This window comes from Streptomyces sp. NPDC046197 (genome assembly GCF_040646295.1).
GTDB lineage: Bacteria > Actinomycetota > Actinomycetes > Streptomycetales > Streptomycetaceae > Streptomyces.
The window spans coordinates 167745-223869 of record NZ_JBEYZY010000006.1 but is presented as its reverse complement, the minus strand read 5'-3'; the positions used below and the strand labels follow the sequence as shown (position 1 = coordinate 223869).

General features: G+C 71.0%; 52 protein-coding genes, 2 tRNA genes and 4 pseudogenes (2 of these 58 only partly in view). 13 read left to right on the top strand and 45 right to left on the bottom strand.

Annotation, left to right across the window (positions count from 1 at the left end):
• The 12 genes from efp to AB0A61_RS11350 all read right to left on the bottom strand — a co-directional run.
• Positions 1–546, bottom strand: the 5' portion of a protein-coding gene (efp, locus tag AB0A61_RS11405; RefSeq protein WP_014671526.1) for an elongation factor P. The gene continues 21 nt to the left of window position 1, outside the view; only the first 546 of its 567 coding nucleotides appear in the window; its start codon is at positions 544–546; its stop codon lies off the left edge, out of view.
• Between the two features lie 95 nt (positions 547–641).
• Positions 642–1748 carry an aminopeptidase P family protein gene (locus AB0A61_RS11400; RefSeq protein WP_361289722.1) on the bottom strand — a complete coding sequence of 369 codons (1107 nt, stop codon included), beginning with the start codon at positions 1746–1748 and terminating at the stop codon, positions 642–644.
• Positions 1749–2355: 607 nt separating this feature from the next.
• On the bottom strand, positions 2356–3198 hold the full coding sequence (locus AB0A61_RS11395; protein WP_361289720.1) for a Pro-rich N-terminal domain-containing protein: 843 nt from the start codon (positions 3196–3198) through the stop codon (positions 2356–2358).
• Positions 3199–3355: 157 nt separating this feature from the next.
• Positions 3356–4447, bottom strand: coding sequence for a 3-dehydroquinate synthase (gene aroB / locus AB0A61_RS11390; RefSeq protein WP_361289717.1), 1092 nt, complete (start codon positions 4445–4447; stop codon positions 3356–3358).
• A complete protein-coding gene (locus AB0A61_RS11385) occupies positions 4444–4953 on the bottom strand; it encodes a shikimate kinase (protein WP_361289714.1) in 510 nt (169 codons plus the stop codon). Before AB0A61_RS11385 ends, aroB begins: the two co-directional genes overlap by 4 nt.
• A 5-nt stretch (positions 4954–4958) precedes the next feature.
• Positions 4959–6143 (bottom strand): chorismate synthase, encoded by a 1185-nt coding sequence (gene aroC / locus AB0A61_RS11380; RefSeq protein WP_361289711.1) that lies wholly within the window; start codon positions 6141–6143, stop codon positions 4959–4961.
• Between the two features lie 361 nt (positions 6144–6504).
• Positions 6505–7344 carry a shikimate dehydrogenase gene (locus tag AB0A61_RS11375; RefSeq protein WP_361289708.1) on the bottom strand — a complete coding sequence of 280 codons (840 nt, stop codon included), beginning with the start codon at positions 7342–7344 and terminating at the stop codon, positions 6505–6507.
• Positions 7325–9100: an endolytic transglycosylase MltG gene (mltG, locus tag AB0A61_RS11370; protein WP_361289705.1), complete on the bottom strand. Its 1776-nt coding sequence runs from the start codon at positions 9098–9100 to the stop codon at positions 7325–7327. The genes AB0A61_RS11375 and mltG overlap by 20 nt, the downstream gene beginning before the upstream one ends.
• A gap of 123 nt (positions 9101–9223) precedes the next feature.
• Positions 9224–9688, bottom strand: a complete 465-nt coding sequence (ruvX, locus tag AB0A61_RS11365) for a Holliday junction resolvase RuvX (protein WP_361289702.1) — start codon at positions 9686–9688, stop codon at positions 9224–9226.
• Positions 9689–9704: 16 nt separating this feature from the next.
• Positions 9705–12377 carry an alanine--tRNA ligase gene (gene alaS / locus AB0A61_RS11360; RefSeq protein ID WP_361289699.1) on the bottom strand — a complete coding sequence of 891 codons (2673 nt, stop codon included), beginning with the start codon at positions 12375–12377 and terminating at the stop codon, positions 9705–9707.
• The gene (locus AB0A61_RS11355) at positions 12377–12754 is read right to left on the bottom strand and encodes a hypothetical protein (protein ID WP_361289696.1); all 378 of its coding nucleotides are present in this window, start codon (positions 12752–12754) and stop codon (positions 12377–12379) included. Before AB0A61_RS11355 ends, alaS begins: the two co-directional genes overlap by 1 nt.
• A gap of 9 nt (positions 12755–12763) precedes the next feature.
• Complete coding sequence (locus AB0A61_RS11350) at positions 12764–13213, bottom strand: DUF948 domain-containing protein (protein WP_361289693.1); 450 nt, start codon at positions 13211–13213, stop codon at positions 12764–12766.
• Between the two features lie 150 nt (positions 13214–13363).
• On the opposite strand from AB0A61_RS11350, the pseudogene AB0A61_RS11345 reads away from it, so the two are divergent.
• A pseudogene (locus tag AB0A61_RS11345) lies at positions 13364–13622 on the top strand (regulator); the annotation flags it as partial.
• Between the two features lie 200 nt (positions 13623–13822).
• Here the strand turns inward: AB0A61_RS11345 and rpsD are convergent.
• The 3 genes from rpsD to AB0A61_RS11330 form a co-directional block, all read right to left on the bottom strand.
• Positions 13823–14437, bottom strand: a complete 615-nt coding sequence (rpsD, locus tag AB0A61_RS11340) for a 30S ribosomal protein S4 (protein WP_361289691.1) — start codon at positions 14435–14437, stop codon at positions 13823–13825.
• 340 nt (positions 14438–14777) lie between these two features.
• A complete protein-coding gene (locus tag AB0A61_RS11335; protein ID WP_361289688.1) occupies positions 14778–16133 on the bottom strand; it encodes a replication-associated recombination protein A in 1356 nt (451 codons plus the stop codon).
• 71 nt (positions 16134–16204) lie between these two features.
• Positions 16205–16861, bottom strand: coding sequence for a vitamin K epoxide reductase family protein (locus tag AB0A61_RS11330; RefSeq protein ID WP_361289685.1), 657 nt, complete (start codon positions 16859–16861; stop codon positions 16205–16207).
• Between the two features lie 59 nt (positions 16862–16920).
• Here AB0A61_RS11330 and AB0A61_RS11325 point away from each other — a divergent pair.
• From AB0A61_RS11325 to AB0A61_RS11310, 4 genes and pseudogenes are all read left to right on the top strand, one after another.
• A pseudogene (locus AB0A61_RS11325) lies at positions 16921–17280 on the top strand (ATP-binding cassette domain-containing protein); the annotation flags it as partial.
• Complete coding sequence (locus AB0A61_RS11320) at positions 17235–17864, top strand: ABC transporter ATP-binding protein (protein ID WP_361289682.1); 630 nt, start codon at positions 17235–17237, stop codon at positions 17862–17864. The pseudogene AB0A61_RS11325 and the gene AB0A61_RS11320, both read left to right, overlap by 46 nt.
• Positions 17861–18498, top strand: a pseudogene (locus tag AB0A61_RS11315) (ABC transporter permease); the annotation flags it as partial. The gene AB0A61_RS11320 and the pseudogene AB0A61_RS11315, both read left to right, overlap by 4 nt.
• Before the next feature lie 10 nt (positions 18499–18508).
• Positions 18509–18634 (top strand): annotated as a pseudogene (locus tag AB0A61_RS11310) (LuxR C-terminal-related transcriptional regulator); the annotation flags it as partial.
• 99 nt (positions 18635–18733) lie between these two features.
• On the opposite strand, the gene hisS reads toward AB0A61_RS11310, so the two are convergent.
• Together hisS and AB0A61_RS11300 are read right to left on the bottom strand one after the other, a co-directional pair.
• Positions 18734–19996, bottom strand: a complete 1263-nt coding sequence (hisS, locus tag AB0A61_RS11305; RefSeq protein ID WP_361289679.1) for a histidine--tRNA ligase — start codon at positions 19994–19996, stop codon at positions 18734–18736.
• A gap of 12 nt (positions 19997–20008) precedes the next feature.
• Complete coding sequence (locus tag AB0A61_RS11300; RefSeq protein ID WP_361289676.1) at positions 20009–20719, bottom strand: MBL fold metallo-hydrolase; 711 nt, start codon at positions 20717–20719, stop codon at positions 20009–20011.
• Between the two features lie 198 nt (positions 20720–20917).
• On the opposite strand from AB0A61_RS11300, the gene AB0A61_RS11295 reads away from it, so the two are divergent.
• Together AB0A61_RS11295 and AB0A61_RS11290 are read left to right on the top strand one after the other, a co-directional pair.
• Positions 20918–21763: a peptidylprolyl isomerase gene (locus AB0A61_RS11295; RefSeq protein WP_361289674.1), complete on the top strand. Its 846-nt coding sequence runs from the start codon at positions 20918–20920 to the stop codon at positions 21761–21763.
• A 145-nt stretch (positions 21764–21908) separates the two neighbouring features.
• Positions 21909–23138: a DUF349 domain-containing protein gene (locus AB0A61_RS11290; protein WP_361289671.1), complete on the top strand. Its 1230-nt coding sequence runs from the start codon at positions 21909–21911 to the stop codon at positions 23136–23138.
• A gap of 272 nt (positions 23139–23410) precedes the next feature.
• On the opposite strand, the gene relA is transcribed toward AB0A61_RS11290, so the two are convergent.
• The 15 genes from relA to pgsA form a co-directional block, all read right to left on the bottom strand.
• Positions 23411–25939, bottom strand: a complete 2529-nt coding sequence (relA, locus tag AB0A61_RS11285; RefSeq protein ID WP_361289668.1) for a GTP pyrophosphokinase — start codon at positions 25937–25939, stop codon at positions 23411–23413.
• A gap of 413 nt (positions 25940–26352) precedes the next feature.
• On the bottom strand, positions 26353–26892 hold the full coding sequence (locus AB0A61_RS11280) for an adenine phosphoribosyltransferase (protein WP_361289665.1): 540 nt from the start codon (positions 26890–26892) through the stop codon (positions 26353–26355).
• Positions 26889–28007 carry a protein translocase subunit SecF gene (secF, locus tag AB0A61_RS11275; RefSeq protein ID WP_361289662.1) on the bottom strand — a complete coding sequence of 373 codons (1119 nt, stop codon included), beginning with the start codon at positions 28005–28007 and terminating at the stop codon, positions 26889–26891. The genes AB0A61_RS11280 and secF overlap by 4 nt, the downstream gene beginning before the upstream one ends.
• A gap of 1 nt (position 28008) precedes the next feature.
• Positions 28009–29778, bottom strand: a complete 1770-nt coding sequence (gene secD / locus AB0A61_RS11270) for a protein translocase subunit SecD (RefSeq protein WP_361289659.1) — start codon at positions 29776–29778, stop codon at positions 28009–28011.
• 132 nt (positions 29779–29910) lie between these two features.
• Positions 29911–30408: a preprotein translocase subunit YajC gene (gene yajC, locus AB0A61_RS11265; protein WP_361289656.1), complete on the bottom strand. Its 498-nt coding sequence runs from the start codon at positions 30406–30408 to the stop codon at positions 29911–29913.
• A gap of 164 nt (positions 30409–30572) precedes the next feature.
• The gene (gene ruvB / locus AB0A61_RS11260; RefSeq protein WP_361289653.1) at positions 30573–31667 is read right to left on the bottom strand and encodes a Holliday junction branch migration DNA helicase RuvB; all 1095 of its coding nucleotides are present in this window, start codon (positions 31665–31667) and stop codon (positions 30573–30575) included.
• Between the two features lie 75 nt (positions 31668–31742).
• On the bottom strand, positions 31743–32348 hold the full coding sequence (gene ruvA / locus AB0A61_RS11255) for a Holliday junction branch migration protein RuvA (RefSeq protein ID WP_361289651.1): 606 nt from the start codon (positions 32346–32348) through the stop codon (positions 31743–31745).
• Positions 32345–32875, bottom strand: a complete 531-nt coding sequence (gene ruvC / locus AB0A61_RS11250) for a crossover junction endodeoxyribonuclease RuvC (protein ID WP_361289648.1) — start codon at positions 32873–32875, stop codon at positions 32345–32347. Before ruvC ends, ruvA begins: the two co-directional genes overlap by 4 nt.
• 170 nt (positions 32876–33045) lie before the next feature.
• Positions 33046–33798, bottom strand: coding sequence for a YebC/PmpR family DNA-binding transcriptional regulator (locus AB0A61_RS11245; RefSeq protein WP_361289645.1), 753 nt, complete (start codon positions 33796–33798; stop codon positions 33046–33048).
• A 49-nt stretch (positions 33799–33847) separates the two neighbouring features.
• On the bottom strand, positions 33848–34456 hold the full coding sequence (pdxT, locus tag AB0A61_RS11240; protein ID WP_361289642.1) for a pyridoxal 5'-phosphate synthase glutaminase subunit PdxT: 609 nt from the start codon (positions 34454–34456) through the stop codon (positions 33848–33850).
• Positions 34457–34499: 43 nt separating this feature from the next.
• Positions 34500–35348 carry a pyridoxal 5'-phosphate synthase lyase subunit PdxS gene (pdxS, locus tag AB0A61_RS11235; RefSeq protein ID WP_361290029.1) on the bottom strand — a complete coding sequence of 283 codons (849 nt, stop codon included), beginning with the start codon at positions 35346–35348 and terminating at the stop codon, positions 34500–34502.
• A gap of 218 nt (positions 35349–35566) precedes the next feature.
• Entirely contained in the window at positions 35567–36109 is a 543-nt protein-coding gene (locus AB0A61_RS11230; protein WP_361289639.1) for a hypothetical protein, read from the bottom strand.
• Between the two features lie 134 nt (positions 36110–36243).
• Complete coding sequence (locus AB0A61_RS11225) at positions 36244–37407, bottom strand: glycosyltransferase family 4 protein (RefSeq protein WP_361289636.1); 1164 nt, start codon at positions 37405–37407, stop codon at positions 36244–36246.
• The gene (locus tag AB0A61_RS11220; protein WP_361289633.1) at positions 37404–38333 is read right to left on the bottom strand and encodes a phosphatidylinositol mannoside acyltransferase; all 930 of its coding nucleotides are present in this window, start codon (positions 38331–38333) and stop codon (positions 37404–37406) included. The genes AB0A61_RS11225 and AB0A61_RS11220 overlap by 4 nt, the downstream gene beginning before the upstream one ends.
• The gene (gene pgsA, locus AB0A61_RS11215; protein WP_361289630.1) at positions 38330–39016 is read right to left on the bottom strand and encodes a phosphatidylinositol phosphate synthase; all 687 of its coding nucleotides are present in this window, start codon (positions 39014–39016) and stop codon (positions 38330–38332) included. Before pgsA ends, AB0A61_RS11220 begins: the two co-directional genes overlap by 4 nt.
• Positions 39017–39300: 284 nt before the next feature.
• On the opposite strand from pgsA, the gene AB0A61_RS11210 reads away from it, so the two are divergent.
• Both AB0A61_RS11210 and AB0A61_RS11205 read left to right on the top strand, forming a co-directional pair.
• Complete coding sequence (locus AB0A61_RS11210) at positions 39301–41499, top strand: elongation factor G-like protein EF-G2 (RefSeq protein ID WP_361289627.1); 2199 nt, start codon at positions 39301–39303, stop codon at positions 41497–41499.
• Between the two features lie 292 nt (positions 41500–41791).
• The gene (locus tag AB0A61_RS11205) at positions 41792–43459 is read left to right on the top strand and encodes a hypothetical protein (RefSeq protein WP_361289624.1); all 1668 of its coding nucleotides are present in this window, start codon (positions 41792–41794) and stop codon (positions 43457–43459) included.
• Positions 43460–43469: 10 nt separating this feature from the next.
• Here the strand turns inward: AB0A61_RS11205 and AB0A61_RS11200 are convergent, their stop codons facing one another.
• The 4 genes from AB0A61_RS11200 to AB0A61_RS11185 all read right to left on the bottom strand — a co-directional run bounded on the left by AB0A61_RS11200 (position 43470) and on the right by AB0A61_RS11185 (position 48086).
• Positions 43470–44030, bottom strand: a complete 561-nt coding sequence (locus AB0A61_RS11200) for an HIT domain-containing protein (RefSeq protein ID WP_361289621.1) — start codon at positions 44028–44030, stop codon at positions 43470–43472.
• A 116-nt stretch (positions 44031–44146) separates the two neighbouring features.
• Positions 44147–46123 carry a threonine--tRNA ligase gene (thrS, locus tag AB0A61_RS11195; RefSeq protein ID WP_361289618.1) on the bottom strand — a complete coding sequence of 659 codons (1977 nt, stop codon included), beginning with the start codon at positions 46121–46123 and terminating at the stop codon, positions 44147–44149.
• A 173-nt stretch (positions 46124–46296) separates the two neighbouring features.
• Positions 46297–47523, bottom strand: coding sequence for a hypothetical protein (locus AB0A61_RS11190; protein ID WP_361289616.1), 1227 nt, complete (start codon positions 47521–47523; stop codon positions 46297–46299).
• Positions 47520–48086 (bottom strand): DUF4365 domain-containing protein, encoded by a 567-nt coding sequence (locus AB0A61_RS11185; RefSeq protein ID WP_361289613.1) that lies wholly within the window; start codon positions 48084–48086, stop codon positions 47520–47522. The genes AB0A61_RS11190 and AB0A61_RS11185 overlap by 4 nt, the downstream gene beginning before the upstream one ends.
• 168 nt (positions 48087–48254) lie before the next feature.
• Here AB0A61_RS11185 and AB0A61_RS11180 point away from each other — a divergent pair, with 168 nt between their 5' ends.
• Entirely contained in the window at positions 48255–48983 is a 729-nt protein-coding gene (locus AB0A61_RS11180) for a 3'-5' exonuclease (RefSeq protein WP_361289611.1), read from the top strand.
• A 44-nt stretch (positions 48984–49027) separates the two neighbouring features.
• On the opposite strand, the gene AB0A61_RS11175 is transcribed toward AB0A61_RS11180, so the two are convergent.
• The 4 genes from AB0A61_RS11175 to AB0A61_RS11160 all read right to left on the bottom strand — a co-directional run bounded on the left by AB0A61_RS11175 (position 49028) and on the right by AB0A61_RS11160 (position 50564).
• A tRNA-Val gene (locus AB0A61_RS11175) sits at positions 49028–49099 on the bottom strand.
• Positions 49100–49138: 39 nt separating this feature from the next.
• Entirely contained in the window at positions 49139–49585 is a 447-nt protein-coding gene (locus AB0A61_RS11170) for an SRPBCC family protein (protein WP_361289608.1), read from the bottom strand.
• Positions 49586–49911: 326 nt separating this feature from the next.
• Positions 49912–49983: transfer RNA gene (locus tag AB0A61_RS11165), tRNA-Val, on the bottom strand.
• Between the two features lie 116 nt (positions 49984–50099).
• On the bottom strand, positions 50100–50564 hold the full coding sequence (locus AB0A61_RS11160; protein WP_361289605.1) for a TIGR02611 family protein: 465 nt from the start codon (positions 50562–50564) through the stop codon (positions 50100–50102).
• 191 nt (positions 50565–50755) lie between these two features.
• On the opposite strand from AB0A61_RS11160, the gene AB0A61_RS11155 reads away from it, so the two are divergent.
• Both AB0A61_RS11155 and AB0A61_RS11150 read left to right on the top strand, forming a co-directional pair.
• On the top strand, positions 50756–51169 hold the full coding sequence (locus tag AB0A61_RS11155) for an SsgA family sporulation/cell division regulator (RefSeq protein ID WP_004002642.1): 414 nt from the start codon (positions 50756–50758) through the stop codon (positions 51167–51169).
• A 316-nt stretch (positions 51170–51485) separates the two neighbouring features.
• Positions 51486–52046 carry a CGNR zinc finger domain-containing protein gene (locus AB0A61_RS11150; protein WP_361289602.1) on the top strand — a complete coding sequence of 187 codons (561 nt, stop codon included), beginning with the start codon at positions 51486–51488 and terminating at the stop codon, positions 52044–52046.
• 63 nt (positions 52047–52109) lie between these two features.
• Here the strand turns inward: AB0A61_RS11150 and AB0A61_RS11145 are convergent, their stop codons facing one another.
• Together AB0A61_RS11145 and AB0A61_RS11140 are read right to left on the bottom strand one after the other, a co-directional pair.
• Positions 52110–52295: a hypothetical protein gene (locus tag AB0A61_RS11145; protein WP_361290050.1), complete on the bottom strand. Its 186-nt coding sequence runs from the start codon at positions 52293–52295 to the stop codon at positions 52110–52112.
• A gap of 133 nt (positions 52296–52428) precedes the next feature.
• Positions 52429–52866 (bottom strand): hypothetical protein, encoded by a 438-nt coding sequence (locus AB0A61_RS11140; RefSeq protein WP_361289600.1) that lies wholly within the window; start codon positions 52864–52866, stop codon positions 52429–52431.
• Positions 52867–53087: 221 nt separating this feature from the next.
• Here AB0A61_RS11140 and AB0A61_RS11135 point away from each other — a divergent pair, with 221 nt between their 5' ends.
• Positions 53088–53609 carry a DsbA family protein gene (locus AB0A61_RS11135; RefSeq protein ID WP_361289597.1) on the top strand — a complete coding sequence of 174 codons (522 nt, stop codon included), beginning with the start codon at positions 53088–53090 and terminating at the stop codon, positions 53607–53609.
• A gap of 358 nt (positions 53610–53967) precedes the next feature.
• Here the strand turns inward: AB0A61_RS11135 and AB0A61_RS11130 are convergent, their stop codons facing one another.
• From AB0A61_RS11130 to AB0A61_RS11120, 3 genes are all read right to left on the bottom strand, one after another.
• Positions 53968–54792 carry a GNAT family N-acetyltransferase gene (locus AB0A61_RS11130; protein ID WP_361289594.1) on the bottom strand — a complete coding sequence of 275 codons (825 nt, stop codon included), beginning with the start codon at positions 54790–54792 and terminating at the stop codon, positions 53968–53970.
• Positions 54793–54862: 70 nt separating this feature from the next.
• Entirely contained in the window at positions 54863–55684 is an 822-nt protein-coding gene (locus AB0A61_RS11125) for an aminodeoxychorismate lyase (RefSeq protein ID WP_361289592.1), read from the bottom strand.
• A gap of 81 nt (positions 55685–55765) precedes the next feature.
• Positions 55766–56125, bottom strand: the end of a protein-coding gene (locus tag AB0A61_RS11120) for a chorismate-binding protein (RefSeq protein ID WP_361289589.1). 681 nt of this gene lie beyond the right edge of the window; the window shows 360 of its 1041 coding nt (coding positions 682–1041); its start codon lies beyond the right edge, outside the window; it ends in the stop codon at positions 55766–55768.

Sequence of the window (56125 nt, the reverse complement as noted above, 5' to 3'; positions counted from 1 at the left end):
GTAGTCGCTCGTGCGGGTGTCGACCTTGATCTTCTCACCGGTGGTGATGAAGAGCGGGACCTGGATCTGGTGGCCGGTCTCCAGCGTGGCGGGCTTGGTGCCGCCGGTGGAGCGGTCGCCCTGGACACCCGGCTCGGTCTCGGCGATGGTCAGCTCGACGGCGGCGGGCAGCTCGACGAAGAGGACCTCGCCCTCGTGCTGCGCGACCGTGGCGGTGAAGCCCTCGACGAGGAAGTTCGCGGCGTCGCCGACGGCCTTCCGGTCGATGTGGAGCTGGTCGTAGGTCTCCATGTCCATGAAGACGAAGTACTCGCCGTCCATGTACGAGAACTGCATGTCGCGCTTGTCGACAGTGGCCGTCTCGACCTTGACGCCGGCGTTGAAGGTCTTGTCGACGACCTTGCCGGACAGCACGTTCTTGAGCTTGGTGCGCACGAAGGCGGGGCCCTTGCCGGGCTTGACGTGCTGGAACTCGACGACGGACCAGAGCTGGCCGCCTTCGAGCTTGAGCACCATGCCGTTCTTGAGGTCGTTCGTGGAAGCCACGGTTGCGGAATCTCCTGGACTGACGTACGACCCCGGGGCACACGCCAAGCGGCGCCGGGGAAGAGCAGGGACGTGCCTGCGATTCCCTGGGTCGCTCAGAGCGCGAGCAGCTCCTTGGTCGTGATGGTGAGTAGCTCGGGTCCGCCGTCCGCCTCTGGGCGCACGACGAGCGTGTCATCGATCCGGACACCGCCCCGGCCCGGGAGGTGGACCCCCGGTTCGACGGTGACCGGCACGCAAGCGTCCAGTTTACCCATGGCTGCGGGAGCCAACTGCGGGTCCTCGTCGATTTCGAGTCCGACGCCGTGGCCGGTGAGCGCCGGCAGGCCTTCCGCGTGCCCGGCGGAATCCAGGACCTGGCGTGCGGCACGGTCCACGTCACGGTAGGCGGCACCGGGCGCCAGCGCCTCGCGTCCGGCACGCTGGGCGGCGAATACCAGGTCGTAGAGCTGGATCTGCCAGTCCGCCGGGGAGGTGCCGATGACGAAGGTGCGGCCGATCTCGCAGCGGTAGCCGCGGTAGGCCGCGCCCAGGCACACCGAGAGGAAGTCGCCCTCCTCCACCCGGCGGTCGGTGGGGCGGTGGCCGCGGTGGCCGGAGTTCGGGCCGGTGGCGACGGAGGTCGGGAAGGCGGGGCCGTCGGCGCCGTGGTCGACGAGCCGCCGCTCCAGCTCCAGTGCCAGGTGCCGCTCCGTGCGGCCGACGAGAATCGATTCGAGGAGTTCGCCGAGGGCCTGGTCGGCGATCTCGGCGCCGATTCTCAGGCAGGAGATCTCCTCCTCGTCCTTGACGACCCTGAGCTGTTCGACCGCGTGCCCCAGGTCGGCGCGACGGAGCCGGGGCGCTACGGAGGCGAGGGCTCGGTGGCGGGCCACGGTGAGGTGGTGTTCCTCGACGGCGAGGGAGTCGGCGCCCTGGGCCTGGGCGAGGTCGGCGGCGGCCACGGCCGGGTCGCCGCCGGGCTGGGGCAGGGTCTGGACGCGCAGCGTCTCGTCGGGCCGTCCCTCGTAGGGGAGGTCGTCCGGTGGGCCGGCGCAGACCAGCAGGTCCTCGCGTTTTCCGAGGAGCAGGACGGCACCTCGCGGGGATGCGCCCGCGAGGTACCGCACATTGGCGGGACGAGTCACCAGCGCCGCCGCGCTGCCGCCCGCGTTGCAGCGCTCCCGTAGCCGGGCGCGGCGGGCCGCGTACACCTCTGACATGAACCGAGCGTAAAAGGGGATGGCGGATGCTGCCGGTTGAGGGGGGCCGAGTGGGGTGGCCTCCGGCGGGGGACCATGCGGTGGGGGTGGCCTCCGGCGGGGGACCATGCGGTGGGGGTGGCCTCCGGCGGGGGACCATGCGGTGGGGGTAGCCTCCGGGGGACGACCTTGCCGTGGGGGTCGCATCCGGCGGGGGGACCTTGCGGTGGGGGTGGCCTCTGGGGGTGACCTCCGGCGGGGGCTCGTACACCGACGGTCAGGGAATGGGCCCGGGCCACGACGGTACGACGAACCCACCACAGGTCACGAACGCCCGTACACCGACGGTCAGGGCATGGGCCCGGGCCACGGCCGGGCGGCGAGCCCGCCGCGGGGCGTGAGCCTCTCGCTGCCACGGTGGGCGGCGTCGGGGCCGGCTGAGCAGCGGGCTGCGCCGCACCGTCACGGCCCGCTCCTGCCGTCGTGCGAGTGCGGTTCGTGTGTCGTGCGGCTGTCCGTCGACGTGCGTGAGCGCCGTGGGATTCGCCGGGCGGGCTATGGCGCTACGGCCCCACGCCTCCGCCGGCGTGCGGCACTGCCTCCGCTCCGGCGTCCTGCGGGGGCGGGGCTACCACTGGGGTGGGCTGGCGATGGCGCGGGTCAGGGCCTCGTCCAGGAGTCTGGCTGTCGTGGGGATGTCGAGCTGGGAGTTGTCGATGATCGGGAGGCCGGAGCCGTACCAGCCGGCCATGCGGCCGTGGATGCGGGCGACCTCTTCGTCGGTGAGGCGTCGGTTTCCGGTGCGCTCGGCGTTGCGCTCCAGGACGATGTCCAGGCCGGGCAGGAGGACCACCGGGAGCAGGCCGGGGCCGACGTGTCGCTTCCAGCCGCCGAGGCCGACGACCGGGCGGTCGGGGAAGACCGCGTCGTCGAGGATGCAGGAGATGCCGTTGGCGAGGAAGTTGCGGGCGGCGAAGCCGCAGGTGCGGCGGGCCAGGCGGTACTGGGCCTCGGAGTGGTCGTTCCAACCGGACTGGGGGTCGGCGAAGCCGGAGCGGACCCATTCGCGGACGTCGTCGAGGCTGATGTGCGCCGTGGGAACGCGGCGGTGGTCCGCCCAGTACTTGGCCACGCTCGTCTTGCCTGCGCCGGCCGGTCCGATGAGCAGCACCGCGAGGGTCGTCGTGTTCGGGTCGACCACGGGTGGGATCGGCATGGTGACCGGGTCGCCCGGTGGCAGCGGGACGTGGCCGGTGGTGTCCGGGGCGTGCGGCGGCGGGGCCGGCGGGACGCCGGGGTGGCCCGGGGCCGGTGGTGGCGGGGGGACGGGGGCGGCCCCCGGGTGCGTGCCCGGGTGGTGCGTGCCCGGGTGGTGCGGACCCGGGTGGTGTGCGGCCGGCGCCCAGCCGGCGGCCGGTCCGTGCCCCGGTTGGTGGGGCGGCGGCAGCGGACTCCCCACTGCGTGCTGCATCCGGTGCCACTCCGTCTCGTACAAGGCTGTTTGCGCTGGCAGCGGGGCATGTCCCCGACTGCTACCGAACGGTACCGCCCCCGGCCGTCCTTTGGTGAACGGCCGGGGGCGGCCCGAAGTGCCCGACGTCTGCGGAGAATCGGAGGCCGAACCGGCGCTACTGGCCGACTTCTCCGTACGCGGCCAGGAGGACGGCCGGGTCCGGGCCCTCCAGGACGGTGGGCTTGGCGAGACCGTCCAGGACGATGAAGCGCAGCAGGTCGCCGCGCGACTTCTTGTCGACCTTCATGGTCTCCAGCAGCTTGGGCCACTGGTCGTAGCGGTAGTGGAGCGGCAGGCCCAGCGCCTCCAGGATCGTACGGTGGCGGTCGGCGGTGGCGTCGTCCAACCGGCCCGCCACACGGCCCAGTTCGGCGGCGAAGTGCATGCCGACGGCCACGGCGGCGCCGTGCCGCCACTGGTAACGCTCGTTCTTCTCGATGGCGTGGCCCAGCGTGTGGCCGTAGTTGAGGATCTCGCGCAGGCCCGACTCCTTCAGGTCGGCGGAGACGACGTCCGCCTTGACCCGGATGGAGCGCTCGATGAGCTCGGCGGTGCGCGGGCCGGCGGGAGTGCGGGCGGCCTCGGGGTCGGACTCGATGAGGTCCAGGATCACCGGGTCGGCGATGAAACCGGCCTTGACGACCTCCGCAAGCCCGGAGACGTAGTCGTGCACCGGCAGCGAGTCCAGCGCCGCGAGGTCACACAGGACACCCGCGGGGGGATGGAAGGCGCCGACGAGGTTCTTGCCCTCGGCGGTGTTGATGCCGGTCTTGCCGCCGACGGCCGCGTCCACCATGGCCAGGACGGTGGTGGGGACGGCGACCCAGCGCACTCCGCGCAGCCAGGTCGCGGCGACGAAACCCGCCACGTCCGTGGTCGCGCCGCCGCCGACGCCCACGATGACGTCGGTGCGGGTGAACCCGGACTGGCCCAGCGCCTTCCAGCAGTAGGCGGCGACCTCGGCGGTCTTGGCCTCCTCGGCGTTGGGCACCTGAATGGCGACGGCCTCGTAGCCCTGCTCGGCCAGGTCGGCGCGGAGCGCGTCGCCCGTCTCGGCGAGCGCCTCGGGGTGGATGACGGCCACTCGCTTGGCCCGGTCGCCGATCAGCCCGGTGAGCTCGCCCAGGAGCTGACGGCCGACCAGGACGTCGTAGGGCTCGGTGCCCGCCGTGCCGCCGACGTGGATCCGCGTCACTGCCTCGCTCATGCTTCCTTCAACTCCAGTGCGTCCAGGACGGCTTGCGTGACCTCTTCCGGCGAGCGGGCGTCCGTGGCGACGACGGCCGTGGCCACCTCCTCGTACAGGTGGCGTCGGGCCTCCATCAGGTCCCGCCACTGCTTGCGCGGGTTGACCGCCAGCAGCGGCCGGGCCACGTTGAGACCGGTGCGCCGCACGGCCGACTCGACGTCCATCGACAGGTAGACCACCCGGAGGCCGGCGAGCAGCGCGCGGGTGTCCTCGTCGAGGATCGAGCCGCCGCCCAGGGCGAGGACGCCGTCGTGTCCGGCCAGTGCCGTGCGCACCGCCTGCTTCTCGATCGCGCGGAAGGCCGGCTCGCCCTCGTCGACGAAGATCTCCGCGATCGACCGGCCCTGCGCGGTGACGATGTCGTCGTCGGTGTCCCGGTAGCCGACCCCGAGTCGGTCGGCCAGCATGTGCCCGACGGTGGACTTGCCCACCCCCATCGGCCCGACCAGGACGACGACCGGCATCCCGCTCACCTGATCGCCAGGTGGTCGAGGTACGACCGCACGTTGCGGCGGGTCTCGGCCACCGAGTCGCCGCCGAACTTCTCGGCGACCGCGTCGGCGAGGACCAGCGCCACCATCGCCTCGGCGACGATCCCGGCCGCCGGCACCGCACAGACGTCCGAGCGCTGGTGGTGGGCCTGGGCGGGCTCGCCGGTGGCCACGTCCACCGTCCGCAGGGCCCGCGGCACCGTCGCGATCGGCTTCATCGCCGCCCGGACCCGGAGCAGCTCGCCCGTGGACAGGCCGCCCTCGGTGCCGCCGGAGCGGCCGGTCGCACGCCTGATGCCCTCGTCCGTGGTGACGATCTCGTCGTGGGCCTTGGAGCCCGGCACCCGCGCCAGCTCGAAGCCGTCGCCGACCTCGACGCCCTTGATCGCCTGGATGCCCATCAGGGCCGCCGCCAGCCGGGCGTCCAGCCTGCGGTCCCAGTGCACGTGCGAGCCGAGGCCCACCGGTACGCCGTAGGCGAGCACCTCGACCACACCGCCGAGCGTGTCGCCGTCCTTGTGCGCCTGGTCGATCTCCGCGACCATCGCCTTGGAGGCGTCCGTGTCCAGGCACCGCACCGGGTCCGCGTCCAGCTTCTCCACATCCGCGGGCGTCGGGTACACGCCGTACGGCGCCTTCGCCGAGGCCAGTTCGACGACGTGGCTGACGATCTCGATCCCGGCCGTCTCCTTCAGGTACGAGCGGGCCACGGCACCGAGCGCGACACGGGCCGCCGTCTCCCGCGCGGAGGCGCGCTCCAGGACCGGCCGGGCCTCGTCGAAGCCGTACTTCTGCATGCCGGCGAGGTCGGCGTGCCCGGGGCGGGGCCGGGTCAGCGGCGCGTTGCGGGCGAGTTCGGCCAGTTCCACGGGGTCGACCGGGTCGGCGGCCATGACCTGTTCCCACTTGGGCCACTCGGTGTTGCCCACCATGATCGCCACCGGGGAGCCCAGGGTGAGGCCGTGCCGGACGCCGCCGAGGAAGGTGATCTCGTCCCGTTCGAACTTCATCCGGGCGCCGCGCCCATAGCCCAGCCGCCGCCGCGCGAGGTGGTCCGCCACCATCTCCGTGGTGATCGGCACGCCGGCGGGAAGACCCTCCAGCGTGGCGACGAGTGCGGGTCCGTGGGACTCGCCCGCGGTCAGCCAACGCAACCTGCTCAACGGTGCTCCTCATGCTCGCGCCTGGAACTGCGACGGCGCGACCGGGTGCGCGGCCCTGGCCCGCCACCTCCGATCCTCCCACGTCCGGCCCCGCCACCCGGTCCACGGTCCAGCAGGCGGACGCGGACGCGGGCACCGGCGCCGACGTGCACCGGACCACGCATGCCGTCGCACAAGGCCCCGCCGCCCCGGGCGATCGGAGGGACCTGGTCGCGGGCACATCGCCCGGTTGTGAAACGCCCACCGCGGCTCGCTCGCAGGCATGCCGGACCGGCTGCACCCCTGCGCCGCCTCGCGGGCCGGCCGCCCCGCCCTCCCGGCCCGGCCCCGACGGCCCCCACCGGCCCGGCGGGAGGGAGCCTCAGCGTTCCGCCAGCGCCTTCTCGCCCGCTCTGCGCATGGCGTCCAGCGGCGCCGGGGAGTGGCCCGTCATCTGTTCCACCTGGAGCACCGCCTGGTGCACCAGCAGGTCGAGTCCGCTGACGACGGCGCCGCCGACCATGGACCAGCGGGCCGCCAGAGCCGTCGGCCAGGGCTCGTAGAGCACGTCGAAGAGGGTGGCGGGCCGCTCGGGTACCGCGGCGGCGAGCGCGTCCGTCGTACCGGCCGGAGTGGTGGCGACCACCAGGGGCGCGCGCAGCGCTTCGGCCGCGTCCGCCCAGTCGGCGGTGCGGACCTCGACGTCCAGCCGCTCGCCCCACCGCCGCATCTCGTCGGCGCGGGCCTGGCCGCGGACGTAGGCGACGACCTCGCCGGTGCAGATCCGGGCGAGCGCGGCCAGCGCGGAGGAGGCGGTGGCGCCGGCGCCCAGGATCGCCGCCGAGTCGATCTGTTCGATGCCGTGCTCGCGCAGGGCGGCGACCATGCCCGGGATATCGGTGTTGTCGCCGACCCGCCGGCCGTCCTCGGTGAGGACCACGGTGTTGACGGCCTCGACGGAGGCCGCCGTCTCGCTGATCTCGTCGAGCAGTGGAATGACGGCCCGCTTCAGCGGCATCGTCAGGGACAGTCCCGCCCATTCCGGCCCGAGGCCGTCGATGAACCCGGGCAGGCCGGCTTCGTCGACCTCGAACCGGTCGTACGTCCAGTTCGAGAGGCCCAGTTCCGCGTAGGCGGCGCGGTGCAGCACCGGCGAGAGGGAATGGGCGATGGGCGAACCGAGTACGGCGGCCCGGCGGGCGTCAGTTGCCCGAGTTGGCATTGAACTTTTCCTTGAGCCTTTGGAATTCGGCATACGTCTTGGCGAATTCGGTCTTGTTCATACCGTCGGTCGCCACGAAGTAGATCCAGCCGTCCTCCGTCGGATTCAGTGCCGCCTTCAGCGCGTCCTCACTGGGGTTGCCGATCGGTCCGGGCGGCAGACCCTTGTGGGTGTAGGTGTTGTACGGGTTCTGGTTGCTGTTGATTTCCTTTTCGCTGATGTGGATATTGCTCTGGCCCTTCAGGTAGTTGAAGGTCGAGTCGAATTGCAGCAGCCGGTTCGTCTCCGTATTGGTGGGCTTGAGGCGGTTGTAGACGACCTCCGCCATCTTGCGGAAGTCGTCGTGCGTCTTGCCCTCGGCCTGGACGAGGCTGGCGACCGTGATGACCTCCAGCGGATTGGCCAGGTCCAGTTCCTTCGCCTTGGCGGCGAGGTTGTACTGGCCGTAGGCCTCGTTCGCCTGCTCGACCATTTGCTTCAGCACCGTCTCGGGCTTCATCCCCTTGGCCGCGGGATACGTGCCCGGATGGAGGAAGCCCTCCAGCGGGTCGATGACCTGCGCGTTGGGCGTGGCCCAGCCCGGCAGGCCGAGCGCTTTGTACTCCTTTGCCGCGAGCTTCTTGGAGGTGCCGGCGGAAAGATCGAGTTGTTTGTCGATCGCCGCATAGACCTGGGCGTTGCGCTCGCCCGGCTTGACCAGCACGTTGCTCTGGCTCTGGGGATCGAGCATCAGTGCCACGGCGCTCGCGGCGGACATTTCCTTCTTCAGCAGATACGCGCCGGCCTGGATCTGCTTCCCGTTGGGGTTCTGCGACTGCGCGGCCACGAAGGCGTCGACGCTCTTGACGACCCCGGCCGCCTTCAGCGCGCGACCGATGTCATAGCCGCCGGCGCCCTTGGGGATCTCGACGGTCACCGTCTCGCTGGTGCCGTTGCCCGCGTAGTCCGGCGCCGTGCCGAAACGATTTTGGTAGAACTTGTAGCCGTAGTACCCGACCCCGCCCAGGCCACCGCCGAACACCAGCACGACGACCAGGCAGGCGCAGCCGTTGCGGCGCTTCTTGCCTTTGCCCTTCCCTTTGCCTTTGCCCTTGCCGTCGCCCCGGCCCGCCTTCGGGTCGTCGTCGAAGTCGTCGTCGTCCTCGTCACCACCGGCGAAGAAGGCGTGTTTCTCCTGGTCGTCCTCGGGATCGGGATCCCAGTCCGGCCGTGACTCCGGCTCGGCCCGCCGGCGGCCCGGCGGCTCGGGCGGCGGGTAGGCGTCCGGCGTGCCGTAGAAGTCGGGCCGCTCCCCGCCGTAGGGGACGGCGGGCTGTCCGTACGGGTCGACCGGGTCCGCGGGGTACGGGACGTGGGCCTGCATGCCGGTGCCGTCCCAGCCGCCCTGGTGGTACTGCTGCTGGACCTGCGACGCGTACTGCTGCTGGTGGCTCTGCTGGCCTTGGGCATGGGGCTGCTGGTGGCCCTGCTGGCCTTGGGCATGGGGCTGCTGGTGGCCCTGCTGGCCTTGGGCAGGGGGCTGCTGGTGGCCCTGGCCGTCGTAGTGCTGGTACTGCTGCTCGCCGTATCCGGCATGCTGCTGTTGGCCCCAGTCGCCGTACTGTGGCTGCTGCGGCTGCGGGAGCTGCTGTGGCTGGCCGCCGTAGGGCGACTGCGGACCCGCGTGGGCCTGCTGTCCTCCCCATCCGCCGTCCCCGTACAACGGGTCCTCTGGATGCCACGGTTCGGAGCCCGGGCCCCGGCCATACTCAGTCATCGATCCCCTAGAGCCGCGAGGCGGCGGTCACGCGGCTTCCGGCACCCGGCTCCCGTTCCGCCTCTTGCTGTGCGGCGGCTGTTCGAACACCGTCGCATCGCGCGGAACGTTACCGTATCGCGATCAGATGACCACTTCGACGCCCTCGCCGGGTGCTTTACCTGACACCCGTTCGGATTCCAGTGCCTGCTGCAGAATGATCACGGCAGCCGCCTGATCGATGACGGAGCGGCCCTTCCTGGACTTCACCCCTGAGGCGCGCAGTCCCTGACTGGCCGTCACGGTCGTCATCCGCTCGTCCACGAGTCTCACCGGAACCGGGGCGATCATGCGTGCGAGATCCTGCGCGAAGCCGCGGACCTTGACCGCGGCCGGACCCTCGCCCCCCTTGAGGGAGCGGGGAAGACCGGCGACGACCTCGATCGGCTCGTACTCCTCGACGAGCTGCTTCAACCGGCGGTGAGCTGCCGGGATGTCGCGCCCGGGGACGGTCTCCACCGGGGTGGCGAGGATCCCGTCGGGGTCGCACGAGGCGACCCCGATGCGGGCGTCCCCGACGTCGATCGCGAGTCGACGTCCTCTTCGCATGTTCCTGACCGTTCCCTTACTTGGCGGTCTCGGCGACCAGGCGCTCCACGGCGTCGACGGCCTCGCCGACGGCGGCCGGGTTCTGGCCGCCGCCCTGGGCGACGTCCGGCTTGCCGCCACCGCCGCCGCCGAGGGTCTTGGCGGCGGTGCGGACCAGGTCACCGGCCTTGAGACCGCGCTCACGGGCGGCCTCGTTGGTGGCGATGACGGTGAGCGGCTTGCCGTTGTTCACCGTGAACAGGGCGACCACGGCGGCCCGGCCGCCCTGGATCCGGCCGCGCACGTCGAGGACCAGCTTGCGCAGGTCGTCGGGGGTGGTGCCGTCGGGGACCCGACCGGTGACGACGGCGACCCCGCGGACGTCCTTGGCGGACTCGGCGAGACCGGCGGCGGCCTGCAGCACCTTCTCGGCGCGGAACTTCTCGATCTCCTTCTCGGCGTCCTTCAGCTTGCCGAGCATGGCGGAGACCTTCTCCGGGAGCTCCTCGGGGCGGCCCTTGACCAGCTCGGTCAGCTGGTTGACCACTGTGTGCTCGCGGGCGAGGAAGTGGTAGGCGTCCATGCCGACCAGGGCCTCGATACGGCGCACACCGGAGCCGATGGAGGACTCGCCGAGCAGCTTCACCAGGCCCAGCTGGGCGGTGTTGTGCACGTGGGTGCCGCCGCACAGCTCCTTGGAGAAGTCGCCGATGGTGACCACGCGGACCCGCTCGCCGTACTTCTCGCCGAACTCGGCGATGGCGCCCTGCTTCTTGGCCTCGTCGATGCCCATGACCTCGGCGTGCACGTCGAGGTCGCGGGCGAGCACCTCGTTGATCTTCTGCTCGACGTCGGTCATCACGGCCGTCGGAACGGCGGACGGGGAGCCGAAGTCGAAACGGAAGCGGCCGGGCTGGTTCTCGGAACCGGCCTGGGCGGCCGTCGGGCCGAGGGCGTCACGCAGGGCCTGGTGGGTGAGGTGCGTGGCCGAGTGGGCGCGGGCGATGGCCCTGCGCCGACCGTGGTCGATGGAGGCGTGGGCCTTGGCACCGACGGTGACCTCGCCGACCTGGACGACGCCCTTGTGGACGTACACGCCCGGAACCGGCTTCTGGGTGTCCCGGACCTCGATGACGGCACCGGAGTCGACCCTGATCCGGCCGGTGTCGCCGATCTGGCCGCCGCCCTCGGCGTAGAACGGGGTGCGGTCGAGGACGACTTCGACCTCGTCGCCCTCGGTGGCGGCGGGCGAGGAGACACCGTCGACCAGGATGCCGACGACCGTGGACTCGCCCTCGGTGTCCGTGTAGCCGATGAAGTCGGTCGCGCCGGCGCTGTCGGCGATCTCACGGTAGGCGCCGAGGTCGGCGTGGCCGGTCTTCTTGGCCTGGGCGTCGGCCTTGGCCCGCTCCCGCTGCTCCTTCATCAGGCGGCGGAAGCCCTCCTCGTCCACGGACAGGCCCTGCTCGGCGGCCATCTCCAGGGTGAGGTCGATCGGGAAGCCCCAGGTGTCGTGGAGCAGGAAGGCCTTGTCTCCGGGGAGCACGCCGGAGCCGGTGGCCTTGGTCTCGGCGACTGCGGTGTCCAGCACGTTCGTACCGGCGTTGAGCGTCTTGAGGAAGCGGGCCTCCTCGGCGAGGGCGACCTTCTCGATGCGCTCGCGGTCGGTGACCAGCTCGGGGTACTGCCGGCCCATCATGCCGATCACCACGTCGATCAGGTCCTCGACGACCGGACCGGTGGCGCCCAGCAGGCGCATGTTGCGGATGGCGCGGCGCATGATGCGGCGCAGGACGTAGCCGCGGCCCTCGTTGCCCGGGGTGACGCCGTCACCGATGAGCATCGTGGCGGTGCGCATGTGGTCGGTGACCACGCGCAGGGAGACGTCCGAGTCGTGCGAGTCGCCGTAGGCGACCCCGGTGAGCTCGGTGGCCTTCTCGATGACGGCCATGGAGGTGTCGATCTCGTACATGTTCTGCACGCCCTGCAGAATCATGGCGAGACGCTCCAGGCCGAGGCCCGTGTCGATGTTCTTGCTCGGCAGGTCGCCGAGGATCTCGAAGTTGTCCTTGCCGGTGCCCTCGCCGCGCTCGTACTGCATGAAGACGAGGTTCCAGATCTCCACGTACCGCTCGTCGTTGACGGCGGGGCCGCCCTCGACGCCGAACTCGGGGCCGCGGTCGTAGTTGATCTCGGAGCAGGGGCCGCAGGGGCCCGGGACGCCCATGGACCAGTAGTTGTCCTTCATGCCGAGGCGCTGGATGCGCTCCTTGGGCACGCCGACGACCTCGTGCCAGATGCGCTCGGCCTCGTCGTCGTCCTTGTAGACGGTGATCCACAGGCGGTCGGGCTCGAGGCCGTAACCACCCTTGTCCTGGGGGCTGGTGAGCAGCTCCCAGGCGAGCTTGATGGCGCCTTCCTTGAAGTAGTCGCCGAAGGAGAAGTTGCCGCACATCTGGAAGAACGTGCCGTGGCGGGTGGTCTTGCCGACCTCTTCGATGTCGGGCGTGCGCACGCACTTCTGCACGCTGGTGGCGCGCGGGAACGGCGGCTTGACCTCGCCCAGGAAGTAGGGCTTGAAGGGCACCATGCCGGCCGGGACGAGGAGCAGAGTCGGGTCGTCCGCGATGAGCGACGCCGAAGGGACGACGGTGTGCCCGCGCTCCTCGAAGAAGCTCAGCCAGCGGCGGCGGATCTCAGCCGACTCCATCAGTGGTCCTCATTCCGGTTGTACGAGTACGTCTGGTACGTCGGGTCCGTCGGGTCCGTCGGGTTCCCGGCGTGCTTCGGTTCGTTGCGGTTCTCGATGGCGGCGTACTGCCGGGGCGCGGGCAGTTCGTGGTCGACGGGCGCGTTCAGGCCGAGCGCGTCGCCGAGTTCGGCCTCTCGCTGGGCCATGTTGTCGCGGACGTCGAGCGCGAAGCCCACCGCGCGGTCCTTGAGCCGGTGACCGGCCTCGAGCGCCTTGTTCGTGGCGGTTGCCGCGAGGCTCTCGGGGGTCAGCTGCCTCAGCTTGCGGTTGACCTTGGTGGTGGCCCACACACCGGCGGCGACACCTGTGGTGAACCAGAACGTACGGCGGAACATCGTCAGTCCTTACTTCTCCCGGTTGTTCCGCTTCCCCCGCCGCGCGGCCGGGACGGTGCGGCCCACGATCACGGTACGCCTCGAGGTCCTGGCGGGCACGTCCTCCTTGCGGCCGCCGAGCGCCCGGCGGACGCCGTAGCCGAAGGCCGCGACCTTCACCAGGGGCCCGCCGAAGGTGGAGGCGACAGTCGTCGACAGTGCGGACGCGTTGGACGTGACCTCCTGGACGTCGGAGGCGATCGCGTCGACGCGGTCGATCTGGGTCTGCGCGGAACGCACCGCCTGGGAGGCGTCGGCCAGCAGCGGCACGGCCTGGTCGGTCACGTCCGCCACGAGCTTGGTGGTCGCCCTGAGCGTCTGGGCCAGCCTCGCCAGTGCCACGGCTAGGAAGGAGACCAGGATCGCCCAGAAGACGGCCACCAGGATCCCGGCCACCTCACCACCGGACACTGTGCGCACCCGCTCCCTGAAACGTGCCTGAACATCGAGAAACTCGTGCACCGAGCCTATCGCGCCGGGGGTGGGGCTCCGTACCGGATTACCGCTCGCGTCCCGGGTGGTGTGAAGCGATCGTACGGAGTGATTACGGTTCAGTACGCTCCGTGTTCCATACGGGATTCTCAGCCCTCCTGGTGGTGCCGTGGACGGCAACCTGCCCGCGGAGACCGACGCGTTCGTGGGCCGCTCCGCGGAGCTCGCCGGTCTGGCACGGGCGCTCGGCACCGCCCGGCTGGTGACGGTGACGGGCGTCGGCGGGGTCGGCAAGTCCCGTCTGGCGGTCCGGGCTGCGGCGCTCTCCCCGCCGCCCGACGGCGTGTGGCACGTGGAGCCGGCGCCGCTGCGGGACCCGACGTTCGTCGACCACGCGGCCGGGGCCGGGCTCGGCCGGCAGGCGACCGTGTCCCGTGCGCTGCGACGGGCGGGAGAGGGGGCGCTCGGGGCACTGCCCGCGCTCCTGCCGGGCCGGCCCGGCAGGAGCGCGGGAATGCGGACAAGCAGAAGCCCGCCGCCTCGCCCACCCGGAAGGGCGGGGAGACGACGGGCTGAGGTGCTACGGCCTGCTGGGGGTCAGCGGGCGTAGTACTCGACGACGAGCTGCTCGTCGCAGATGACCGGAACTTCCTTGCGGTTCGGCTCGCGGTCCAGGCGGAACGCCAGGGCCTTGAGGTTCACCTGCAGGTAGCGCGGGGTCTCACCCTCGGGGGCGAAACCGCCCTCACGGGCGATCTGGAACAGCGTCTTCTCGCGGCTGCGCTCGCGGACCTGCACCACGTCGTCGGGACGGACCACGAAGGACGGCTTGTCGACCTTCTTGCCGTTGACCTGGATGTGGCCGTGGACGACCATCTGGCGGGCCTGGTAGATCGTGCGGGCGATGCCCGAACGCAGCACGAGGGCGTCGAGACGCTTCTCGAGCTCCACGATCAGGGCCTCACCGGTCTTGCCCTGGACCTTGGACGCACGCTCGTAGGCGCGCACCAGCTGGCGCTCGGAGATGTCGTACTGAGCGCGCAGACGCTGCTTCTCCAGCAGACGGACCTTGTAGTCCGAGTTCTGCTTGCGGCCGCGGCCGTGCTCACCCGGCGGGTAGGGACGGGCCTCGAAGTACTTGACGGCCTTCGGGGTCAGCGCGATGCCGAGGGCACGCGACTTCTTGACCTTGGGGCGGGACTGGTTCGCCATGAACCAAACACCTCATGTTTCTGTGCGAATACGGCTTCACCAGGGTTAGGGGAGGTCGCATCCGCAGCCGGGGATTCCCGCCGGGCCCGCTTGGGGCCTGGTGGGCAGCCGCTCCCCTGGTCTGGGCACATACGTGCAGCACGCGAGCGGCCCACCGACCGCTCCCGGGCTCCGGGTGGTGGTGGGCTGCCCGCGACACCGTTCGACGGTGCGCGACGCTCCTGGAGGCACCGGCCCGAGGGCCGGGTCTCCGGCTGGATGTCCCGCTCTGGTGGTGCCAGTTCCTCTTGTCGAGGTTCCGGACACGGGACGCAGCGCTTCGAGGAAGTCTACAGGCTGCTCAGGGCCGCTTGCGACCGAGGTGCTTGCGGGTCCACTCCACCGCGTCCGCGTACCGGGCCTCGGCGCCGTGCCTGCTCGGGGTGTAGTACTCGCGGTCCTTGAGGGCGTCCGGGGCGTACTGCTGGGTGGCGATGCCCTCGGGCAGGTCGTGCGGGTAGACATACCCCTGCGCGTGGCCGAGCTTGGCCGCGCCCTTGTAGTGCCCGTCGCGCAGATGGGGCGGTACCGGGCCGGCCAGGCCCTTGCGCACGTCGTCCAGGGCGGCGCCTATCGCGGTCGTCGCGGAGTTGGACTTGGGGGCCAGGGCGAGGGCGATGGTGGCGTGGCCCAGGGTCAGGGCGGCCTCGGGGAAGCCGATCATGGCGACCGCCTGGGCGGCGCCGACCGCGATCGGCAGGGCATTCGGATCGGCGAGGCCGATGTCCTCGCTGGCGGAGATCATCAGACGGCGGGCGATGAAGCGGGGGTCCTCGCCGGCCTCGATCATCCGGGCCAGGTAGTGCAGGGCGGCGTCGACGTCGGAGCCGCGGATGGACTTGATCAGGGCGCTGGCGACGTCGTAGTGCTGGTCGCCGTCGCGGTCGTACTTGACGGCGGCCCGGTCGACCGTCTCCTCGAGGGTCGTCAGGCCGACCTCCGTCTCGCCCTTGTCCAGCGCGGCTCCGGCGGCGGCCTCCAGTGCGGTCAGGGCACGGCGGGCGTCGCCGCCGGCGATCCGCAGCAGGTGGCTCTCGGTGTCCTCGGGCAGGGCGACGGAGCCCTTCAGGCCGCGCTCGTCACTCAGGGCGCGGCGGAGCAGACCGCGGACGTCGTCGTCCGTGAGCGGTTCGAGGGTGAGCAGCAGGGAGCGGGACAGCAGCGGGGAGATCACCGAGAAGTACGGGTTCTCCGTGGTGGCGGCGATCAGAGTCACCCAGCGGTTCTCGACCGCCGGGAGCAGGGAGTCCTGCTGGGCCTTGCTGAAGCGGTGGATCTCGTCGAGGAAGAGGACGGTCTCCTTGCCGTAGCCGCCGGAGGCGCGGCGGGCGCCGTCGATGACCGCCCGGACCTCCTTCACGCCCGCGGTGATCGCCGACAGCTCCACGAAGCGCTTGTTGGTGGCCTTGGACACCACGTACGCCAGGGTCGTCTTGCCGGTGCCGGGCGGGCCCCAGAGGATCACCGACGAGGGCCCGGCGGGACCGCCGTTGCCCTCGCCGACCAGTCTGCGCAGCGGGGACCCCGGCTTGAGCAGGTGCTGCTGGCCCACCACCTCGTCGAGGGTGCGCGGGCGCATCCGGACCGCCAGGGGGCTTGCGGCCGGGTCCTTCTCCTGGCGTTCTTCCGCTGCGGCGGTGAACAGGTCGGGCTCCACGCTGAAACCCTATGACACACCACTGACAACGCCGTCGCGCCGCGTTCTCCGGGGCCTCCGGGGCGTCCGGCTCAGGCCCAGAGGCTGCTGCCCCAGCGGGTGAGGATCAGCATGGCGATGACACCGACGTGCGTGACCGGCAGCACCCAGGTGAACTCGGCGAGGAAGTTCTTGACGGGGCGCGGGGCGGCCAGGAAGTCGTTGCGGACGTTGAACGAGGTCACGTACCAGAACATGGTGATCGTGGCGACCCAGGCCAGCGAGCACCACAGGCACAGGGCGTTGATGCGGTACAGCGACTCGAACTGCAACCAGGTGACGAAGGCGACGCCGAAGAGCGTGCCGAAGTTGAAGGTCAGCCAGTACCAGCGCGGGAAGCCGGCGCGGGCCAGCAGGCTCATGCCGACGCAGATCACGATGCCGTAGCAGACCAGGCCGAGCAACGGGTTCGGGAAGCCGAAGACGGCGGCCTGCTTGCTCTCCATCACGCTGCCGCAGGACACGATCGGGTTGATGCTGCAGCTCGGGGTGAAGGTCTTGCCGCTCAGCTTGCCTTCGAGGATCTTCTGCTTGTCGATCGTGATGACCCACGCGGCGAGCAGACCGGCCGCACCGGTGATCACCAGCAGCAGGGCGAAGGCACGGCTTCCGCCCACCGTTCGCGGCCCGGCGACCGCCGGTTGCTGCTCGGGCTCGGTGGAGACGTCTTTGACTGTCGTCTTGCTCATCACGCCGATTCCGTCACTCGAGAACTGGACCTTCTTCGGGCACGGCCATTGTGCCGCACATGGACGCGTGTCCACCGTTCGGTGGACACAAGGAGGTACGCACGGTCGTCCCCGAACGTTCGGTTCCGGACGAAGCTCGGCGCATGACATCGAACGAATACGCGGTGGACGTACGGGGGCTGCGCAAGCGGTACGGGGGCGTCACCGCCGTCGACGGCATCGACCTCGGCATCAGAAAGGGCGAGGTGTTCGGCCTGCTCGGGCCCAATGGCGCGGGCAAGAGCACCACGGTGGAGATCCTGCAGGGCAACCGCGGCCGGGACGCGGGCGAGGTCTCGGTGCTCGGCGCCGGCCCGGCGACCGGCACGCGCGCGTGGCGCTCGCGCGTCGGAATCGTCTGGCAGGACGAATCGGCACCCGCCGAGTTGACGGTCTGCGAGACCGTACGGCATTTCGCCCGCTACCACCCCGGGCCGCGCGACCCGCAGGAGGTGACGCCCTGGTGGGCCTGGAGGCCAAGGCGGACAGCCGGATCAAGGCGCTCTCGGGCGGGCAGCGGCGGCGGCTCGACGTGGCGCTCGGCGTGATCGGCGGCCCCGAGCTGCTGCTCCTGGACGAGCCGACGACCGGCTTCGACCCGGCGGCCCGGCGCCAGTTCTGGAGCCTGATCCGTCTGCTGGCCGCGGAGGGCACGACGATCCTGCTGACCACGCACTACCTGGAGGAGGCGGAGGCACTCGCGGACCGGCTGGCGGTGGTCGCCAAGGGGCTGATCCTGGCCGAGGGCACCCCCGGCGCGCTGCGGGAGCGGTACGGGTCCGGAGCCACGGTCGAGTGGACGGAGGCCGACGGCGCCGCGCGCGCGGAGCGCACCCGGACGCCCACCAGGACGGTGGCCGAGCTCATGCGCCGGTTCGACGGCGAGATCCCGGGCCTGAAGGTGAGCCGCCCGACGCCGGAGGACGTCTACCTCCGGCTGACCGGACAGGAGGGGACGCGATGACCACGTCCGCCGTGCGGACCCGCACCGAGACCGTCGCGGGGCGGATGCCCGGAGCGTGGGGGCTCGGGCTGCACCGGGGCGCGCTGGAGATCAGGCAGTTCTTCCGCCGGCGCGAGCAGGTGGTGTTCACCTTCTCCTTTCCGGTGGTCTTCCTGTTCCTGTTCGCCTCGATCTTCCAGGACGACGTGCGCGGCACCGGGATCAGCGCCTCGCAGCTGTACGTGCCCGCGATGATGGCCTCCGGCATCATGTCGACGAGTTTCCAGTCCCTGGCATCTCCATCGCGGTGGAGCGGGACGAGAAGGTGCTGCGCCGGCTGCGCGGCACGCCGATGCCTCCCGCGGCGTACTTCCTGGGGAAAATCTGGCTCGTTCTGTTCACCGGTCTGCTGGAGACGGCGATCCTGCTGCTGGTCGGGACCACGGTCTACGGCGTCGATCTGCCGTCGGATGCGGGCCGGTGGCTCGACTTCGGGTGGGTCTTCGTCCTCGGGCTGACGGCGTGTGCGCTGCTCGGCATCGCGATCAGCTCGGTGCCCCGGTCCGCGAAGAGCGCGAGCTCCGTGGTCGTGCTGCCGTTCCTGGTACTGCAGTTCGTCTCCGGGGTGTACATCTCCATCGGCACGGTCCCGGACCGGATGCCGCCGGCGGTTGTTCATCGGCGAGTCGACCGTGAAGACCCATCTGCTGCGCGTTTTCGGCAAGTTGGGCGTGGACGACCGCACGGCGGCGGTCACGAGCGCCATGCGGCACGGGCTCCTGGAGCAGTGACGAAGGCGCCGGACACCCGACAGGGTGTCCGGCGCCTTCCCGGCGTACCAGGGCTGTCGTCGGATCACCCCGGGTCCGCGGTGATCCGAACGACACCCCCTAGCCGAGCCGCGACTCCAGTTCGGCCACGATCTCGTTCACGCCGATCGCCGTCTGCTCGCCTGAATCCATGTCCTTGAGCTGGACGACGCCCTCGGCGAGGTCGCGCTCGCCGGCCACGAGGGCGTAACGGGCGCCGCTGCGGTGGGCGTTCTTCATGGCTCCCTTGAGCCCCTTCCCGCCGTACGCGAAGTCCGCCGCGATGCCCAGCTTGCGCAGGTCGGTGATCTTGGCGAACAGGACGCGGCGGGCCTCCTCGCCCAGGGGGACCGCGAACACACTGGTGGCGGCCGGGAGTTGGAGCTCGATTCCCTCCGCCTCCAGGGCCAGCACCGTGCGGTCGACGCCCAGCGCCCAGCCCACCGACGGCAGCGCGGGGCCGCCGATCATCTCGGACAGGCCGTCGTAGCGGCCGCCGCCGCCCACCGCGGACTGGGAGCCCAGGCCGTCGTGGACGAACTCGAAGGTGGTCCGGGTGTAGTAGTCGAGGCCGCGCACCAGCTTCGGATCGTCCTCGAAGGACACGCCCGCCGCCGTGATCAGCTCGCGGACCTCCTCGTGGTACGCCTTGCACGCGTCGCACAGGTAGTCGCGCAGGAGGGGGGCGCCGGTGAGCTGCTTCTGGACCGACTCGCGCTTGTCGTCGAGGACCCGCAGCGGGTTGATGTCGACGCGGCGGCGGGTGTCGTCGTCCAGGTCCAGGCCGCGCAGGAAGTCCTGCAGGGCGGCGCGGTAGACCGGGCGGCACTCCTTGTCTCCCAGGCTGTTGAGCAGGATGCGGAAGTCGCGCAGGCCGAGCGAGCGGTACGCCTGGTCCGCCAGGATGATGAGCTCGGCGTCCAGCGCCGGGTCCTCCGCACCGATCGCCTCGGCGCCGACCTGTGAGAAGTGGCGGTAGCGCCCCTTCTGGGGGCGCTCGTAGCGGTAGTACGAGCCCGAGTACCAGAGCTTGACCGGCAGGTTGCCCCCCTTGTGCAGGTTGGCCTCCAGGGCGGCCCGCAGGACGGAAGCCGTGCCCTCGGGGCGCAGGGCGAGCCGGTCGCCGCCCTTCGTCTCGAAGGCGTACATCTCCTTGGTCACGATGTCGGTGGACTCACCGACGCCGCGCGCGAACAGCTCCACGTTCTCGAAACCGGGCGTCTCGATGTAGCCGTAGCCGGAGTTGCGCAGCGGGGCCGCGATCGCCTCCCGGACGGCCAGGTACTTGGCGGAGTCCGGCGGGATCAGGTCGTACGTGCCCTTGGGGGCCTTGAAGGTGCTCACGGAAGCCTCTCGTCACATTCCTCGTCGGGGAGCGTCGGCGTCCGCTCCCAGGCCGGCCGCCACCTGCCGCAGATACGGGTTGGTGGCGCGCTCCCGGCCGATGGTCGTCTGGGGGCCGTGGCCGGACAGCACCACGGTCGAGTCGTCGAGCGGCAGGCACACGCGGGCCAGCGAGTCGAGCATCTCGGCCATGTCACCGCCGGGCAGGTCGGTGCGTCCGATGGAGCCGGCGAAGAGCAGATCCCCGGAGAAGAAGACCGGCGGAACGTCCGCCGTCTCGGGCATCCGGAAGGTCACCGACCCCTTGGTATGGCCCGGCGCGTGCGCGACCGACAGCTCCAGACCGGCCAGCTCCAGCTTCGCGCCGTCGGTCAGCTCCTTGACGTCGTCCGGCTCCCCCACGGTCAGCTCGCCCATGAGCGGCATGCCGATGGACCGGCCGAGCGACTTCTCGGGGTCGCTCATCATGTACCGGTCCGCGGGGTGGATCCAGGCCGGTACGTCGTGCGCACCGCACACCGGGACGACCGAGGCCACATGGTCGATGTGACCGTGGGTGAGAACGACGGCGACGGGCTTGAGCCGATGCTTCCCGATCGCCTCCTCGACGCCCTGGGCGGCCTGGTGGCCGGGGTCGATGATCACGCACTCCTCACCGGCGGCGGGGGCGACGAGGTAGCAGTTCGTCCCCCAGGCCCCGGCGGGGAACCCGGCAATGAGCACGATCGTCCTTCGTTGTGTCGGTACGGGCGGTCTCAGGTCGCTACGCGTGACTGCGCGTGGCTACGCCTGGTGTCAGAGCCTACCGGCGCTGCCGATTCCTCAGCGAACCCATATACGGTACGGGGCACATGCAGGCGGTCGGCTCACAGGACGCATGTGTACCGGTCGACACACGAGACGCATTGAGGAGACAACCCGGTGGTCAGCCAGGAACAGCGGCGGCGTCAGCTCGCCCGGGAGAAGTTCTTGCGGCAGCAGCAGCGGCGAACCGCCGCGCGGCGCAAAGCACGCATGCGCAACTCCGTGATCGCCTCGGTACTGGGCGTGGTCGTCATCGGCAGCCTGGCGCTGTACACGACCGGCGTCCTGAAGAACGACGACAAGTCCAACGCGAACGCGAAGGTCTCCCCCAGCGCCTCGGCCCCCAGCAAGGCCCCGGACCCGTGCGGGAAGCCCGCGGCGGGCTCGGTGAAGAAGCTGAGCTGGAAGAAGGAGCCGGCGATGTCGATCGACACGTCGGCGAAGTACGCGATGAAGCTGGACACCACGTGCGGCGCGATAGACGTGTCGTTGCGGGCGTCCGCCGCGCCGCACACGGTGAACTCCTTCAACTTCCTCGCCGGCCAGGGCTTCTTCGACCACACCAAGTGTCACCGGCTCACCACCGAGGGCATCTACGTCCTGCAGTGCGGCGACCCGACGGGCACGGGCAGCGGCGGTCCGGGGTACACGATTCCCGACGAGAATCTGAAGGACGCGAGCCTGAAGGGGAACGTGTATCCGGCGGGCACCGTGGCCATGGCGAACACGTACAACGCCGCGACGAAGCAGGGCCGTAACACGGGTGGCAGCCAGTTCTTCCTGGTGTACCAGGACAGTCAGCTTCCGCCCGACTACACACCGTTCGGTACCGTTTCCGAATCGGGCATGAAGGTGTTGAAGAAAATCGCGGCCGCCGGTGCCCAGCCGGCCGATCCGACCACGGGGAACACCGCACCGAACGCCACCGTGGTGATCAACAAGGCCACGGTGAACAAGCCCTGATGGCAATGATGGCCAGCTGGGAAATTTCGGTCGTGCTGGATGCGGACAGCTCACCCGCTGGTCGCCTATGTTGGCCGTGACGAAACTGTGGACGATGCCCGGGGGAGCTTCAGGCCCCTCGCAGGCATCATGTGGAGGAGGCGCTGTGAGCAGCGACCCGTGGGGCCGCGTCGACGAGACGGGGACCGTGTACGTGCGTACGGCCGACGGCGAGCAGGTCGTCGGTTCCTGGCAGGCCGGCTCCCCCGAGGAAGCACTGGCCTACTTCGAGCGCAAGTACGAGGGCCTGGTTGTCGAGATCGGCCTCCTCGAAAAACGAGTTCAGACCACCGACCTGTCGGCCAAGGACGCCCAGGCCGCGATCGACCACCTGCGTGAGCAGATCGACGCGCATCACGCGGTCGGCGACCTGGACTCGCTGCGTGCCCGCCTGGACAAGCTGGTGGAGACGGTCGAGGCGCGCCGTGAGGAGCGCAAGGCGCAGCGTGCCCGCCAGGCCGACGAGGCCCGGCACGCCAAGGAGGCACTGGTCGTCGAGGCGGAGGAGCTGGCGCAGTCGGACCAGTGGCGGGCGGCCGGGGAACGGCTGCGCTCGCTGGTGGACACCTGGAAGGGTCTGCCCCGGCTCGACCGCAAGTCGGACGACGAACTGTGGCACCGGTTCTCGCACGCGCGATCGGCGTTCTCCAAGCGGCGCAAGGCCCATTTCGCGCAGCTGGACGCGCAGCGCGAGGACGCCCGCAAGACCAAGGAACGGCTGGTCGCCGAGGCCGAGGCACTGTCGGACTCGACGGACTGGGGTCCGACGGCGGCCCGCTACCGCGAGCTGATGTCGGAGTGGAAGGCCGCGGGCCGCGCCCAGCGCGAGCACGAGGACGACCTGTGGAATCGCTTCCGCGGTGCCCAGGACGTGTTCTTCGCCGCCCGCAGCTCGGTCTTCGCGGAGCGGGACGCCGAGCAGTCGGAGAACCTGAAGCTGAAGGAGGAGCTGGCCGAGGAGGCCGAGAAGCTTCTGCCGATCACGGATCTCAAGGCAGCCCGGGCCGCTTTCCGCTCGGTCAACGAGCGCTGGGAGGCCATTGGCCATGTGCCGCGCGACGCCCGTCCGCGGGTCGAGGGCCGGATGCACGCGGTCGACCGGGCGATCCAGGAGGCCGAGGAGGCCGAGTGGCGCCGGACGAACCCTGAGGCACGGGCGCGTGCCGAGGGTCTGACCGGACAGCTCCAGGCCGCCGTGGACAAGCTGCAGGGCCAGATCGAGCAGGCTCGGGCCCAGGGCAACACCTCCAGGGCCGAGAAGCTGGAGAAGGAGCTGGAAGGCCGTCAGGCGCTCCTGGACCAGGCGCTGAAGGGCCTGCAGGAGTTCGGCGGCTAGCGCGCCGTCCGTCAGCGACGGAAGCGGTCCGGCGGTGCCTGGTGCACCGGCGGGCCGCTTCGGCGTTTGGGCGGGAGCGGTCCGAGGCCGGCCTCGGGCGCGGGGCGGACGGCAACTCACGGCGAGCCGGCGGCACCGCCCGGGCCGGTGGGTCGGGCCCCGCCCGGGTCGACACGGCGGCCCTGCGTCGGGCCTCGCCCGCCCGTGTCGGTTCCCCGCTCCCCCAGGCCGTCCTGCGCCGTCCTGCGGCCCGTCCGCCCAGGAGTCCTGCGCTATGCCCTGCGCGCCGACGTGACCCGGTAGACGTCGTAGACGCCCTCCACACCGCGGACCGCCTTGAGCACGTGTCCCAGGTGCTTGGGGTCGCCCATCTCGAAGGTGAAGCGGGAGGTGGCCACGCGGTCGCGGGAGGTCTGGACGGCCGCCGAGAGGATGTTGACGTGCTGGTCGGACAGCACGCGGGTGACGTCCGACAGCAACCGGGAGCGGTCCAGGGCCTCGACCTGGATGGCGACCAGGAAGACCGAGGACTGGGTGGGCGCCCACTCGACGTCCAGGATGCGCTCGGGCTCGCGGGACAGTGACTCCACGTTGACGCAGTCGCTGCGGTGAACCGATACGCCGCTACCGCGTGTGACGAAACCGATGATCGGGTCGCCGGGAACCGGCGTACAGCAACGGGCCAGTTTGACCCACACGTCGTCGACGCCCTTGACCACGACGCCCGGATCGGCGCTGGAGCGCCGCTTGCGGCTGCGTCCGCGCGTGGGCGGCACGCTCTCGTCGATCTCCTCGGTGGCCGCTTCCTCGCCGCCGAGCGCCTGGACGAGCTTCTGCACGACGTTCTGCGCGGAGACGTGGCCCTCACCGATCGCCGCGTACAGCGCGGAGATGTCGGGGTAGCGCATCTCGTGCGCGAGGGTGACCAGTGAGTCGCCGGTCAGGATGCGCTGGATCGGCAGGTTCTGCTTGCGCATGGCGCGGACGATCGCGTCCTTGCCCTGCTCGATCGCCTCGTCGCGCCGCTCCTTGGAGAACCACGCCCGGATCTTGTTGCGGGCGCGCGGCGACTTCACGAAGCCGAGCCAGTCGCGGGAGGGGCCCGCGCCGGTCGCCTTGGAGGTGAAGACCTCCACCAGGTCACCGTTGTCCAGCGTGGACTCGAGAGGTACCAGGCGGCCGTTGACCCGCGCTCCTATGGTGCGGTGGCCGACCTCGGTGTGGACCGCGTACGCGAAGTCGACGGGGGTGGCACCGGCCGGGAGAGCTATGACGTCGCCCTTGGGGGTGAAGACGAAGACCTCGTTGCGGGACAGGTCGAAGCGGAGGGACTCCAGGAACTCGCCGGGGTCCTCGGTCTCCTTCTGCCAGTCGAGCAACTGGCGCAGCCACGCCATGTCGTTGAGGTGGTCGTCCTTGCCCTTGCCGGACGACTTGGGCGCGTCCGTACGCACCTTGGAGGCGCCGGCGACGGCCTCCTGCTTGTACTTCCAGTGCGCGGCGATGCCGTACTCGGCGCGGCGGTGCATGTCGAAGGTGCGGATCTGGAGCTCGACGGGCTTGCCGTTGGGGCCGATGACCGTCGTGTGCAGCGACTGGTACATGTTGAACTTGGGCATCGCGATGTAGTCCTTGAACCGGCCGGGGACCGGGTTCCATCGCGCGTGCACCGTGCCCAGGGCCGCATAGCAGTCGCGGACGGTGTCGACGAGGACGCGGATGCCCACCAGGTCGTAGATCTCCGCGAAGTCGCGGCCGCGGACGATCATCTTCTGGTAGACGCTGTAGTAGTGCTTCGGTCGGCCGGTGACGGTCGCCTTGATGCGGGCCGCGCGCAGGTCGGCCTGGACCTCGTCGGTCACTATCGCGAGGTACTCGTCGCGCTTGGGGGCGCGCTCGGCGACCAGGCGGACGATCTCGTCGTACATCTTGGGGTAGAGGATCGCGAAGGCGAGGTCCTCCAGTTCCCACTTGATGGTGTTCATGCCCAGGCGGTGGGCGAGCGGCGCGTAGATCTCCAGAGTTTCGCGCGCCTTCTTCTCCTGCTTCTCGCGCTTGAGGTAACGCATGGTGCGCATGTTGTGCAGGCGGTCGGCGAGCTTGATGACCAGGACGCGCGGGTCCTTGGCCATGGCGACGACCATCTTGCGCACGGTCTCGGCCTGCGCGGCCTCGCCGAACTTGACCTTGTCCAGCTTGGTCACGCCGTCGACGAGCAGGGCGACGGTGTCGCCGAAGTCGCGGCGGAGCTGGTCCAGGCCGTACTCGGTGTCCTCGACGGTGTCGTGCAGCAGGCCCGCCATGAGGGTGGCCGGGTCCATGCCGAGCTCGGCGAGGATGGTGGTGACGGCGAGGGGGTGCGTGATGTACGGGTCGCCGCTCTTGCGCTTCTGGCCGCGGTGCCAGCGCTCGGCGACCTGGTAGGCGCGCTCGATCTGCCGGAGCGTCGAGTTCTCGATCTTGGGGTCGTTGCTGCGCACTATCCGCAGCAGCGGTTCCAGCACCGGGTTGTACGGGTTGGCACGCTGGACGCCGAGACGGGCGAGGCGGGCACGGACGCGGTTGGAGGAGCCGGAGCGGGCGGGCTGGCCGGCGGAGGGGCGAACCGTGGGCGGGGGCGCCGGGCGCTCGGACGGGGCCGGCTTGGGGCGCGAGGGCTCGGTCGACTTCCCGACGGGCGCGGACTGGGCGTGCTCGGCCGACCCGCGGGTGTCGTTCTTCGAGTGCGGCGCGGGCTTCGCCGCGGACGCCGAGGCGGACTCGGGCTTGGCGGCGGTCAGTGGCTGGGCCTCGTCTGGCAAGAGGGCTCCTCGTGCGCGATCCGGGTCCCCCGGTCAGGCTCCGGAGACCCCATGGTAGCGATCCTGAGCTCCAGGATCGCCTCCAGCCCGTTGGGAGGGCCGTCTACCGGAGAAACACACAAGACGGGCACCGGATTCCTCCGGGCCCGTCTGCGCGGTGTCCCGCGGGTGTACGGCGGCTTTCCCGCGGGCCGCACGCGCGGTGTGCGCCTGTTTCGCGGGGCGTGCGAAGCCTTTTTCGCGAGGCGTGTGCACGGCGGTCCTGCGCCCTGCGGGCGCACGAACGGCGAACGGCGAACGGCGAACGGCGACCTGCGCCGTGCACGTGCCTCGCGCGCGGCGCAGGCGCAGGCCGCCGCTGTCCGAGCGTCCGCGCGCGGGCCGCCGTAGGCCGGCCGCCCCGCGCGGCCCGGTCAGACCCGCAGCAGCGCTTCCAGCGGTGCTCCGTCGAGGGCCGGTTCCAGACGGGCGCGGCCGCCCAGGAAACCCAGCTCCATCAGCACGGCGACGCCCGCGACCCGGGCCCCCGCCCTGCGGATCAACTGGAGCGAGGCCTCGGCGGTGCCGCCGGTCGCGAGGACGTCGTCGACGACCAGTACGCGGTCGTCGCCCGTGAGGTCCTCGGCGTGCACCTCGATCTCCGCGGAGCCGTACTCCAGGTCGTAGGCCTGGCGGAGGGTCGCCCCGGGGAGCTTGCCCGCCTTGCGCACGGGGATGAAGCCCAGGCCCGCGCGGACGGCGACCGGAGCGCCGAGGATGAAGCCGCGCGCCTCCAGTCCGACGATCTTCGTCGCACCGGTGCGCTCGGCGATCTCCGCCAGCGCGTCGGTGAGGGCGGTGAACGCCGACGGGTCCGCCAGGAGCGGGGTGATGTCCTTGAACATCACGCCCTGCTCCGGGTAGTCCTCCACGTCGCGGATACGGCTGAGCAGGAGCTCCTCGATGGCGGTCATCGGCGCTTCCCGGAGGGTCGGCCGCGACCCCGGTTGCGCGCCGCGGGCTGGTTGCGCGAGCCCACGGCGGCGGGGGTGGCGTCCTCGGGCTCGTCGCCACCCGGCACGTCGCTCGTCTCGGAGTCGATCGGCTCGCCCTGGGCCGCCGCCTGCGCCCGCTTGGCGAGCACGCGCTTCCTGAGCGCCTTCATCTGCGGCTCGCGCTCCTTGAGGTCGGCGACGAGCGGCGTGGCGATGAAGATCGAGGAGTACGCACCGGCCGCGAGGCCGACGAACAGCGACAGCGAGATGTCGTTGAGCATGCCCGCGCCGAGCACACCGCCGCCGATGAACAGCAGGCCCGCCACCGGCAGCAGGGCGACCGCCGTGGTGTTGATGGACCGCATCAGGGTGCCGTTGATGGAGCGGTTGGCCACGTCGCTGTAGGTCCAGCGGGTCTGCCGGGTGATGTCCCTGGTCTGCTCCTTGAGGCTGTCGAAGACGACGACCGTGTCGTAGAGCGAGTAACCGAGGATCGTCAGCAGACCGATCACCGTGCCCGGGGTGACCTCGAAGCCGACGAGGGCGTAGATGCCGGTGGTGATGGTGATGTCGTGGATCAGGGCGACCAGCGCGGCCAGCGCCATGCGCCACTCGAAGGCGATCGCCAGGTAGATCACGACCAGGATCATGAAGATCGCCAGGCCTTCCCAGGCCTTGTTGGCGATCTGCTGGCCCCAGCTGGGGCCGACCAGGTCGGCGTTGATCTGCTCCGGGTTGACCTTCAGGTCCTTGGCCAGCGTGTCCTTGATCTGGTCGGACTTGTTCGTGTCGATGCCGGCGATCTGGACGCGCAGGCTTCCGTCACCGAGCTTCTGCACGATCGCGTCGTGCCCGGAGGCGTCCTGTGCGTAGTTCTCGGTCTGGGCGACCGAGGCGGTCATGTGCTTCGGGGTGGTGAAGACCGCTCCGCCCTGGAACTCGATGCCCATGTTCAGACCACGCACCGCCAGGCCGAGGATGGCCGTGATGGTGATCAGGATGGAAATGCCGTACCAGATCTTGCGGTTGCCGACGAAGTCGTAGCCGACCTCGCCACGGTGCAGTCGGGCGCCGAGGTTGCCGAGCTTCGACATCTCAGGCCTCCTTCGGGTCGACGGAGCCAGCGGCAGGGCGGGAGGGACGGCGGGTGCGGCGCAGTGGCGCCTTGGCGCCCAGGGCCTTCGGGTCGAGGCCGGACCACTTGTGGCCGTTCGCGAAGAACTTCCTGCGGGCGAGGATCGTCATCAGCGGCTTGGTGAACAGGAAGACGACGACCACGTCCAGCACGGTGGTGAGGCCGAGGGTGAACGCGAAGCCCTGGACCTTGCCGACGGTGACGATGAAGAGCACCGCGGCGGCGAGGAAGGACACGAAGTCGGAGACGAGGATGGTGCGCCGGGCGCGCGGCCAGGCACGCTCGACGGCGGGCCGGAGCGAGCGGCCCTCGCGGATCTCGTCCCGGATGCGTTCGAAGAACACGATGAACGAGTCCGCGGTGATGCCGATCGCGACGATCGCGCCGCACACGGCCGGCAGGTTCAGCGCGAAGTTGATGGCCGGGCCGAGCAGCGACATGATCACGTAGGTGAGGATCGCGGAGACCATCAGCGACGGGATGGCGATGACCGACAGGCCCCGGTAGAAGATCAGCAGGTAGATGACGACCAGGGCGAGGCCGATGGCGCCCGCGATGAGACCGGCGTGCAGCTGCTCGCCGCCGAGCGCGGCGGTCACGGTGGTGACGCTGTCCTCGTGGAAGGTCAGCGGCAGCGCGCCGTAGGACAGCATGTTGGAGAGGCTCTGCGCCTCCTGCTGCGTGAAGCGGCCGGAGATCTCCGCGCTGCCGCCGGTCAGCGCCTGGTTGACGTAGGGGTCGGAGACGACGTTGCCGTCCAGGACGATGGCGAACTGGTTCTGCGGGGACTGGTTCTGGGCCAGCTTGCCGGTGATGTCCGCGAACTTCTTGGCGCCCTTGGAGGTGAACTCCATGGTGACGGTCCAGCCGGAGGCGTTCTGCGTGTTGAAGACGGCCTGGGCCTTGCTCACGTCGGTGCCGTCCACCGCGGCGGGCCCGAGAATGTACTTCTGCCACTGGTTCTGCGAGTTCTTGCCGCAGGCGACCGTCGGGTCGGTCGGCTTGACGCCCTTGCCGGCCGTGGCGCGGACCGAGTCCTTGGTGCAGTCCAGCGCGGCGTACTGGGCCTGGAGCCTGGCGGCCGCGTCACTTGCGGAGCCGCCGCTCGGGGACGGGGAGGGGGTGGAGGATGCCTTCGCGGAGGACGACGCCGAGCTGCCCGGGGACGGGGTGGCGTCCGCCTTCAGACCGTCGGTGACCGCACGGCCCTGCTTGGTGGAGGTCGCCGACGGGGTGGTGGCGGAGGGGCTCGCCTTGCCGGTGGCCTTCTGCGGCGCGCTGGAGGAGGCGCTCGGCGAGGGGCTGGGCTTGGCGCCGGGGCCGGACACCTCGGTGGCGAAGACCGGACGGAAGTACAGCTTGGCGGTGGTGCCGACCTGCTCGCGGGCCTCCTTGGAGTTGGTGCCCCTGGGGATGTTGACGATGATGTTGCGATCGCCCTGGGTCTGGACCTCGGCCTCCGAGACACCCAGACCGTTGACACGGCGGTTCATGATGTCGACCGCGGTGTCCATGTTGGCCTTGTTGATCGCGGATTCCTGACCGCGCTCGGGGACCGCCCTCAGCGTGATGCTGGTGCCACCGGCCAGGTCGATGCCAAGGCGCGGGGTGGTGTTCTTGGAGGCGAACATGCCCCCGGTCAGCGCCACGATGGCGATCAGGATGAGGGCCAGCGAGCGCCATGGCTTGCTCTGGGCGCTCGCGCTCCGGCCCTTCTTAGGTGCTGCCACCTTCTCGTACTCCCTCTCGGGCCGCCCCGCGCCGGTCGGGCTCGGTGGCGGCCATGACATGGTGTCGGGATCCCGCGCGGAGCGGACACGTCCCAGGGCGCGCGGGCCCTTGCCGCGCGCCCTGGAAGGTGACTACTTCGCGCCGGAGTCGCCGTCGGTCTTCTTCGGCTCTTCGTCCGCCTTCGCCGCGACCGCGTCGTCGGCCGGCTCCTCGGCCGCGTCCTTCTTGCCGAGGTCGATGGGCTTGTCGTCGGAGGCGGAGGAGGCGTCGGCCCCGGGCTCGTCGGTCTCGGTGAGGGAGGAGGCGTCGTCGGGGACGACGTCGGCCTCGGACTTCAGGTCGTGCTCGATGCCGTGCACGATGCGGTTGTACTCGTCGTCGGACAGGACGGTCGCGATCGCGTTCTTGGCGAAGAGCAGTTCAACACCCGGGCCGGCGTCGAGGAGGACCGTCTCGTCACTGACCTCCTTGACCGTCGCGTACATGCCCCCAATGGTGCGGATACCGCTGCCGGGCTGGATCTGGTTCCGCATTTCGGCGGCCTGCTGCTGCTTGCGCTTGGCCGACCGGGTCATCAGGAACATGGCCCCGATGAGCACGATGAACGGGAGAAGGGTCACGAGACTCACGGGTCGGTACTTCCTTCACACGACCGCGATGGTGAGCGGCCTGATGGTTGGGGGTATGTGCGCTGCCGACAAGGGCGGCATCGGCGGAGTCTAAGCGAGTCCGCATGCAAGGAACAACGCTCAGCATGGCACCTGGGTTCCTGCCCGGGCCAATGCGCGCGCCCTCACGGACCGAACAGGTTCTGCTGTCCGCTTCCGGCGGCCGACGAGCGGGGCGGGGGCAGGCCGAGGTGGGCCCAGGCGGCGGGCGTGGCGACCCGTCCTCGCGGGGTGCGGGCGAGCAGGCCCTCCCGGACGAGGAAGGGTTCGGCGACCTCCTCGACGGTCTCGCGCTCCTCCCCCACCGCGACCGCGAGCGTCGACAGCCCGACGGGGCCACCGCCGAACAGTTTCAGCAGCGCCTCCAGGACGGCCCGGTCGAGGCGGTCGAGGCCGCGGGCGTCGACCTCGTAGACCGCGAGGGCGGCCCCCGCGATCTCCCTGGTGATCAGTCCGTCGGCCTTGACCTGGGCATAGTCGCGCACCCGGCGCAGCAGGCGGTTGGCGATGCGGGGGGTGCCGCGGGAACGGCCGGCGATCTCGGCGGCGCCGTCGGCCTCGATCTCGACGTCGAGCAGGCCGGCCGAACGGTGGATGACGCGCTCCAGCTCGGCGGGCTCGTAGAACTCCATGTGCGCGGTGAAGCCGAAGCGGTCGCGCAGCGGGGGCGGCAGCAGGCCCGCGCGGGTGGTGGCGCCGACCAGGGTGAAGGGGGGCAGTTCGAGCGGGATGGCGGTGGCGCCGGGGCCCTTGCCGACGATGACGTCGACTCGGAAGTCCTCCATCGCCATGTAGAGCATCTCCTCGGCGGGCCGGGACATGCGGTGGATCTCGTCGAGGAAGAGGACCTCGCCCTCCTGGAGGGAGGACAGGATCGCCGCGAGATCCCCGGCGTGCTGGATGGCCGGGCCGCTGGTGATGCGGATGGGGGCGCCCATCTCGGCGGCGATGATCATCGACAGGGTGGTCTTGCCGAGACCGGGGGCGCCGGAGAGCAGGACGTGGTCGGCGGTGGCGCCACGCGCGCGTGCGGCCCGCAGCACGAGGTCGAGTTGCTCGCGGACCTTCTCCTGGCCGATGAACTCACCCAGGTCCTTGGGGCGCAGCGCGGCCTCCACGGCCTGGTCCTCGCGGCCGGCGACGGAGTCCACCAGCCGCTCCGCGGCCGGGCCGACCTGCCGCTCGGGGGCGGTGGAGTCGGTCGTGTCGTCCCAGTTCATGTGGTGTGCCTCGGGGGTTGCGGTCCGGTGGTCGTACGACGGGATGGGCGCCCTCGGTCCTGGTGGCGCCCTCGGCTAGCGGGCTCTGTTGAGTGTCTGCAGGGCCGCCCTGAGCAGCTGACCCACCTGAGGCGTGCCGTCGGCGGCCTCGGCCTGCGGTGCCACGGCGGCGACGGCCTCGTCGGCCTCCCGGGTGGCGTAGCCGAGGCCGATGAGGGCCGCGTGCAGCTGGTCACGCCAGCCCTGGGAGACCGGCGCGCCGACCGCCGGGGCGCCGAGGGGCTCGCCCAGGCGGTCCTTCAGCTCGAGAAGCAGTTTCTGGGCGCCCTTCTTGCCGATTCCGGGCACCGCGGTGAGCGCCTTCTCGTCACCCGTGGCCACGGCCCGGCGCAGCGCGTCCGGCGTGTGCACGGCGAGCATCGCCTGGGCCAGCCGCGGACCGACTCCACTCGCGGTCTGGAGCAGCTCGAAGACCTGCCGCTCGTCGTCGTCGGCGAAGCCGTACAGGGTCAGCGAGTCCTCCCGGACGACCAGGGAGGTGGCGAGCTTGGCCGGCTGGCCCATCCGCAGTGTGGAGAGCGTGTTCGGCGTGCACTGGACGGCCATTCCGACCCCGCCCACCTCGAGCACCGCGGCGTCGGGAGCGAGTGCGGCTACCGTGCCGCTCACGAAGGCGATCATGCCGTACGGCCTTTCGATGCGTGCAGGGCGACCGCCCGCTGCAGACGGTTCTGGGCGGGGGCGCGCCAGATGTGGCAGATGGCGAGCGCGAGGGCGTCGGCCGCGTCCGCGGGCTTCGGCGGGGCGCTGAGCCGGAGCAGGCGGGTGACCATGGCCCCGACCTGGGCCTTGTCGGCGCGGCCGCTGCCGGTGACGGCGGCCTTGACCTCGCTCGGGGTGTGCAGGGCGACGGGGATGCCGCGGCGGGTGGCGCACAGCAGGGCGACGGCGCTGGCCTGGGCGGTGCCCATGACGGTGCGGACGTTGTGCTGGCTGAACACCCGCTCCACGGCGACGAATTCGGGCCGATACTCGTCCAGCCACTGCTGGATGCCCTGCTCGACGGCGACCAGGCGGTGCCCCAGATCGGCGTCCGTGGACGTACGGACGACCCCGACACCGAGCATCGTGAGCGGCCGGCCCGCGACCCCCTCGACGACGCCGACACCGCATCGCGTCAGACCGGGGTCCACCCCGAGTACCCGCACGCGCCCTCCCTTCGATTCCCCCCGGCTTTCCCCGGCTTCCGCCGGGAGTTCCCCCGGTTCGTGCAGGCTATCGGGTGCCACTGACAACGGCGGACGGCGACGCCCCGCAAAGCGACGGGCCGACGGGGGTGTCCCGTCGGCCCGTTGAGCCCTTGCAGCCAGCCACAGCGTTACGCGTCGACCTTCTCCATGATCTCGTCGCTGACGTCGAAGTTGGCGAAGACGTTCTGCACGTCGTCGCTGTCCTCCAGCGCGTCGATCAGCTTGAAGATCTTCTTGGCGCCCTCCTCGTCCAGTTCGACCTGCATGGTCGGGACGAAGTTGGCCTCCGCGGAGTCGTAGTCGATGCCGGCCTCCTGGAGCGCGGTGCGGACCGCGACGAGGTCGGTGGCCTCGCTGATGACCTCGAAGTTCTCGCCGAGGTCGTTGACCTCCTCGGCGCCGGCGTCCAGGACGGCGGCCAGGACGTCGTCCTCGGCCAGCTCGCCCTTGGGGACGATCACGACACCCTTGCGGTTGAAGAGGTACGACACCGAGCCCGGGTCGGCCATCGAGCCGCCGTTGCGGGTCATCGCCACGCGGACCTCGGACGCGGCGCGGTTGCGGTTGTCGGTGAGGCACTCGATGAGCACCGCGACACCGTTCGGCCCGTAACCCTCGTACATGATCGTCTCGTAGTCGGCGCCGCCGGCCTCCAGGCCGCCACCGCGCTTGATCGCCGAGTCGATGTTCTTGTTCGGGACCGACTGCTTCTTCGCCTTCTGCACGGCGTCGTACAGCGTCGGGTTGCCCTCGAGGTCGACGCCGCCCATGCGTGCCGCGACCTCGATGTTCTTGATCAGCTTCGCGAAGAGCTTGCCACGCTTGGCATCGATGACGGCCTTCTTGTGCTTAGTCGTGGCCCATTTAGAGTGGCCGGACATCTGCCTGTCTCCTTCGCGTAACCCATCTCTGCAACGAACTCCAGAGATCCTACAAGGACTCGGGTGTCCGGTTGGCGCGCACCATGTCGACGAACAGGGAGTGCACGCGGTGGTCGCCGGTCAGTTCCGGGTGGAACGAGGTGGCCAGCGCGTTGCCCTGGCGGACCGCGACGATGTGGCCGTCGTGCTCGGCGAGCACCTCGGCCCCGGCGCCCACGGACTCGACCCAGGGGGCGCGGATGAAGACGCCTTCTACAGGATCGCCCGCGACGCCCCTGACGTCGACGGCCGCCTCGAAGGACTCGTTCTGCCGTCCGAAGGCGTTGCGGCGCACGATCATGTCGATGCCGCCGATGGTCTCCTGGCCCGAGCGCGGGTCGAGGATCTTGTCGGCCAGCATGATCATGCCCGCGCAGGTTCCGTAGACGGGCATGCCGTCTCGCACGCGCGCGCGGAGAGGGTCCATCACTCCGAAGAGGATGGCCATCTTGGAGATGGTGGTGGACTCGCCGCCGGGGAGGACGAGGCCGTCCACCTCGGCGAGTTCTTCGGGGCGCCGCACCGGCCTGGCCACGGCGTCGGCCGCGGCCAGGGCGATGAGGTGCTCCCGTACGTCGCCCTGGAGAGCCAGGACGCCTATGACGGGTGCGTCAGTCATGTGTTCGTGCGGTCCTCAGGGGGGTGGTCCTCAACGGGGTGACTTACCAGCCGCGGTTGGCATAGCGCTCGGACTCGGGCAGGACGTCGCAGTTGATGCCGACCATGGCCTCGCCGAGGTTGCGGGACGCGTCCGCGATGATCTTCGGGTCGTCGTAGAAGGTGGTGGCCTTCACGATGGCGGCGGCGCGCTTGGCCGGGTCGCCGGACTTGAAGATGCCGGAGCCGACGAAGACGCCCTCGGCGCCGAGCTGACGCATCAGGGCGGCGTCGGCCGGGGTGGCCACGCCACCGGCGGAGAACAGCACGACCGGGAGCTTGCCGAGCTCGGCGACCTCCTTGACGAGCTCGTACGGAGCGCGCAGCTCCTTGGCGGCGGCGTACAGCTCGTGGTTGTCGAAGCCGCGCAGCTTGGCGATCTCGTTCTTGATCTGGCGCAGGTGGCGGACGGCCTCGACGACGTTGCCGGTGCCGGCCTCGCCCTTGGAGCGGATCATCGCCGCGCCCTCGGCGATGCGGCGCAGGGCCTCACCGAGGTTGGTGGCGCCGCACACGAACGGGGTGGTGAACGCCCACTTGTCGGAGTGGTTGACCTCGTCGGCCGGAGTGAGGACCTCGGACTCGTCGATGTAGTCCACGCCGAGGGCCTGCAGCACCTGGGCCTCGACGAAGTGGCCGATGCGGGACTTGGCCATGACCGGGATGGAGACGGCGTTGATGATGCCCTCGATCATGTCCGGGTCGGACATGCGGGCCACGCCGCCGTCCTTGCGGATGTCGGCGGGCACCCGCTCCAGGGCCATGACGGCGACGGCGCCCGCGTCCTCGGCGATCTTCGCCTGCTCCGGCGTGACGACGTCCATGATCACGCCGCCCTTGAGCTGCTCGGCCATGCCGCGCTTCACGCGGGCGGTGCCGGTCTCGGGGGTCTGGGCGGAGTCGGGAAGCGTGCTGGACACGGGTTGACCTCACAGAAGTGGAAGGAGGATTTCCTGCATCGTCGAGGAAACATAAGTGGACCAGGCCACAGCAAGGGCCAATGGCAAGCCGGTGGATCCTTTTCGGTCCGTGGCGGGGGACGACGTCGGTTCGTGACGGCGAGGGACGGCGCTCAGGCGGCCCGGTCCACCAGCGCCGCCGGAGGCTCGTCGTCCATCTCGAAGGCCATGGGGAAGGGCGCATGGCCCGCCAGCCGGAACCAGCGCACCTTGCGGTGCTCCCGCAGCCTGCGCGCCGCGCCGACCGCGTCGTTGTGGAAGCGCCGCGCCATCGGCACCTTGCGTACGGCCTCGGAGAGCTCGCGCGCGGCCTCGTCGCCGCCGGGCGCCTCACGGACCGCCTCCACCTGCTGGGCCTCGGCGAACACGGCCCGCAGCGCCTGGCTCAGCTCGCTCTCGGCGACCTCCCGCTGGTCCTCCTCGGCCTGCCGGGCGGCGTGTGCTGCCTCGTAGAGCACGATGGAGGCGGCCGGGTCGAGCACCCCGGAGGTGGCCAGCTCCTGGGCCACGGAGGCGCGGCGCAGCAACTGGGCGTCGAGTGCGGCGCGGGCCGCGTCGATGCGGGCGTGCAGCCGGTCGAGCCGCCCCGCCGTCCAGCTCAGGTACAGGCCGATCGCGACGAGCGCGACGGCGATCCAGATGAGGGTTGCGGTCACGGGCGGCAAGGCTACCGGGGCGCTGCGCCGGGGCGGCCGGGTGCCGTGCCATGGTCGCCCCGGGGGCCGTGCGCGGACGAACTGCGGGGCCGAAGGCCGAGCGGGGACCTGCGCCGCTCAGGCGGGCGCCGCCGTCAGTCCCTGGCCAGTCCCAGCCGGGCCCGCAGTCCCGTGGCCCGCTCGTCGGCCGCCACCGCCGCCGCTCCGGCCGTCACCGTCTCGTACACGGACAGAATGTCCGCACCGACCGTCGACCAGTCGAACCGCCGTACGTGGGCGCTCCCGCGCTCGCGCAGCTCGGCCCGCCGCGCCGGGTCCGCCAGCAGCCGCAGGGCCGCGTCCGCCAGCGCGTCCGCGTCCTCGTTGGCGAACAGCTCGCCCGCCTTGCCCTGGTCGAGCACCTGCGCGAAGGCGTCCAGGTCGGAGGCGAGCACCGGGGCCCCGGCGGACATGGCCTCGACCAGGATGATCCCGAAGCTCTCACCACCGGTGTTCGGAGCCACGTACAGGTCGATGCTGCGCAGGAAGCGCGCCTTGTCCTCGTCGCTCACCATGCCGAGGAACTCCACGCGCGAGCGCAGCTCCCCGGGCAGCGTCTCAACGGCCTCCTCCTCGTCGCCGCGCCCGGCGACCAGCAGCCGGGTCTGCGGACGGGCGGCGAGGATCTTCGGCAGGGCCTTCATCAGGACCGGAAGGCCCTTGCGGGGTTCGTCGATGCGCCCGACGAAGCCGATGGTGTCGCCCTGCCAGGCGGGCTTGGGCTCGGCCTCGGCGAAGAAGTCGACGTCGACGCCGTTGGGGATGACCACCGCGTCCCCGCCCAGATGCTCCACCAGGGTGCGGCGGGCGTACTCGCTCACCGCGATCCGTGCGCTGATCTTCTCCAGGGCGGCCTGCAGGATCGAGTAGGCGGCGATCATCGCGCGCGAGCGCGGGTTGGACGTGTGGAAGGTGGCGACGATGGGGCCCTGGGCCGCCCAGCAGGTCAGCAGGCCCAGCGACGGCGAGGTCGGCTCGTGGATGTGGATCACGTCGAACGCGCCGTCGTGCAGCCAGCGCCGTACCCGGGCCGCCGAGAGGAAGCCGAAGTTCAGGCGGGCCACCGAGCCGTTGTACGGCACCGGAACCGCACGTCCGGCCGAGACCACGTACGGCGGGAGCGGGGTGTCGTCGTCGGCGGGCGCGAGGACGGACACCTCGTGGCCCAGGCCGACGAAGTACTCGGCCAGGTCGCGGATGTGGAACTGGACGCCGCCCGGCACATCCCAGGAGTACGGGCAGACGATGCCGATCCTCACGAGGCGCCCTTCCCGGGATTCCCAGGATCCCCCGCGGGATCGAGGTCCACGAGCCACAAGCGCTGCAGCATGTGCCAGTCCTCCGGATGGTCGGCGATCCCCGTGGCGAAGGCATCGGCCAGCGCCTGTGTCATGACAGACGTCTTCTCGGCCCGCGTACCTGTCTCGGGCACCTCGATCGGGGGATGCACACGGCCCCGCATGACGGGTGAGTCGTCGTACCAGAGCGTCACCGGGAGCAGCAGGGCGCCCGTCTGCTGGGCGAGCAGGGCCGGTCCGGCGGGCATCCGGGCCGTCTCGCCGAAGAACTTCACCTCGACACCGGAGGCGGAAAGGTCGCGGTCGGCGACCAGACAGACCAGGCCGCCCTCGCGCAGCCGCCGGGCGAGGGTGCCGAAGGCGGAGCCGCCGCTGTGCGGGAGGACCTCCATGCCGAGGCCCTCGCGGTAGGCGACGAAGCGGTCGTACAGCGTCTCCGGCTTCAGGCGTTCGGCAACCGTGGTGAAGGGCGTCTCGAGCTTGGTGGTGACCCAGGCGCCGGCCAGGTCCCAGTTGGCCAGGTGGGGCAGCGCGAGGACGACGCCGTTGCCGGCGGCGAGACCGTCGGTCAGGAAGTGCAGGTCCTTGCAGTCGAAGCCGGTCCTGACCCGTTCGGGGCTCCAGGCCGGGAGCCGGAACGACTCCATCCAGTAGCGCAGGTAGGAGCGCATGCCCGCGCGGGAGAGCTCCGCGAGGCGCTCGGGAGTCGCGTCGGGCACCACGCGCGCGTAGTTGCGCTCCAGGCGCTGCACGCCCTTGCCGCGCTGCTTCCAGGCCAGATCGGCGATGGTGCGGCCGAGCCGTACCGCGACCGGTTCGGGCAGCTTCTTGACGGTGCTCCAGCCGAGGCCGTACAGCGCGGCGGTCAGGCGCTCCTGGGCGTTCACTTCGCCGCCTCACTCCCCCGGGAGGTGTTCTGCGGCTTGCCGTGCGCTGCGGCGGCCTCCGCCTCGGCGGACTCCCGGCGGACCGTTACGACGCGCTGGATGAGCGTGACCAGGCTGCCGACGGCGACGATCCACAGGGCGATCGGCAGCAGGTACTGGATGCCCGGCACCCCGAACTTGTGCAGGCCCGCCAACCCGGCCGCGACCAGCGAGATCACCAGCCGCTCGGCACGCTCGACGAGCCCGTTGACGGCGACGGGCAGGCCGATCGACTCGCCCCGGGCCTTGGTGTACGACACCACCTGGCCGCTGGCCAGGCAGAAGATCGACACGGCGCACAGGGCGTTGTCGTTGCCGTGGCCCGCGTACCACAGGGCGAATCCGCCGAAGATCGCGCCGTCGGCGACCCGGTCGAGCGTGGAGTCCAGGAAGGCGCCCCAGCGGCTGGTGCGGCCGAGCTGGCGGGCCATGTTGCCGTCGACGAGGTCGGAGAACACGAACAGGGTGATGACGACGGTGCCCCAGAAGAACTCGCCCCGGGGATAGAAGACCAGCGCACCCGCGACCACACCGGCGGTGCCGATGAGCGTGACCGTGTCAGGGCTCACGCCCCGGCGGATGAGAAACGCGGCGAACGGTGTGAGGACACGCGTGAAGAATGCACGCGCGTACTTGTTCAGCATGGCCTTCCCGACGGTCGTGTCGCCGTGCGGCCCTGCTGGCCACCGGCTGGCCCATCGTAGCCACGCGCGCGCGTACGCGACGGCCGGGCACCCGCCACCCTCGCGGGGCGGCCGGGCGGATGGCGCGCAACCGCCGGTGGGCGGCGGGATCGGGTCCTTCGTATGGACGCGGCATGACGGGAGTGGAAAGCTCGAAGAACCGCGGGCGTCGCCGGAGCCGCCAGTGCACGCGGTGCCGCGTGTCCGCGCCCACAGTGACCTCACCGTGCACGGGAGGCAGGATCATGGGCGACAAGGCGCAAACACACACCGGAGCCGCCGGCAGGGCAATGGCGGCCGACCACCCCGCGTCCATACGGAATGTGGTGCTGGTCGGCCACTCCGGTTCGGGCAAGACGACTCTGGTGGAAGCTCTCGCGCTGACGGCGGGAGCGGTCAACCGGGCGGGCCGCGTGGAGGACGGCGGCACCGTCTCCGACTACGACGACATCGAGCACCGGCAGCAGCGCTCCGTGCAGCTCTCCCTGGTGCCCGTCGAATGGGACGGCATCAAGGTCAATCTTCTGGACACCCCCGGCTACGCCGACTTCGTCGGGGAACTCAGGGCCGGTCTGCGTGCGGCGGACGCGGCCCTTTTCGTCGTCTCGGCCTCCGACGGCGTGGACGGCTCGACCCGCATGGTGTGGGAGGAGTGCGCGGCCGTCGGCATGCCCCGGGCCATCGTGGTCACCCACCTGGAGGCCGCACGGGCGGACTTCGAGGAGATGACACGGGTGTGCGCCGGGGCCTTCGGCGCGGACGACCCGGACGCCGTGCTGCCGCTGTACCTGCCGCTGCACGGCCCCGAGGGCCCCGACGGGCACGCGCCCGTGACCGGGCTGGTCGGGCTGCTGTCGCAGAAGCTGTTCGACTACTCCTCCGGGGAGCGCAAGGAGTCCGAGCCGGGCGAGGAACAGCTGCCGCGGATGGACGAGGCCCGCAACCGCCTGATCGAGGGAATCATCTCGGAGAGCGAGGACGAGACGCTCATGGACCGCTATCTCGGCGGCGAGCAGATCGACCTCACCACGCTGATCGAGGACCTGGAGCGAGCCGTCTCGCGCGGGGTCTTCTTCCCCGTCCTGGCCGCCGCTCCCGCGGCCGAGGGCGCCCGGCAGGGCATCGGCACGGTGGAACTGCTGGAGCTGATCACCGGTGGCTTCCCGACCCCGCTGGAGCGCGAGGCGCCGGGCGTCACCACGGTCGACGGCAAGCCGCGCGAACTCGCGGCCTGCGATCCGGGCGGCCCGCTGGTCGCGGAGGTCGTGAAGACCTCCTCCGACCCCTACGTCGGCCGGGTCTCCCTCGTCCGCCTCTTCTCCGGAACCCTGCGCCCCGACGACACGGTGCACGTCTCCGGGCACGGGCTGGCCGACCGGGGGCACGAGGACCACGACGTCGACGAGCGCGTCGGCGCGCTGTCCACGCCGTTCGGGAAGCAGCAGCGCCCGGTGACCCATGCCGTCGCCGGTGACCTGGCGTGCGTGGCGAAGCTGGGCCGCGCCGAGACCGGCGACACGCTGTCGGGCAAGGACGACCCGCTGCTCATGGAGCCGTGGGAGATGCCCGACCCGCTGCTGCCGCTCGCCATCCAGGCGCACAGCAAGGCGGACGAGGACAAGCTCAGTCAGGGCCTGTCCCGACTGGTCGCCGAGGATCCGACCATGCGGCTGGAGCAGAACCAGGACACCCACCAGGTGGTGCTGTGGTGCCTGGGCGAGGCCCACGCGGACGTCGCCCTGGAGCGGCTGCGCAACCGGTACGGCGTCCAGGTCGACGTCGTGCCGCACCGGGTCTCCCTGCGGGAGACCTTCGCGAACAGGTCGGCCGGGCGCGGCCGGCACGTCAAGCAGTCCGGCGGGCACGGCCAGTACGCCATCTGCGAGATCGAGGTGGAGCCGCTGCCCGGCGGCTCGGGCATCGAGTTCGTCGACAAGGTCGTCGGCGGGGCCGTGCCGCGGCAGTTCATCCCGTCGGTGGAGAAGGGCGTACGGGCCCAGGCGGCCAAGGGGGTCGCCGCCGGCCATCCGCTCATCGACGTCCGGGTGACGCTGCTCGACGGCAAGGCGCACTCGGTGGACTCCTCCGACGCGGCGTTCCAGACGGCGGGCGCGCTCGCGCTGCGCGAGGCCGCGGCCGACGCCAGGATCCACCTGCTGGAGCCGGTGGCCGAGGTCTCCGTACTGGTCGGCGACGACTACGTGGGCGCGGTCATGAGCGATCTGTCCGGGCGGCGGGGCCGGGTGCTGGGCACCGAGCAGGTGAGCGGTGGCCGCACGCTCGTACGGGCCGAGGTTCCCGAGATCGAGATCGGCCGGTACGCGGTCGACCTGCGGTCCCTGTCGCACGGCACCGCCCGCTTCAACCGCCGCTACGCGCGGCACGAGCCGATGCCGCCGCAGGTCGCCGAGAAGGTGCGTGAACAGGAGCAGGACGCCTCGTAGTTGACGCGCCCGGCGCACAACCGGGCTGCTGCGGAACGCTTCCCTCCAGATGGGCGGCGCGAGTGCGGCGAAGGGGCGCCGGTGCCGGAGGATGGCCGCGATGGCCCGAAGGGGCTGAGCACGGGCGGTCTTCCGGCGCCGGCCGGAACGCACCCGGGGCCAACCTCCCCCGGAAGAAGGGGCTTGGGCCGTCCGCCCTCGGATGTCGGCGGCTGCGGATACGCTGATGACCTGATCAACAGGTGTGCGCGGCAGGGAAGTCGGGAAGGCCGCAGGAGCAGGCGCGGCGGCAATGGGGGCGGCAGTGACGGACGGATTCGATTTCAGTCCCGGGGCTCAGGTGCCCCTGTCGGGCTCGGCGGGGCAGACGGCGGCGACCTATGCGCTGGCCTCGGCGGCGTACCGGGACGACGAGGTGACCAAGATCCTGGACGCCGACAACGAGTGGCACCAGTCGAAGGTCACGCTGCCGCGCCCCTGGGCGAGGATCCTGCGGCCCAGGTTCGGCGAGGCCTTCTCCCGTGCGGTGATCGACCGCATGCTCGGTGCCGGGCGCAAGCCCCTCATCCAGTCCTTCGGCATCGAGCCCCAGGTCGTCGTGGAGCACTGCCTGGCGGCCCACCGCATCCGCCGGGAACGGGACAACTGGCTCGCGGCGGTGACGGTCCTGTGCGGGGTGCTGTTCCTGCCGGGCTTCCTGGTGTGGCTGCTGGTGTTCACCCTCCGCACCACCGTGAGCAGGCGGGAGGACAGGCGTTCCGGGGCGCTCGGCACCGCCGTGCTGGTCGCGATGGGCGCGCTCGCCGTGCTCTTCCTGATCAAGATGCCGTTCACCGGCTTCTGGGCGTGGTACGCGCGGGCGGCGGTCGTCATGCCGGTCGTCGGCTGGTTCTGGGCCAAGCAGATCTGCGAGCGCACGGCGCGGGACCTGCGGGAGCGCTGGGAGAGCCTGCTGACGGGCGGAGGCGTGGGGGCCAAGATTCCCGAGGCGGTGCCCGGCAATCCCGGTGACGCGGCGGAGCAGGTGCGCAAGGAGCTGGCCCGGCTGGGCGCGGAGCAGCGGTCCAACTCCGTCTTCTACGCCGGGCCCAAGGGCATACTCGGCATGGGCACCCGATGGGGCAGCTGGCAGCTGGCGGAGGATCTGGTCTCCGCCGAACCGGGCAAGGACTTCCACCCCTTCCGCAGTTGGGACGTCATCACGGCGATCCAGGGCGGACTGGCCATGCTCGAACGCACTCCGATCAACACCGGTGGCTTTCCCAAGCCCTCCATCACCCACTGGATCGTCACGCCGATCGGGGAGAACGCCAAGGAGGTGTCCCGGCCGAGCGGCACGGACGTGGACGCGTACACGGTCAAGACGCACGCCATACAGGACATCTGCAACAAGCAGCAGTTCGGCAGCGGCGACCGGCACTACCTCGGCGTGCAGTGGACTCTCTGGGACGGCCACCTGGTGATCACCATGCTGATCACCGTGACGGTGCTGCACAACACCCTGCGCATCGAGGTCACCGGCCACGCCCTGGGTCCGGTCAACCCCCTGTTCAACGAGAAGCCCGCGGCCAAGGAGAAGGAGGTGGCGAAGACGGTCAGGTTCTGGGAGACCCGCACGGTGAAGCTGCCCCTGGTCGACGCCGACGAGGTGGTACGGCTGGCCGCGCGCGCCCCGCTGACCTGGTACCCGCCCCTGCTGAACTGGCTGGGCGGCAGCCTGACCCTTCCGGAGCCCTTCGGCCTGCGGCACGCGTGGGCCGACCAGCCCTGGCGCCACCGGTTCATGGCCGACGACGCGCTGCGCGCCGCCACGCCGGTGCTGCGGGTGGTGCACGCCGCGGCACTCAGGACGCTGCGGGAGAACGGCGTGGACGTGGAGAAGTTCGGCAACCGGTCGGGCATCCTCAGCACGGGGGTGCAGGAGGTGTCCCCCAGGAAGGCCGACGTCTACGACGCGTAGTCCCGCGGGCTCACGCGGTGGGCCAGGCCTCCGCGAGCATCTTCCTCGTGTCGGCCAGCAACTGCGGCAGCACCCTCGTGTGTCCGACGACCGGCATGAAGTTCGTGTCGCCGCCCCACCGCGGCACGATGTGCTGGTGGAGGTGGGCGGCGATGCCGGCGCCCGCCACGGTGCCCTGGTTCATGCCGATGTTGAAGCCGTGGGCACCGGAGGCGGCGCGCAGGGCCTGCATCGCCTGCTTGGTCAGCTCCGCGAGCTCGGCGGTCTCCGCCTCGGTCAGGTCGGTGTAGTCGGCGACGTGGCGGTAGGGCACCGTCATGAGGTGGCCGCCGTTGTACGGGTACAGGTTCAGCACCGCGTACACCTGCTCGCCGCGCTTGACGATCAGTCCGTCCTCGTCGGACTTGGCCGGGATGGAGCAGAAGGGGCAGCCGTCACCGGCCCCCGGGCCGGTCGGCTTGTTCTCGCCCTGGATGTAGGCCATCCGGTGGGGCGTCCACAGACGCTGGAACGCGTCCTGCGTCCCCACTCCGATCTGCTGCTCCGGCTCACTCGTCATGCAAGGCAGCATATGGCTTCGTCCGTTCGCAGCGTGTGGGCGGGCTCCGCAAAGCGGCAGGACGCCGGATGCGCAAAGGGCCCCCGGGGAAGTGCGGTGGACTTCCCCGAGAGCCCCGACCTGCCGGATCAGACCTGCGTGCGCTCCTCGACGACCTGCGCGATCTTCGCGATGGCCTCGTCGAACGGGATGCCGTTCTCCTGGGAGCCGTCGCGGTAGCGGAAGGACACGGCGTTGTTCGCCATGTCCTCGTCGCCCGCGATGACCATGAACGGCACCTTCTGCTTCTGGGCGTTGCGGATCTTCTTCTGCATGCGGTCCGAGGACGAGTCGACCTCGACGCGCAGGCCTTTCTTCCTGGCCGCCGCGGCGAACTTCTCCAGGTACTCCACGTGCGCGTCGCCGATCGGGATGCCGATGGCCTGGACCGGGGCCAGCCATGCCGGGAAGGCGCCGGCGTAGTGCTCCAGAAGCACCGCGAAGAACCGCTCGATGGAGCCGAACAGCGCGCGGTGGATCATGACCGGACGCTGCTTGGAGCCGTCCGCGGAGGTGTACTCCAGGTCGAAGCGCTCGGGCAGGTTGAAGTCGAGCTGGATGGTCGACATCTGCCAGGTGCGGCCAATGGCGTCCTTCGTCTGGACCGAGATCTTCGGGCCGTAGAAGGCGGCGCCGCCCGGGTCGGGCACGAGGGGCAGGCCCTGCTTCTCGGCGACCTGGCGGAGGGTCTCCGTGGCCTCCTCCCAGACCTCGTCGGAGCCGACGAACTTCTCCGGGTCCTTGGTGGACAGCTCCAGGTAGAAGTCGGTCAGGCCGTAGTCGCGCAGCAGGCCGAGGACGAAGGTGAGCGTCTTGTCGAGCTCCTCCGACATCTGCTCACGGGTGCAGTAGATGTGCGCGTCGTCCTGGGTGAAGCCCCGGGCGCGGGTCAGGCCGTGCACGACGCCCGACTTCTCGTACCGGTACACGGTCCCGAACTCGAAGAGGCGCAGCGGAAGTTCGCGGTAGGAGCGGCCGCGCGCGTCGAAGATCAGGTTGTGCATCGGGCAGTTCATGGGCTTGAGGTAGTAGTCCACGCCCTCGTCGAGCTGCATGGGCGGGTACATGCCCTCGGCGTACCAGTCCAGGTGGCCCGAGGTCTCGAAGAGCTTCCCCTTGGTCGCATGCGGGGTGTAGACGAACTCGTAGCCCTCCTCCTCGTGGCGGCGCCGCGAGTAGTCCTCCATCACCCGGCGGACGATGCCGCCCTTGGGGTGGAAGACGGCGAGGCCGGAGCCGATCTGCTCCGGGATCGAGAACAGGTCGAGCTCGTTGCCCAGCTTGCGGTGGTCGCGCTTCTCGGCCTCGGCGAGGAAGTCCAGGTACGCCTTCAGCTCGTCCTTGGACGGCCAGGCGGTGCCGTAGATGCGCTGCAGCATCGGGTTCTTCTCGCTGCCCCGCCAGTAGGCGGCCGCGTTGCGCATCAGCTTGAACGCCGGGATGAGGCGGGTCGAGGGCAGGTGGGGACCCCGGCAGAGGTCCTTCCAGCACAGCTCGCCGGTCTTGGCGTCCAGGTTGTCGTAGATCGTCAGCTCGCCGGCGCCGACCTCGACGTCCGCACCGTCCTCGCTGGAGGCCGAGCCCTTGAGACCGATCAGCTCCAGCTTGTACGGCTCGTCGGACAGCTCCTCACGGGCGGCCTCGTCGGTGACCACGCGGCGGGAGAAGCGCTGGCCGCGCTTCTGGATCTCCTGCATCTTCTTCTCGATGGCCTTGAGATCCTCCGGCGTGAACGGCCGGGCCACGTCGAAGTCGTAGTAGAAGCCGTCCTTGACCGGCGGGCCGATGCCCAGCTTGGCCTCGGGGAAGATCTCCTGCACGGCCTGCGCCATGACGTGCGCGGTGGAGTGGCGCAGGATGTTCAGGCCGTCCTCGGAGGAGATCTCGACGCCTTCGACGGTCTCGCCGTCCCCGACCTCGTGGGTGAGGTCCTTGAGCTCGCCGCCCACGCGCGCGGCGATGATCGAGCGCTCGCCGGCGAAGAGCTCGGCGGCCGTAGTGCCCGTCGTCACCACGCGCTCTTCCCGCTCGGAATCGCGTTGGATGATCACACGGACGTCTGACACCGGTCTCTCCTGACTGACGACGGATGCGGCGCCATACCGGGAGCGCGCGCATTACGGGATCGTACCGACCTCGGGCCGCCGATCGCGAAACGGTCATGACGACCGCGGACCCCCGGCCTCGAAGCGGTCGTCGCCGGCCGTGGTCCTGCCCTGTCTCCTCAGGGGGAGTCTCCTCAGTCGCACTCCTCCCCGCTGCACGCCTCCTCGAAGAAGTCCAGGTCCTCCTGCAGCGACTTCATCAGCCGGTCCCGCTCCTCGTCGTCCACCTGTACCGGTACGACACCGGAGGCGCCCGTGAGCCGGCGGAACCCGCCCCGGCTCTCCAGCCGCCCGTGCACCCGCACCGGCAGGCCGACCAGATGTGCGTGCCCGGCTATCCGGTAGTCCTCCTCGCCCAGGGTCACGCGGACGTACGGCACCTCGGCACCGGCGATCACCCTCAGTCGCACCGTGCCCTCGCCGCGCGGCTGCGACCTGCGCATCCGCACCACCGCGCCGGTGACGCGCACGGGCACGGACGGCTCCTCGCGCAGATAACGGGCGCCCGCCTCCCGCAGTACGGGCAGGTCGCCCGGCGAGAACTCGACGGGCTCGGCGGCGGCCGCGCAGTCCTCGGGAGCGCCGGCCGCGGGCGCCCACTCGACGGCGATCCGGGCGCCCTCGCTGCCGCGGACGAGGGCGACGATCGCTTCGGTGAGCTCGCGGCTGACGCCCGCCGCCACGGCACCGTCGAAGGCGTCCATGCCGCCGGTGGCCCGCTGGTAGTCGATGGCCTCGCGGGCCGCGCAGAGGGCCTGGTGCAGCCGCACGGCGAACGGGCGTCCGGTGCCGATGGGCACGAAGGCGGTCAGGCGGCGGCCGTCGGCCGCGGAGCCGACCAGGACCTGCTCCAGGGACGCGGCGGCCGACCGCCGGTGCCGGGCGCCGTAGTAGCCGGCCCGCGCGCGCGTGGCGAGCGCCGCAGCGAGCAGCATCTGCCGGGCGGCCGAGCGCAACTGTTCCTCTACGGTCCACGGGGCGGCGTCGGCCGGCCCGCTCGGTGCGTCCCGCCACCAGCGGATCTCGTCGCTGGGCACGGCGAGGGAGACCAGCACCTCGCGGGCGGAGGGCGTGCCGCTGCGGGCGAGCGCGTCCAGCGCCTCGCCGAGGAGGTCGTCGCTGTCGGGGAAGGCACGGCTCTCGGGCACCAGCAGACTCGTCCCGGCGCCGCCGGGGCCCGGTGGGGTCCAGCGGCCGTAGCGTCCGGGGGCGCCGCCCCGCCGCTGCCAGCCGTGCCGCTGCAGCAGGGCGCTGAGCACGGCCGGGTCGACGTCGGCAGGCTCGGGGGGACGCTGCCAGGCGGCGTCGGCGGGGTGCGGCCGCACCGGCCGCAGCGGCTCGTCGAGGGGGCGGTGCGTCATGGTCTGCCTCCCGTGCCGACCCGCGCCATGATCTCGCAGAGCGCCCGGTCGTCGAAGATGCGCGAGGTCGGTATCCGCACGGTGGTCCGGTGCCGGCCGGTGATCGGATGGCCCGCGAGGTTGACCCAGTAACAGCAGTGCCTGAGGTCGAGCCGGTCGTGTCCGGCGCGCAGCCACTGGTCCTGGGACCGCGGAACGATCATCACGACGAGGATCTTGTGCACCGAGACCGGGGTGCGGGCGAGCTTGGCCAGGTGGTCGTTGTCGAGCGTGAACGAGAAGGAGCGGCCCGGTGGGTGGGGTGCGATCTGGTAGGTGCACTTCAGCTGCACCTTGATGGTCACCTCGTCGTCGACGGTGTGCCCGGGTGCGCTGTGGCTGACGTGCCAGTCGATGCCGTTGTCCGGAAAGGGCTGGGACAGCGAGCAGCCGGCCGCCGCCGCCACCGCGTGCAGATAACCCACCTGCAGTGTCTCCATGCACGCGGTGGTGGCGAGTGTGCCGCGAAGGGGGCCCGCACGTTCGGGCAGCAGCCCGCCCCGTTCGGGCTGCGCTATCGCCATGACCAACAGCCTTCCACGCCGAAGAAATCCCCACTGAGGGCCGCTGAACTGCAAAGACCCGTACTCCTGTTGTGTCCTTGCGGCGTACGGCGCAAACAGCCCGGGTATCACCAAACAGGCAGAAGACGGTGCGTCAGCTGCCATGGGTGAACAAGGAGTTGTGGGCATATGACGTGCTGGTACGAGGGCCCTCTGGCCGCGTTCGACACGGAGACCACGGGTGTCGACGTCGAGACCGACCGCATCGTGTCGGCCGCCGTCGTCGTCCAGGACGGCCCGGGCGCCCGGCCGCGGGTGGCCCGCTGGCTGGTGAACCCGGGGGTGCCGGTGCCCGAGGGGGCGACGGCGGTGCACGGGCTGACGGAGGAGTATCTGCAGCGCAACGGCCGCTGGCCGGCGCCGGTGATGTACGAGATAGCCGAGGAGCTGACGGAACAGGCGACCCTGGGCCGGCCGCTCGTGGTGATGAACGCACCCTTCGATCTGACGCTTCTCGACCGCGAGTTGCGTCGCCATCGCGCGTCCTCGCTGGACCGCTGGTTCGAGTCGTCGTCACTGTACGTGCTCGATCCGCGGGTCCTCGACAAGCACCTGGACCGCTACCGCAAGGGCCGGCGCACCCTCACCGACCTGTGCGCGCACTACGAGGTCGCGCTGGAGGACGCGCACGACGCGGCGGCGGACGCGCTGGCCGCGCTGGAGGTCGTGCGCGCGCTCGGCCGTCGCTTCGCGACCCGTCTGGAGCGCCTGACCCCCGCCGAGTTGCACACGCTGCAGACCGGGTGGCACGCGGCCCAGGCCCGCGGCCTGCAGGCGTGGTTCGCCCGCAGCGGCACGGAGGAGTCGGTGAACCCGGCGTGGCCCCTGCGTCCGGCGCTGCCTGCGGCGGCCGCCTGAGCATGCAAAGGGCCGGTCCGCCTGCGCGGACCGGCCTTTCCCGGTGGGCGATACTGGGTTCGAACCAGTGACCTCTTCGGTGTGAACGAAGCGCTCTCCCACTGAGCTAATCGCCCGGGAACGCACTGAACGATACAGGTAACCGGGGTCGTCCTTCAAACCGCCCACAGGTAGGCCGTCAGGCCCCGCCGTCCGCCGCGCATCATCAGCCGGTGGTTCAGACGGAAGACGGGACGGCCCGGCACAGCCAACCGCCTCAGCAGGGGCTTGTTCACGTCGACGTCCTGCTCGTAGCGGGCGAGGGCGCCGTCTCCCAGGGCGGTGACCGTCCAGCAGGCCCGGCCCTCCACGTCCCCGGACAGCGCGACCTCCAGGACCCCGGCGGCCGGATCGCGCCGCACTTCCCGCGCGGTGAAGGTCATGTCGTACGGCAGGAGGGAACGGATCCGGATCACCCCGGTGGTGTCGCCGGTGCGCACGACCTGGCGCACCTGGTGCCACCACCGCGGGTAGTCCTCGACCCGCTCCAGCGCCTCGTAGACGACGGCGGGCGGCGCGGGCAGGGCCCACAGACTGCGGAAGCGGTAATGGGTCCAGTCCATGAGCAGAGTCTGCCCGGGCACGCCGGAAGTTCTCTCCTGCCGTACTTCCGAGGAAATGTGACGGGGTTTTGGAAATACCTGCGGGGATTTCACCGACCGCCGGTGTCCGGAACTTCTCGCAGAAATGGGAGACGGTCACGGAAGTCCGTCTTCACCCGATCTTCGGACCGTTCCCCGGCGATCCACGACGGGTAACGGACCGTCACCGTCGTATCGCCCGAACCGCTTCCGTCGCCGGGCGCGCGGCGGTGCGAGCCGCCGCGGATGCGACGGCGGACACGACGGCGGCCCGTCTGCGTGATCGCAGACGGGCCGCCGATGCCGGGTGGGCGATACTGGGTTCGAACCAGTGACCTCTTCGGTGTGAACGAAGCGCTCTCCCACTGAGCTAATCGCCCGGGCGCAGGAAGAACATTACCGCATGTCAGGTGGGTACCCAGGACCAGGGGTCGCCGAGGACCCGGCACCCGCGCCGGGGCCCCCGCGGGCCGCCCTGATCATTGGCGACCGATGATCACTGGCGACCGATCTTCCAGGGCATCACGAGGCCGAACCGCCACAGGTAGATCCCGACCAGGACGGCGACGATCACCAGGCCGACCGTCGTCAGGACGATGTTGCGGCGGCGCACCCTGGGGTCGAGGGCCCGCTGGGTCGCCTCCGTGACCTTGCGCTTGGTCCAGCGGAGCACGAGCTGGGCCCACACGAACTCGGTCGCCCAGATCGCCATGCCACCGAAGATCACCACCCAGCCGGGGCCGGGCAGGGGCAGCATGACGACGCCCGCGACGACGACCGCGAGGCCGACGACGAAGATGCCGACCTGCCAGCTCATGTGCAGCACGGGGCGTGACCGGATGAAGGCCGGCGCACGGGAACCGAGCCCCCGCCGGTCCTGTGTCTGCTCCGCCTTCTCCTCGGCCTTCGCTTCCTCGGACGCCACGGCAACCTCGCCCGTCTCGTCACTCCCCGTATTCATACGACTCAACCCTACCGGGTAGAAACCAGTCACCGGAATGGACGCACCTCGCGAACCGGTTCTCGGCCGGAAGAGTTACGCAAACACAGCCAAAACACTCAGAGGGGTTTACAACGGCACCGTAGGTGGCATGTCGATTTCGCCGACGTGCGAATCCCCGAGCGCACACTGAGCGAAAGGCCCTGGCGCTTATGAACACCACGGTCAGCTGCGAGCTGCACCTGCGCCTCGTTGTGTCGAGCGAGTCCTCCCTGCCTGTCCCCGCAGGCCTGCGGTACGACACGGCCGACCCCTACGCCGTGCACGCCACCTTCCACACCGGAGCCGAGGAGACCGTCGAGTGGGTGTTCGCCCGCGACCTCCTCGCCGAGGGGCTTCACCGGCCCACGGGCACCGGCGACGTCCGTGTCTGGCCGTCCCGCAGTCACGGTCAGGGCGTCGTGTGCATCGCCCTGAGCTCCCCGGAGGGGGAAGCCTTGCTCGAAGCCCCGGCGCGGGCCCTGGAGTCCTTCCTGAAGCGAACGGACGCGGCCGTGCCGCCCGGCACGGAACACCGGCACTTCGATCTGGATCAGGAGCTCTCGCACATCCTCGCGGAAAGCTAGCGGTAGGCCCCTCGAGGATCTTCAAGCTGCCCGGCGCCGTCCACTCGGGGAGACGGCTCGGGCCAGGACAACCGCACATGGGACACACCGGCACCGGTCCCCCGCGAGGGGGCGGGTGCCGGTGTGCTGCGCGTACGCGGGCGGGAACGCCCGTCCCCGCCCGGCGCCGCACCGGGGCCCGGGAACCCTGGGCGCGGCGCCGCCGTTCTATCGGCAGCCGCTCGTTCGGACGGCGCCGGTTCGGTGGGCGGCCGAGCCACTACCATCGGCCACCATCGGCGGGCGTGTGCCCGATCCTCAGGCCAGGGAGCGAAACGTGCTGATCACCCACGACACCCGGTGTGCGCTCGACACCGTGGTCGATCTGGTGAACACCGCACCGGAGGACGACACGACGCCCGACGGACTGCCGGACGTGGCAGCACTGGAGGACTTCGTACGAAACCACAAAATAAGCGATGTGGGGGTGCTGTCGGAGTTCGATCTCTCCGCGGTGCGGAGGATCCGCGGACGGTTCGCAGCGATCTTCGCGGCCGCGGACGCCCGGTCGGCCGCCGGCCTGATCAACGAGCTCGTCGCCGCGGCGGGCACCACTCCACGGCTGACGGACCACGACGGCTACGACTGGCACGTGCACTACTTCGCCCCCGGCGCGTCCGTCGCGGACCACCTGGCCGCCGACTGCGGCATGGCGCTGGCGTACTTCGTGGTGGGCGGGGAGCGGGAGCGGCTGCGCCGCTGCGAGGCGCCGGACTGCCGACGCGCCTTCGTCGATCTCTCCCGCAACCGCTCGCGGCGGTACTGCGACAGCCGCACCTGCGGCAACCGGCTGCATGTGGCGGCGTACCGGGCCCGCCGCAAGGAGGCGGCGGGCTGACCGGCCGGGTTTCGATGGTGTCGTGAGCCCCGGCGGGTGACGCCGAGGACCCACGGGTACGGCTCACAGCAACAGCAGGTCGTGCAACGCAGCCATGAGCAGTAGACACCCGATCACCGCAAGGAAGATCATCAGCGGCGGCTGGGAAAGGGCGAAGAGGCACCCGCGCGGCTCGTCCTTCGGCGGCGCGGCCTCGCTCTGTGTCGTGTCCACCATCTCGCGGGCGATGATGGCGCAGCCATCGGCCATGACGCGATCAACACGCGCGGAACGTGCGGGAGTTCGCCGGATTTCGTGATCTACGGATCGGTTCGGGCCGGGTCGTGAACGCTTCCCGGCACACCGCCGACATCCTGTGTCGTCGCGGGCCGTCCGGTGAGCGTCATATGCCGTGCTTCTTGAGGATGGCCTCGATGTCGCTGAAGTCCTCCTCGGTGCGCGGTGCCGCCCCGGGACGGGCCGCGGGACGCGCGGCCGGGCCGAGGGAGGGCGCCGACGCCGCCGGGGTCACGGTCCCCTGCTGCTCGGCGGCCCGCGCCGCCTTGCGCTCCTTGCGGGTGCCGCCGCGGCGCCGCTCGACCGCACGTGTCGTCGCGAAGAGCACCCAGGCACCGCCGAGCAGGACGAAGCCCGCCCAGGCCGTGGGGCTGAAGGCGGTGTCGGCCAGCCACCCGACCATCCCGGTCATCACCAGGGCCACCGGGACGAGGGAGTACGCGGCGATGCGGGCCGCCGCGAGGAAGCGCCTGCGGTACGCCGTGACCGCGGCGATGCCCAGGCCGGCTGCGGAGACGGCGGAACAGACGGTCTCGGCAATCATCCGGTCCTCCAGGCAGGGCTCACCACGTCGTGGACGGTTTCGTCCCTTCCATCCTGCACCGCCCTCTTCCCGGAATGCCATGCTCCGGACCGACATCAGGGACATCTCCGGGTCACCTCCTCCCAGGGTGCCGCCGGGGTGTACCGCTGCCGGGCCCGGCGCCGTCCGGCGGCCATGATCCCGAGTGGGTCCTGCCGGGCGCGGGCTGGGAGACTGGGACCATGAGCGACTCCTCCCCCGCACCCGCCGCGCCGGTCCTCGACGTCTGGTGCGAACTCCAGTGTCCGGACTGCCGCACCGCGCTGGACGACCTGCGCGCCCTGCGCGACCGCTACGGCGACCGGCTGGAGCTGCGGCTGCGGCACTTCCCGCTGGAGAAGCACAAGCACGCCTTCGCCGCCGCCCAGGCCGCCGAGGAGGCCGCGGAGCAGGGGCGGCAGTGGCCGTACGTGGAGACGGTGCTCGGCCGGGTCGAGGAGCTGGACCGCGGCGGCGAGGCCTTCCTGGTCGAGGTGGCCCGCGAACTCGGCCTGAACGCCGAGGAGTTCGACACCGCGCTCATCGACGGCCGGCACATCCTGATCGTCGACGCCGACCAGGCCGAGGGCAAGGCGATCGGCGTGACCGGCACACCGACGTACGTGGTCGGCGGCGAACGCCTGGACGGCGGCAAGAGCCAGGAGGGGCTGCGCGAGCGGATCACGCAGATCGTGGACCGGCTGCTGAGCGAACAGGGCGCCTGACCGGCCGGCAGGGCAACCCCCGGAGGCGGGCACGCACCGGCCGCTCCGGCAGACCCGGTCCGGCAGACCCGGCCTGGCAGCCCGTGTCCGACAGCCCCAGCCCGGCAGTCCCGGTCCGACAGCCCCGCAGGCCAGCAGTCCCGGTCTGGCAGACCCAGCCCGGCAGTCCCGGTCCGACAGCCCCGCAGCCCGGCAGTCCCGGTCGACAGCCCCGCGGGCCGGGGGCCCTGGGCCGGCAGCCCCCGGGCCCGGAGACCCGGGGCCCCGGTGCCCGGCCTGCCGGTGCGGCGGCCGGGCGCTGCGGCGGCCGGGCGCTGCCCGGGCGGCGCCGGGTCCCCGTGCTCCCGCGACAGCTCTTCTACAGCAGTTCCTTGTACAGGGCGTGCAGCGTCGGCCGGTACCCCAGCGACTCGTACAGCCGCTCGGCCGGCGTGTTCCCCGCGAAGACGTTGAGGCCGATCACGTCCTTGCCGGCGGCCACCGCCTGGGCCTCGGCCAGCAGCATCAGGGAGCGTCCGTGACCCCGGCCGCGGAAGCGCTCGTCGGCCTCGACCTTGTACACGAACGCCCTGTCCCCGCCGATCGCCACCCACAGGGTGCCCACCGCCGTTCCCCCGTGCTCCAGGACGCTGAGCAGCACGCCCGGGGAGGCCTGCCCCTCGGGCAGCAGCCGGGCGTGGTCCTGTTCCGACTTCGCCCACGCCTCGTCCTCGGGGACGCCGCGGTCGATCCAGCTCCGGGCGTAGGCGGCCCGGCCACGCGCGAGCCACGGGCCGTACTCGGCCTCCGTCATGGGCCTGCCCCGGCTGCCCGCGGGCAGCGTGGGCGCGGCGGTGCCGAGGGTCTTCTCCATGTTCTGGTTGCGCCGGACGTAGCCGAGGGCCGTGACGAGCCGGAGCGCGGCCCGGGCGTCCGCGGGCACGGCTGCCTCGATCCGCTTGCAGCCCCAGCCGCGCGCCACCTCCTCGGCGGCGAGCGCGGCCACCGTGCCACGGCCGCGTCCGCGGTCCGGCTCGTCGATGCGCAGATCGAGGATCCGGGCGACGGCCGGGCCGAAGACCGGGTGCGTCGCGAGGTGGATCGCCCCGACCGGACGGCTGTTCACGCACACCTGGTAGCGGCGCGATCGCGTTCCGTCGGGGTGCTGCTGAAGCGGCTCGGTGGGCCGCAGGGTCGTGGTCATCAGGGGTGTTCTACCCGCCGCGGCCGCCCGCGTCAGCCCGATTTTTCCGCGCGGCCTCACGGGGCCGGGCTCACGGGTCCTGGTCGTGCCCCGAGCGCTCGTCGAAGATCCGCATGGCCTTGGCGGTCACCGGGCCCGGCGCACCCGGCAGTTCGCGGTCGTCGACGCGGTGCACCGCCTGGACGTCTCGCAGGGTGGAGGTGAGGAACACCTCGTCGGCCCGCTGGAGGACGTCCAGCGGCAGGTCGGTCTCCTTGGCACCTGTCCACTCGACCACCAGCGCGCGCGTGATGCCGGCCAGGCAGCCGGAGGCGAGCGGAGGGGTGTGGATCTCACCGTCGAGGACGACGAAGACGTTGGTCCCGGTGCCCTCGCAGAGCTGCCCGACCGTGTTGGCGAACAGCGCCTCGGTCGCGTCCTGTTGGTGCGCCCGGGCGAGCGCGACCACGTTCTCGGCGTACGAGGTGGTCTTCAGGCCGGTGAGCGCGCCCCGCTCGTTGCGGGTCCAGGGTACGGTGACGGCGGCGGTGGAGTCGGCGCGGCGCGTGGACCGGCCGAGGGCGACCAGCAGGGTGGGGCCGTGATCGCCGCGGTCGGACCCGAGGGGGCCGTGGCCCCCTGTATAGGTGATGCGCAGACGGCCCAGCGGCATCGGGTTGGCCTCGAGAACGGCGGTGCAGGCGCGGCGGACCTCGTCGTGGTCGGGCTCGGGCAGCCCCAGGCCGCGGGCCGAGCGGGTCAGCCGGTCCAGGTGGCGGGTGAGCGCGAACGGCTTCCCGTCGACCGCCTTCACCGTCTCGAAGATGCCGTCGCCCACGGTCAGTCCGTGGTCGAAGACGGAGACACGTGCGGACTCGATGTCCTGCAGTCCGCCGTCGAGCCAAACCTTCACTGGTCCCTACCTCACAAGTCCGTACCGAGTGCGTCACGTCGAGCGGGGGTTCGGGGGTGGTCCCCGGACCGGCCCGGCGGGTCAGAGTTCGTCGCCGCTCTCCCCGTAGGTGCCCGACGCTACCGCGAGCAGCCGGGCCGCCTTCAGCTCGGTCTCCCGCCACTCCCCCTCGGGGTCGGAGCCCCAGGTGATGCCGGCGCCGGCCCCGAAGCGCAGGACACCGTCGGTGCGGTCGATCCAGAACGTGCGGATGCCGACCGCGAGCTCGCCGACCCCCCGGTCGGCGTCCACCCAGCCGATGCCGCCGCAGTAGGGGCCTCGGGGCGCGGTCTCCAGGGCGTCGATGATCCGCACGGCGCTGGACTTGGGGGCGCCCGTGATCGAACCGGCCGGGAACGCGGCGGCGAGCAGTTCCGGCCAGCCGGCGTCCGGGCGCAGCTC

What these genes read in the sequence shown, in the direction of transcription:
- AB0A61_RS11400 (WP_361289722.1), bottom strand. Translation starts at nt 1,748, where the DNA reads ATGTCAGAGGTGTACGCGGCCCGCCGCGCCCGGCTACGGGAGCGCTGC.
- AB0A61_RS11395 (WP_361289720.1), bottom strand. Translation starts at nt 3,198, where the DNA reads ATGCAGCACGCAGTGGGGAGTCCGCTGCCGCCGCCCCACCAACCGGGG.
- aroB (WP_361289717.1), bottom strand. Translation starts at nt 4,447, where the DNA reads ATGAGCGAGGCAGTGACGCGGATCCACGTCGGCGGCACGGCGGGCACC.
- AB0A61_RS11385 (WP_361289714.1), bottom strand. Translation starts at nt 4,953, where the DNA reads ATGCCGGTCGTCGTCCTGGTCGGGCCGATGGGGGTGGGCAAGTCCACC.
- AB0A61_RS11375 (WP_361289708.1), bottom strand. Translation starts at nt 7,344, where the DNA reads ATGCCAACTCGGGCAACTGACGCCCGCCGGGCCGCCGTACTCGGTTCG.
- mltG (WP_361289705.1), bottom strand. Translation starts at nt 9,100, where the DNA reads ATGACTGAGTATGGCCGGGGCCCGGGCTCCGAACCGTGGCATCCAGAG.
- ruvX (WP_361289702.1), bottom strand. Translation starts at nt 9,688, where the DNA reads ATGCGAAGAGGACGTCGACTCGCGATCGACGTCGGGGACGCCCGCATC.
- alaS (WP_361289699.1), bottom strand. Translation starts at nt 12,377, where the DNA reads ATGGAGTCGGCTGAGATCCGCCGCCGCTGGCTGAGCTTCTTCGAGGAG.
- AB0A61_RS11355 (WP_361289696.1), bottom strand. Translation starts at nt 12,754, where the DNA reads ATGTTCCGCCGTACGTTCTGGTTCACCACAGGTGTCGCCGCCGGTGTG.
- rpsD (WP_361289691.1), bottom strand. Translation starts at nt 14,437, where the DNA reads ATGGCGAACCAGTCCCGCCCCAAGGTCAAGAAGTCGCGTGCCCTCGGC.
- AB0A61_RS11330 (WP_361289685.1), bottom strand. Translation starts at nt 16,861, where the DNA reads ATGAGCAAGACGACAGTCAAAGACGTCTCCACCGAGCCCGAGCAGCAA.
- AB0A61_RS11280 (WP_361289665.1), bottom strand. Translation starts at nt 26,892, where the DNA reads ATGACCGCCATCGAGGAGCTCCTGCTCAGCCGTATCCGCGACGTGGAG.
- secF (WP_361289662.1), bottom strand. Translation starts at nt 28,007, where the DNA reads ATGTCGAAGCTCGGCAACCTCGGCGCCCGACTGCACCGTGGCGAGGTC.
- ruvB (WP_361289653.1), bottom strand. Translation starts at nt 31,667, where the DNA reads ATGAACTGGGACGACACGACCGACTCCACCGCCCCCGAGCGGCAGGTC.
- ruvA (WP_361289651.1), bottom strand. Translation starts at nt 32,348, where the DNA reads ATGATCGCCTTCGTGAGCGGCACGGTAGCCGCACTCGCTCCCGACGCC.
- AB0A61_RS11245 (WP_361289645.1), bottom strand. Translation starts at nt 33,798, where the DNA reads ATGTCCGGCCACTCTAAATGGGCCACGACTAAGCACAAGAAGGCCGTC.
- pdxT (WP_361289642.1), bottom strand. Translation starts at nt 34,456, where the DNA reads ATGACTGACGCACCCGTCATAGGCGTCCTGGCTCTCCAGGGCGACGTA.
- pdxS (WP_361290029.1), bottom strand. Translation starts at nt 35,348, where the DNA reads ATGGCCGAGCAGCTCAAGGGCGGCGTGATCATGGACGTCGTCACGCCG.
- pgsA (WP_361289630.1), bottom strand. Translation starts at nt 39,016, where the DNA reads ATGCTGAACAAGTACGCGCGTGCATTCTTCACGCGTGTCCTCACACCG.
- AB0A61_RS11210 (WP_361289627.1), top strand. Translation starts at nt 39,301, where the DNA reads ATGGGCGACAAGGCGCAAACACACACCGGAGCCGCCGGCAGGGCAATG.
- AB0A61_RS11205 (WP_361289624.1), top strand. Translation starts at nt 41,792, where the DNA reads ATGGGGGCGGCAGTGACGGACGGATTCGATTTCAGTCCCGGGGCTCAG.
- AB0A61_RS11200 (WP_361289621.1), bottom strand. Translation starts at nt 44,030, where the DNA reads ATGCTGCCTTGCATGACGAGTGAGCCGGAGCAGCAGATCGGAGTGGGG.
- AB0A61_RS11190 (WP_361289616.1), bottom strand. Translation starts at nt 47,523, where the DNA reads ATGACGCACCGCCCCCTCGACGAGCCGCTGCGGCCGGTGCGGCCGCAC.
- AB0A61_RS11185 (WP_361289613.1), bottom strand. Translation starts at nt 48,086, where the DNA reads ATGGCGATAGCGCAGCCCGAACGGGGCGGGCTGCTGCCCGAACGTGCG.
- AB0A61_RS11180 (WP_361289611.1), top strand. Translation starts at nt 48,255, where the DNA reads ATGACGTGCTGGTACGAGGGCCCTCTGGCCGCGTTCGACACGGAGACC.
- AB0A61_RS11170 (WP_361289608.1), bottom strand. Translation starts at nt 49,585, where the DNA reads ATGGACTGGACCCATTACCGCTTCCGCAGTCTGTGGGCCCTGCCCGCG.
- AB0A61_RS11160 (WP_361289605.1), bottom strand. Translation starts at nt 50,564, where the DNA reads ATGAATACGGGGAGTGACGAGACGGGCGAGGTTGCCGTGGCGTCCGAG.
- AB0A61_RS11155 (WP_004002642.1), top strand. Translation starts at nt 50,756, where the DNA reads ATGAACACCACGGTCAGCTGCGAGCTGCACCTGCGCCTCGTTGTGTCG.
- AB0A61_RS11145 (WP_361290050.1), bottom strand. Translation starts at nt 52,295, where the DNA reads ATGGCCGATGGCTGCGCCATCATCGCCCGCGAGATGGTGGACACGACA.
- AB0A61_RS11140 (WP_361289600.1), bottom strand. Translation starts at nt 52,866, where the DNA reads ATGATTGCCGAGACCGTCTGTTCCGCCGTCTCCGCAGCCGGCCTGGGC.
- AB0A61_RS11135 (WP_361289597.1), top strand. Translation starts at nt 53,088, where the DNA reads ATGAGCGACTCCTCCCCCGCACCCGCCGCGCCGGTCCTCGACGTCTGG.
- AB0A61_RS11130 (WP_361289594.1), bottom strand. Translation starts at nt 54,792, where the DNA reads ATGACCACGACCCTGCGGCCCACCGAGCCGCTTCAGCAGCACCCCGAC.